Source organism: Staphylococcus sp. AtDRG32, from assembly GCF_004365845.1.
Taxonomy (GTDB): domain Bacteria; phylum Bacillota; class Bacilli; order Staphylococcales; family Staphylococcaceae; genus Staphylococcus; species Staphylococcus hominis.
On the sequence record NZ_SODE01000009.1, the window covers coordinates 1 to 54,748 of the forward strand.

A 54,748-nucleotide genomic window follows, 5' to 3' on the forward strand; every position below is an offset into this window, starting at 1 on the left:
TCAAGTTTTGCGACGCAAATCTTTACTTACTATCTAGTTTTGAATGTATAATCATTCACTTGTCTGGTGACAATGGCAAGGAGGTCACACCTGTTCCCATGCCGAACACAGAAGTTAAGCTCCTTAGCGCCGATGGTAGTTGGACTGACGTTCCGCTAGAGTAGGACGTTGCCAGGCAAATCATTGTATGGATGCGATGAATTGATATTGAGACCGTGAGGTCTCTTTTTTTATTTTAAAATATATATCTATATATAACTAATTAAAAGATGACTAAATGAATATACACTACGGATGGTTAGCATAGTGACTTTCATAAAAAACTCTACGTTCAATGACTACCAATCCAAAATGAGTCAGAACTCATTTCCTCTATTTAAACTGTAAGTGCTTTAATAAGAGCATTAACATGCTTTTCTAATTTTTCTTCTGGGATACCTCCAAAGCCAATTAAGAAGGTAGGATGTTGTAGTTTTTTGTTGTTGTAAGGATAAGGTGTTAATTTAAGATTGCATTTTTTCGTTCTTTTTATGCATTCATTTATTGTCAAATTATTTTTAACTACAAGTGTGAAGTGCATTCCTGTTAGTGCGCCTTCAATTTTCAATTGTTCTTTATATGGTGTTAGTTTTTCTAAAATAAAAGTTAATTTATTTTTATATATTCTTCTCATTTTATTAAGATGACGTTCAAAGCTACCAGTTGCCATAAATTGTGCTACCATGTGTTGTAAATGTACAGGCACAGTATTGCTTTCAACATACTGCATCTCTCGGAATAATTTTAGCAGTTTATTTGGTAAGACAATGTAGGCCATACGACAACTTGGATAAAGCGATTTCGAAAATGTACTAATATATATTACTTTTTGTTTTTTATCTAAATTCTGTAATGCTGGAATAGGTTTTCCGAAATATCTAAATTCTGAATCATAATCATCTTCAATAATATATCGTTCCTTCTTTTGTTGTGCCCATTTTATAAGTTGTGTGCGCTTCTTTAAACTCATCACATATCCTGTTGGAAATTGATGAGATGGTGTGATATATAAAATATCATTATTTTTTTGAAAGACTTCATCGATATTAATTCCATCTTTTTCTACTCTAGCTTGTGTATAACTTATTCTATGCTTATCCAGTACATGTTTAATAGGTGGATAACTAGGTTGTTCTATAATAAATGATGAATCTTTTAATAAGTCAGTAACCATATTTAATAATTGTTCAGTTGAAGAGCCAATTATAATTTGATTTGGATGACAAGATACTCCTCTACTATTAAATAAATAATGAGAAATTTGCTGTCTTAAGTTGAATTCTCCCTGAATGCTTCCTTTACTCAAAAGGGCAAGTTGATCTTCTTCAAATACTTCTTTAGCATACCTTTTAAATAAATGGCTAGGAAAATGTTCAGCATCAATTTCAGCTAAATTGAATTGATACTGATACGTATTTTCCTGTGTAGCTTTATCAATTTCTAATATATCACTTATTTCAGAATAACTATTTGTTACTGGCAATGATTGAATTTCTGAAACATAATAACCTGAACGTGGTTTTGAATATATAAATCCTTCATCTAAAAGTAACTGATAGGCATGCTCAATTGTAGTATGACTAAGTGATAAATGTTCGCTCAACTGTCTTTTAGATGGAAATTTATCGTTTGATTCATATACACCTTCAATTATCTGTTTTTTTAGCTTTTCATATAAAGAAATATATAATGGTTTTTTCTTCGTCATAAATCTGACCCCTAATTTTTTATTAAAATTGTACCTTTTTAAACATCAGTTTATATTTTAAAATGGATTTAATCAATTGAAAAGGGGTTTTATAAATGTCTAAAATTGTAGGATCTGAAAGAGTTAAACGTGGTATGGCTGAAATGCAAAAAGGCGGCGTCATTATGGATGTTGTTAATGCTGAACAAGCTAAAATTGCTGAGGAAGCTGGAGCAGTAGCAGTTATGGCCTTAGAACGCGTACCATCTGATATTAGAGCAGCTGGTGGTGTAGCACGTAGTGCCAATCCTAAAATTGTTGAAGAAGTAATGAATGCTGTTTCAATTCCAGTAATGGCTAAAGCACGTATCGGTCATATTACAGAAGCACGTGTATTAGAGGCTATGGGCGTAGACTATATTGATGAATCTGAAGTTCTTACTCCTGCAGATGAAGAATTTCATTTAAGAAAAGATCAATTTACTGTACCATTTGTTTGTGGTTGCCGTAATTTAGGCGAAGCAGCACGACGTATTGGCGAAGGTGCAGCGATGTTACGTACTAAAGGAGAACCTGGAACAGGTAATATTGTAGAAGCTGTACGTCACATGAGAAAAGTTAATTCAGAGGTTAGTCGTCTAACTGTAATGAATGACGATGAAATTATGACTTATGCTAAAGAATTAGGTGCACCATATAATGTATTAAAACAAATTAAAGAAGAAGGTCGTTTACCAGTAGTAAACTTTGCAGCGGGTGGTGTAGCAACACCTCAAGATGCTGCCTTAATGATGGAATTAGGCGCTGATGGGGTATTTGTGGGTTCAGGTATTTTTAAATCTGAAGATCCAGAAAAATTTGCAAAAGCTATTGTTCAAGCTACAACTCATTATCAAGATTATGAATTAATTGGAAAATTAGCAGCTGAATTAGGAACTGCAATGAAAGGTTTAGATATAAATAAAATCTCATTAGAAGAACGTATGCAAGAGCGTGGTTGGTAATTTATGAAGATTGGTGTATTAGCGTTACAAGGTGCAGTACGTGAACACATTCGTCACATTGAATTAAGTGGTCACGAAGGTATAGCAGTTAAGAAAGTTGAACAATTAGATGAAATTGATGGTCTTATTCTCCCTGGCGGTGAATCTACAACTTTAAGAAGACTTATGGATTTATATGGCTTTAAAGAAAAATTACAACAATCTGATTTACCAATGTTTGGAACTTGCGCAGGTCTTATTGTGCTTGCAAAAGATGTAGAAGGTGAGACAGGATATCTAAAAAAATTAGATATTACTGTTGCGCGTAATTCCTTTGGTAGACAAGTAGATAGTTTTGAAGCTGAGTTAGATGTTAAAGGTATTGCAAAAGATATAGAAGGTGTCTTTATAAGAGCACCACATATTGTTAATGTAGAAAATAATGTAGAAATATTAAGTTCTATTAGTGATAAAATAGTAGCTGTTAAGCAAGGGAAATACCTAGGGGTGTCTTTCCATCCAGAATTAACAGATGACTATCGTATAACTCAGTATTTTATTGAACATATAGTTAAATAAAAAAAGCTTGAGATCAAAATCTCAAGCTTTTTCTTATTAAATGAAGAATCCAGCGATAGCAGCTGAAATAAATGATACAAGTGTTGCACCGAATAATAACTTAATACCAAAACGTGCTACGACATCACCTTTTTCAGAGTTAAGTGATTTAATCGCACCAGAAATGATCCCAATAGAACTAAAGTTAGCAAATGAAACTAGAAATACAGACGTAATACCTTTTGCATGCTCAGAAATACCCTTCAAGCTTCCAAGTGATTGCATAGCAACAAATTCATTAGATAATAGTTTTGTTGCCATCACAGAACCTGATTTAACGGCATCCTGCCAAGGAACACCTGCTAAGAAAGCAAATGGTGCAAATACAAAACCAATTAACGTTTGGAAATCCCATTTGATTGCTCCGCCAGAAATTAAACTAAAAATACCACTTACAAGGCCATTTAATAAAGCAATGATTGCAATATAGCCAATTAACATTGCACCAACGATAACTGCTACTTTGAAACCATCTAAAATATATTCACCTAACATTTCAAAAAACGCTTGTTTTTTAGTTTCTGATTCATCCACTAGCAATTTGTCATCTTCTTCATTAACTTTATAAGGGTTAATAATAGAAGCAATAATGAAGCCACCAAATAAGTTTAATACAACCGCTGTAACAACATATTTAGGTTCAATCAATGTAAAATATGCACCGATAATTGATGCAGATACAGTAGACATTGCAGAAGCAGTTAAAGTATATAAACGTTGTTTAGGTATATATGGTAATTGTTGTTTTAATGAAATAAATACTTCAGATTGTCCAAGAATCGCAGCTGCTACTGCATTATATGATTCTAAACGCCCCATACCATTAATTTTAGAAATTAAGAACCCTAACACATTAATAATCCATGGAAGAATTCTAGTATATTGTAAAATACCAATTAATGCCGAAATAAATACGATTGGTAATAAGACACTAAAGAAGAATGGTGGATTGTTTGGATCTACAAATTTAAATCCTCCAAAAACAAAATTAACTCCTTCAGCAGCTTTTTGTAACAAATAGTTAAATCCATTTGAAATACCACCGATAATTGTAATACCAGCAGTCGTTTTCAAAAGAATAAATGCGAGTATAAGTTGAATAATTAATAATAATCCAACATAGTGCCAACGAACATTCTTTTTATCTGAACTAAATAAAAATGCTAGCGCTAAAAAGACAATAATCCCAATGATCCCAATAAGAATATGCATAATTCTACTCCTTTAAAATTCTCTTTATCTTATATAATACAATAAAATAATAGAAGTAACATTAATATTTTTAAATAAAAAAAACAAATTGGTTGAAAAAGGTCAAAGTTGGTCATATAATATAGTCAAAGAAGGTCAAAAGGGGTGGTAAATCATGCACAACATGTCTGACATCATAGAACAATACATTAAACAACTATTTGAAGAAAGTAATGAAGATATGGTAGAAATTCAAAGAGCTAATATTGCTCAACGTTTCGATTGTGTGCCTTCTCAACTCAACTATGTTATTAAAACAAGATTTACAAATGAACATGGTTATGAAATAGAAAGTAAACGTGGTGGAGGAGGATATATCCGAATCACGAAAATTGAAAATAAAGATGCAACGGGTTATATTAATCATCTATTGCAATTAATTGGTCCTTCGATATCTCAACAACAAGCATATTATATAATTGATGGTTTGTTAGATAAAGGATTAATTAGTGATAGAGAAGCAAGAATGATTCAAGTGATTATTGATCGTGAAACACTCTCAATGGATGTTGTTTCTAGAGATATTATTAGAGCAAATATTCTCAAACGATTATTACCTATCATTAATTACTATTAATAAATAATAAAGAAAAGCGAGGTGTCTATGTGTGCTTTGCGAAAATTGTCATTTAAATGAAGCAGAGGTTAAACTCACAGTAAAAAGTAAAGATGGTACCTCTGAAAAGTGGGTGTGTTCAGAATGTGCGCAAGGAGAGCATCCTTGGAATCAACAAGAACATCCTGCGTCACATTCAGAGTTCCAAGATGATATTGAAGAAGCCTTTGTAGTCAAACAAATCTTACAACATTTAGCAACTAAACACGGATTAAATTTTCATGAAGTAGCATTTCAAGAAGAAAAACGATGTCCTACATGTAACATGACATTGAAAGATATAGCTCATGTAGGTAAATTTGGATGTGCAAATTGCTATGCAGTATTTAAAGAGGATATTGTTGATATTGTAAGACGAGTACAAGGTGGACAATTTGAACATGTAGGCAAGATGCCTCGTTCTTCACATCATAAACTGGCAATAAAAAAACAAATTGAAGAAAAAACGAATTACTTAAATGTATTAATTGAAAAGCAAAAATTTGAAGAAGCAGCTGTCATTAGAGATGAAATTAAAGCCTTGAAACATGGAAGCGAGATGGAGCATGATGAATGATATGGGTGCACATATTAGTGAATGGATGAAAGAAACAGATGAATCTCCTATTGTAATGTCTTCGCGTATTCGTTTAGCACGTAATTTAGAAAATCATGTTCATCCTTTAATGTTTCCATCTGAACAAGCAGGTTTTAGAGTAATCAATGAAGTGCAAGATGCACTACCTAATTTATCTTTAATGCGTTTAGATACCATGGACCAACAAAGTAAGATGAAGTTAGTGGCTAAACATCTAATTAGTAAAGAATTGATTAAACAACCAGCTTCAGCGGTGTTATTAAATGAAGATGAATCTTTGAGTATTATGATTAATGAAGAAGATCATGTACGAATTCAAGCAATGGGTAATGATTTATCTCTGATAGATTTATATCAAAAGGCTTCAGACATTGATGATATTCTTGATGAACAATTAGAAATTAGTTTCGATGAAGATTTAGGTTATTTAACGACTTGTCCTACAAATATTGGGACTGGAATGCGAGCAAGTGTGATGCTTCATTTACCTGGATTATCTATAATGAAACGTATGAATCGTATTGCACAAACAATTAATCGTTTTGGATTTACGATTCGAGGTATATATGGAGAGGGTTCACAAGTTTATGGTCATATTTATCAAATTTCTAATCAACTTACATTAGGTAAGACGGAAGAAGATATTATTGATCAGTTGACAGAAGTAGTTCAACAAATTATTAATGAAGAAATGCAAATTCGTGAACGTTTAACACAATATAGTGAATTAGAAACGCTTGACCGTATTTATCGTTCGTTAGGAATATTACAAAATAGCCGTATGATATCAATGGAAGAAGCGTCATATAGATTAAGTGAAATTAAGTTAGGCATAGATTTAGGATATTTAAATTTAAGTAACTTTAAGTTTAATGAATTAATGGTAAGTATCCAATCTGCGTTTTTATATAATGATGAAGATGAAAACGTATCTGTAAATGAAAAACGGGCAAATATATTAAGAAAACATACAAATTAGGAGGTTGTAAACGATATGTTATTTGGTAGATTAACTGAACGCGCACAACGTGTATTAGCACATGCACAAGAAGAAGCAATTCGTTTAAATCATTCGAACATTGGTACTGAGCACTTACTACTTGGATTAATGAAAGAACCAGAAGGTATTGCTGCTAAAGTACTTGAAAGTTTTAATATTACTGAAGATAAAGTTATTGAAGAAGTTGAAAAATTAATCGGTCATGGTCAAGAACATTCAGGTACGTTGCACTATACACCAAGAGCTAAAAAAGTCATTCAACTATCAATGGATGAGGCAAGAAAATTGCATCATAACTTTGTAGGTACAGAACATATTTTATTAGGATTAATTCGTGAAAATGAAGGAGTAGCAGCACGTGTATTTGCTAACTTAGATTTGAATATTACTAAAGCACGTGCACAAGTAGTGAAAGCATTAGGTAGTCCTGAAATGAATACTAAAAATGCAACTGCAAATAAATCAAACAACACTCCTACATTGGATGGACTAGCACGAGACTTAACAGTTATTGCTAAAGACGGTACTTTAGATCCAGTTGTGGGTAGAGATAAAGAAATTACACGTGTTATTGAAGTATTAAGTCGTAGAACTAAAAATAACCCTGTACTTATTGGTGAACCAGGTGTAGGTAAAACAGCCATTGCTGAAGGTCTTGCACAAGCTATTGTAAATAATGAAGTACCAGAAACGTTAAAAAATAAACGTGTAATGTCACTAGATATGGGAACAGTCGTGGCAGGTACTAAATATCGTGGTGAATTCGAAGAACGTTTGAAAAAAGTCATGGATGAAATCCATCATGCAGGTAATGTCATTTTATTCATTGATGAATTGCATACACTAGTTGGTGCTGGTGGTGCAGAAGGTGCAATTGATGCATCTAATATTTTAAAACCAGCGTTAGCGCGTGGTGAGTTACAATGCATTGGTGCAACAACATTAGATGAATATCGTAAAAACATTGAAAAAGATGCTGCATTAGAACGTCGTTTCCAACCTATTCAAGTTGATGAACCATCTGTAGAGGATACTGTTGCTATTCTAAAAGGTTTACGTGATCGCTACGAAGCGCATCATCGTATTAATATTTCTGATGAAGCACTGGAAGCGGCTGCTAAATTAAGTAACCGTTATGTATCTGATCGTTTCCTACCAGATAAAGCAATTGATTTGATTGACGAAGCAAGTTCGAAAGTAAGACTAAAAAGTCACACAACTCCAAGTAATTTAAAAGAGATTGAACAAGAAATTGAAAAAGTTAAAAATGAAAAAGATGCTGCCGTCCATGCACAAGAATTTGAAAATGCAGCTAACTTAAGAGATAAACAATCAAAACTTGAAAAACAATATGAAGATGCTAAAAATGAATGGAAGACATCTCAAGGCGGACAATCAACATCATTATCTAAAGAAGATATTGCTGAAGTTATTGCAGGGTGGACAGGGATTCCATTAACTAGAATTAATGAAACAGAGTCAGATCGTTTGCTTAATTTAGAAGAAACATTACATGATCGAGTAATTGGACAAAACGATGCTGTAACTTCTATTAGTAAAGCAGTTCGTCGTGCACGTGCAGGTCTAAAAGATCCTAAACGTCCAATCGGTAGTTTCATTTTCTTAGGACCAACTGGTGTAGGTAAAACTGAACTTGCCCGTGCATTAGCTGAATCAATGTTTGGTGAAGAAGACGCAATGATACGTGTTGATATGAGTGAATTTATGGAGAAACATGCTGTGAGTCGTTTAGTTGGAGCGCCTCCAGGTTATGTAGGCCATGATGATGGTGGTCAATTAACTGAAAAAGTTAGACGTAAGCCATATTCTGTTATCCTATTTGATGAAATTGAAAAAGCACATCCAGACGTATTTAATATCTTATTACAAGTACTTGATGATGGACATCTAACTGATACAAAAGGACGTCAAGTTGATTTCCGTAATACTGTCATTATTATGACATCAAATGTAGGAGCACAAGAACTACAAGATCAACGTTTCGCTGGATTCGGTGGCGCATCTGAAGGACAAGATTATGAAACAATTCGTAAAACTATGATGAAAGAACTTAAAAATTCATTCCGTCCTGAGTTCTTAAACCGTGTAGATGATATTATTGTTTTCCATAAATTAACAAAAGATGAACTTAAAGAAATTGTGACTATGATGGTAAATAAATTAACAAAACGTTTATCAGAACAAGATATTAATATTGTAGTTACTGATAAAGCTAAAGAAAAAATTGCTGAAGAAGGATATGATCCAGAATACGGCGCTCGTCCATTAATTAGAGCAATTCAAAAAACGGTCGAAGATAATTTAAGTGAATTGATACTTGATGGTAATCAAATTGAAGGAAAAGAAGTCACAATTGATCATGATGGCAATGAATTCAAATATGATATCCATGATAAACAAGAAAATAATATAGAAGATACAAAAGAACCAGCAACAGAAGAATAAAATGAGTTTAAATTCAGAGTCTAGGAGTCATTAAATCCTAGGCTCTTCTTTTCATTTATATATATTTAAATTTGTCATTATAACTGGATACATATAAAATAGATATGTTCAAAAAAATCGGAGGTGCAGTTTTGGCCAAAAAAAAAGTAATTTTCGAATGTATGGCTTGTGGATATCAGTCTCCTAAATGGATGGGAAAATGTCCAAATTGTGGTGCTTGGAATCAAATGGAGGAAATTATTGAAAAGACTTCCAATCCAAAACATGGTGTAAAGACAAAAGAGACACAAGCAAAAGTACAGAAATTAAATAGTATTAAGCATGAGACAACACCAAGAGTTCAAACGGACTCTAAAGAATTTAATCGTGTACTTGGTGGCGGAATTGTTAGTGGATCGCTCGTACTAATTGGCGGCGACCCAGGTATTGGGAAATCTACATTATTATTACAGATTTGTGCATCGTTATCACAGAAACTTAATGTACTTTATATCACGGGTGAAGAATCACTAAATCAAACGAAATTGCGTGCAGATCGTCTAGAGGAAGACTCTAGTAATTTAAATGTACTAGCTGAAACAGATTTAGAAGTTATTCATCAAACCGTGGAACAAGAGCGCCCAGATATACTTGTTGTCGATTCAATTCAAACGATTTATCATCCTGAGATTAGTTCAGCACCTGGCTCAGTATCACAAGTTCGAGAAAGTACACAAAGTTTAATGAATATTGCAAAACAAATGAATATCGCAACTTTTATAGTAGGTCACGTAACAAAAGAAGGACAAATTGCTGGTCCAAGACTATTAGAACATATGGTAGATACAGTTTTATACTTCGAAGGTGATGAACACCATGCTTATCGAATTCTAAGAGCAGTTAAAAATCGTTTTGGTTCAACGAATGAAATGGGTATTTTTGAAATGAAACAAAGTGGTTTGAAAGGTGTACAAAATCCTTCAGAAATGTTTTTAGAAGAACGCTCTACAAATGTTCCAGGATCAACAATTGTGGCTACTATGGAAGGCACACGACCACTATTGATTGAGGTGCAATCTCTAGTAACACCTACTACATTTAATAATCCAAGACGAATGGCCACAGGCATCGACCACAATCGACTTAGCTTACTTATGGCTGTTTTAGAGAAAAAAGAAAATTATCTTTTACAACAACAAGATGCTTACATTAAAGTAGCGGGTGGAGTGAGACTGACTGAACCGGCTGTAGATTTAAGTATTATTGTAGCGACTGCTTCAAGTTTTAAAGATAAAGCCGTAGATGGTTTGGATTGTTATATTGGTGAAGTGGGATTAACTGGTGAAGTAAGACGAGTATCGCGTATTGAGCAACGTGTACAAGAAGCGGCAAAACTAGGATTTAAGAGAGTGATTATTCCCAAAACGAATATAGGTGGATGGACATTCCCAGAAGGTGTTCAGGTCGTTGGCGTGACAACGGTACATGATGCCTTAAAATATGCGTTTAGTAATCGTTCATCATAGGCATTTAAAGGGGTGATAACGTATGAAGGTATTAAAAGGAATTGTTATTATAATCTACATCATTCTTGGTGCATCATTTGGAATCATGTTAATTCCAGAAATTTTAAATGATTTAGGTATGAACACCCCACCCATTTATACTAATCATTATATTGATGGTTTAGTAGGGATGATTGTATTCTTTCTAATATTTGGTCTATTTATTAATAAAGTAACACGATTACTTAAAGAAGCTGAAATGTGGATTATGAAACGTAGTGCAGTCGAAATTTTGTTTGCTACACTAGGATTAGTCGTTGGTTTATTTATTTCAGTAATGGCTTCATTTATTTTAGAAATGATAGGAAATTCTATATTAAATCACCTTGTGCCTATTATTATTACACTATTATTATGTTATTTAGGATTCCAGTTTGGTTTGAAAAAGCGTGATGAAATGCTTATGTTTTTGCCAGAAAATATAGCACGTTCAATGTCTAAAAATAATATCAGTGCTATACCTAAACTGTTAGATACAAGTGCAATTATTGATGGAAGAATTTTAGATATTATTAAATGCGGGTTTATAGATGGAGAAATACTTATTCCTCAAGGAGTTATAAATGAATTGCAAGTAGTTGCAGATGCTAATGATAGTATCAAACGTGAAAAAGGACAACGTGGATTAGATATTTTAAATCAACTTTATGATTTAGACTATCCAACTCGTGTGATTCATCCTCAAAAATCTCATAGTGATATTGACAAACTGTTAGTTGAATTAGCTCAAGTCTATCATGCCCATGTCATTACAACCGATTTCAATTTGAATAAGGTATGTCATGTTCAAGGGATTACTGCATTAAATGTTAATGATTTATCGGAAGCAATTAAACCCAATGTTCATCAAGGTGACCGACTTAATATTTTATTAACTAAAATGGGTAAAGAACCTGGCCAAGGGGTAGGATATCTAGATGATGGAACAATGGTTGTTGTAGATCATGCCAAATCTCTTATAGGGAAACAGGTTGAATTAGAAGTCATTAGTTTATTACAAACATCATCTGGTCGTATTATATTTGCTAAGACTATAGAGGAGTCCTTAAGTTAATAGGAAAAAGAGTTTCATGTGAAACGTAGTCATTGATGAATTATTGTATAATATTTTTCGTTATGAGATATTGCTGAGTAACGTAACAACAGTAGCAATAGACTTATCAAACCAGCTAATTAATGCTACAATAATAAGGAAATGCGAAGTTGATCTAAGTATAGATTAGAAGTTAAAGTTATTCAAAAACGACTCTTTAAAGATTGTTTGGGATAACTTTTTTCTAATGAAAGAAATCATTCGCTATAAAGAATGAATAACAAAATTAGGAGTGAAACGAATGAGTGAACGCGTAAGAGTAAGATATGCGCCAAGTCCAACTGGATATTTACACATCGGAAATGCAAGAACTGCATTATTTAATTATTTATTTGCTAAACATTATGATGGAGATTTTGTAGTACGTATTGAAGATACAGATAGTAAAAGAAATCTTGAAGATGGAGAATCTTCACAATTTGATAACTTAAAATGGTTAGGATTAGATTGGGATGAATCTATCGATAAAGACAAAGGTCATGGTCCTTATCGTCAATCTGAACGTGCAGACATCTATAATCCACTTATTCAACAATTATTAGATGAAGATAAAGCATACAAATGCTACATGACTGAAGAAGAATTAGAAGAAGAACGTGAAGCTCAAATTGCTCGTGGAGAAATGCCACGATATGGCGGTAAACATGCACATCTCACAGAAGAACAACGTCAACAATTTGAAGCTGAAGGACGCAAACCCGCTATTCGTTTCCGTGTTCCAAAAGATAAAACATATACATTTGATGATATGGTTAAAGGAGAAATTTCTTTTGACTCTAATAATATTGGAGATTGGGTTATCGTGAAAAAAGATGGCGTCCCTACGTATAATTTCGCGGTAGCAGTAGATGATCACTACATGGAAATTTCTGATGTTATTCGTGGAGATGATCATGTATCAAATACACCTAAGCAATTAATGATTTATGAAGCATTTGGTTGGGAACCACCACGTTTTGCGCATATGTCATTAATTGTAAATGAACAACGTAAAAAATTAAGTAAACGAGATGGCCAAATTTTACAATTTATCGAGCAATATCGTGATTTAGGTTATTTACCTGAAGCGTTATTCAATTTTATTGCTTTACTCGGTTGGTCTCCTGAAGGTGAAGATGAGATCTTTTCTAAAGAAGAATTTATTAAGATTTTTGATGAACAACGTCTTTCTAAATCTCCAGCAATGTTTGATAGACAAAAATTAGCTTGGGTTAACAACCAATATATGAAAACAAAAGATACAGAAACAGTATTTGAGCTTGCTTTACCACACTTAATCAAAGCAAATTTAATTCCTGAAAATCCAAGTGAAGAAGATAAAGAATGGGGACGTAAATTAATTGGCCTTTATCAAAAAGAAATGAGTTATGCAGGAGAAATTGTTCCGTTATCAGAAATGTTCTTCCATGATATGCCTAAATTAGGTGAAGAAGAACAAGAGGTATTAAATGGCGAACAAGTTCCTGAATTAATGTCTCATTTATATGGTAAATTAGAAGCGCTTGAACCATTTGAAGCTGCTGAAATTAAAAAAACGATTAAAGAAGTACAAAAAGAAACTGGTATTAAAGGTAAACAATTATTTATGCCTATTCGTGTAGCAGTGACTGGTCAAATGCATGGTCCTGAATTACCGAATACAATTGAAGTATTAGGAAAAGAAAAAGTACTATCTCGTTTAAAAAAATATGTTTAAAACAATGTTAATATAATAAGTCAGACACACATGTTTAAACTTGAAATTTTATAAAAAACTTCTTATGATAAGATTAAACATATGTTAGTTAAAGGATTAGTAAATATACGATAATGTTGTTAGAGAGTATGCGGTTGCTGTGAGCATATCATTATCTATATCGAATGCACCTTTGAATGTTCAATTAAATATAGAAATGAGTATGATAAGGTAGACTAGTATGTTCATCAACTTACTTTATCTAAAATGAAGAGTGGAACCGTGCAATAGCGCCTCTAGCAGTTAATGTTAGGGGCGCTTTTTTTAAATATTTGAATGATACATGGACTGTAAGATATTCATAATATATAGAAAATGGGGAGGCGAGCGTCTTGATAAAAAGAATGAAAGATGATGTAAAAATGGTATTTGAACAAGACCCTGCAGCACGTACAACATTTGAAGTAATCACAACTTATGCAGGCTTGCATGCGGTATGGAGTCACTTAATTGCACATAAATTATATAATAAAAAACACTACGTTTTGGCGAGAATGATTTCACAAGTATCTCGCTTTTTTACAGGAATTGAAATTCATCCTGGAGCGAAAATTGGAAAACGTCTATTTATTGATCATGGTATGGGTGTAGTTATTGGTGAAACATGTACGATTGGAGATAACGTAACGATTTATCAAGGCGTGACACTTGGAGGTACAGGTAAACAAAAAGGAAAGCGTCATCCAGATATTGGAGATAATGTTTTAATTGCAGCAGGATCAAAGGTTTTAGGAAATATCCAAATTGATTCTAATGTTAATATTGGTGCGAATTCAGTAGTCTTACAATCTGTGCCAAGTTATACAACAGTTGTAGGTATTCCAGGTCATATTGTTAAACAAGAAGGAAAACGAATTGGGAAAACATTTGATCATCGTAATTTGCCTGATCCTTTATTTGAACAAATTAAGCAACTAGAACGACAATTGGAAAAAGCTAAGAATGGAGAGATTAAAGATGATTACATTATATAATACTTTAACACGTCAAAAAGAGGCGTTTAAGCCCATTGAACCTGGTAAGGTGAAAATGTATGTATGTGGACCTACAGTGTATAATTACATTCATATCGGTAATGCCCGTCCAGCAATTAATTATGACGTCGTACGTCGATATTTTGAATATAAAGGCTATACGGTTGATTACGTATCTAATTTTACTGATGTAGATGATAAACTCATTAATCGTTCTAAAGAATTAAATGAAAGTGTGCCAGAAATTGCTGATCGATATATCAAGGCATTCTATGAAGATGTAGGGGCACTTAATGTTAAAAGAGCGACATCTAATCCACGAGTAATGAATCATATGGATGAAATCATTGAATTCATTAAACAACTTGTAGATGAAGGTTATGCATACGAAAGTAATGGAGATGTGTATTTTAGAACCCGTCAATTTGATGGATATGGTAAATTAAGTCATCAGTCTATTGATGATTTAAAAGTTGGCACTCGTATAGAAGCAGGTGAACAAAAAGAGGATGCATTGGACTTTACGCTATGGAAAAAGGCAAAGCCTGGAGAAATTAGTTGGGAGAGTCCATTTGGACAAGGACGTCCAGGATGGCACATTGAATGCTCTGTAATGGCTTATCATGAATTGGGAAAAACAATTGACATCCACGCGGGAGGATCAGATTTACAATTTCCACATCATGAAAATGAAATAGCGCAATCTGAAGCACACAATCATGCACCTTTTGCTAATTATTGGATGCATAATGGTTTTATTAATATAGATAATGAAAAAATGAGTAAATCATTAGGTAACTTTATTTTAGTACACGATATTATTAAAGAAATTGATCCAGATGTATTACGTTTCTTCATGATTAGTGTTCATTATAGAAGTCCAATCAACTATAACCTTGAATTAGTGAATGCTGCTAAAAGTGGATTAGAGCGTATACGCAATAGTTATCAATTAATTAAAGAAAGAGAAGCAATCGCAACTGATTTAGAAACACAGACAGACTATATTGATCAAATTAATGATATTTTAAAACAATTTGAAGCTGTAATGGATGATGATTTTAATACAGCAAACGCTGTAACTGCATGGTATGATTTATCAAAATTAGCTAATAAATATGTGTTAGAAAATACAACATCAACTAAAGTGATTCAGCGCTTTAAAGAAGTATATCAAATTTTTAGTGACGTATTAGGTGTGCCATTAGAAGGAAAAGAAAATGATGTATTACTTGATGAAGACATAGAAAAACTTATCGAAGAACGTAATGAAGCACGTAAAAATAAAGATTTTGCTCGAGCTGACGAAATTAGAGATACGCTAAAAGAGCAAAATATTATTCTTGAAGATACGCCTCAAGGTGTAAGATTTAGAAGAGGTTAATATGGATGCAAAGCTATTGAACCCATTAACGTTAGCTTATATGGGAGATGCTGTATTAGACCAGCATGTACGCGAATATATTGTGCTTAAATTACAGAGTAAACCAAATCGCTTACATCAAGTATCGAAACAATATGTGTCTGCAAAAAGCCAGGCACAAACGCTCGAGGTATTAATCACAAAAGAATGGTTTACTGAAGAAGAACGAGATATTGTTAGAAGAGGGCGTAACGCTAAAAGTTATACGAAAGCTAAAAATACAGATATACAAACGTATCGTAAAAGTTCAGGTTTAGAAGCTATTATAGGATTTCTTTATTTAGACCATCGAAATGAACGATTAGATGCGTTACTTGATATGATTGTACAAATTGTTGATGAAAGGTTGTGAACATAGTGGAAGATATCGTTATTGTCGGTAGACACGCTGTTAAAGAAGCAATTGTGTCTGGTCATACAATAAATAAAATTTGGATACAAGAAGGAATAAGAAAGCAGCAAATTAATGATATTTTAAAAAATGCTAAAGCACAGAAATTGATTATACAAACTGTTCCAAAATCCAAATTAGATAATTTAGCAAATGCACCGCATCAAGGTGTAGCTGCACTGATTGCACCATACGAATATGCAGATTTTGATCAGTTTATTCAATCTCAAAAAGAAAAAGAAGGCCTTTCTACAATAATTATTTTAGATGGGTTAGAAGATCCACATAATCTTGGTTCGATCATTAGAACGGCAGATGCAAGCGGAGTAGATGGAGTTGTTATCCCTAAAAGACGTTCTGTTGCGCTCACACAAACTGTTGCAAAAGCGTCAACAGGTGCGATTCAGCATGTCCCAGTGATGCGTGTTACAAATTTATCAAAAATAATTGATGAGTTGAAAGATAATGGATATTGGGTAGCAGGCGCTGAAGCGGATAATGCTACAGATTATCGCAATATGGCTGCTGATATGCCACTGGCTATCGTAATTGGTAGTGAAGGACAAGGTATGAGTAGATTGGTTAAAGATAAATGTGATTTCTATATTAAAATTCCTATGGTAGGCCATGTTAATAGCTTAAATGCTTCTGTAGCTGCTAGTTTAATGATGTATGAAGTATATCGTAAACGACATCAAATTGGAGACACCCAATGAAAGATAGATATCTAATTATTGATGGGTACAATATGATTGGTCAATCAAGGGAATTGAGTAAAGTAGCAAGAGAAAGTTTAGAGGAAGCACGTGAACAACTCTTAGATGTGATTGCCAATTACAATGCAGTTGTCGCTGATGAGATTGTATGTGTATTTGATGCATATGAACAATCTGGTATAGAAAGAGAATACATTTATCATGGTGTTAAAACAGTTTTTACGAAAGAAAAAGAAACTGCAGATAGCTATATTGAGCGTTATGTATACAATTTATACAATAAACATACGACACATATTACAGTAGTGACCAGCGATATGAGCGAGCAACATGCTATTTTTGGAGCAGGTGCATATCGTGTTTCATCTAGAGAAATGTGGCGAGATTTAAAAGAGAATGCAATGACGGTTAGTAAATCAGTAGATGATTTTAATGAACGTAAACCAAGAACTCGAATTTCGTTATCAAAAGATGTACTTGCAGAATTTGAAAAAATACGACGAGGATATGGTAAAAAACGTAAATAATACAGTCTTGCTATTCAAAAGATGCGTCTTATACAATGTGCCTAACTTATAAAGAAAGGTTTTGTATATGACTTATTATTTTCGACAACTAGAAGATATATTTAAAGCTTTTCAATATAGCCAAAATACATTGGAGAAAGAACAGTTATTCGCAAATATAATGGATGTGATACGTCCTAAACTTATGATGAAGTTTAGGATGCTAGGTATAGATCATCAAGAACTAGAAGATTTAATTCAAGATACCTCGTTAAAGATATATTTAGCTTTACACACATTTAATTTTAATACGAATGTTCCATTCGAACATTATTTAAATCGTCTAGTTTATTCTGTAAAAAAAGATTTTTGGAGAAAACGTTATGCGTTTAATCAACGTCAACAATTGTTAATCAATGAATGTGTAGTAGAAGATCGTTTGAATCAAATGATAAAAAGGACGGAAGAACTATATTTAATTAGGTCAAGTAAAGAAGACTTGATAGACAGTTTTAAGAAGTTAAGTATGTTTGAAAGAGAAGTTGCAAATTTACTTCTACTGGATTATTCCCCATCAGAAATAGCAAAAAGACTAAATGTAAAAGATAAAGTAGTTTACAATAGTATTCAACGTTGTAAAATAAAAATGAAACAATATTTATTGAAATACAAACGTTAAGTATTTTAGTACGAGTTTGACAGTTTATTATAAGTTTATGTATAGTAGACTGGTATTAATATGAGTAAAGGTGAATTGATGTGAGAAAAGTACCTTTAGTTTGTGAAATGTGTGGTAGCAGAAATTATAATGTACCTAAAAAAGAAACATCAGCTAAGAGATTACAACTGAAGAAATATTGTTCCAGATGTAATGAACACACGATGCATAAAGAATCAAAGTAATGAGTTTATAAGTATATACTTTGAAAAGCATGGAGGTAAGGTTATGGCTAAAGATAAAGACGCAAGTAAGAATAAAGAAAGTTTCTTCCAAGGCGTTAAAAGCGAAATGGAAAAAACAAGTTGGCCTACGAAAGAAGAACTTTTTAAATATACTGTCATTGTAGTAGCTACAGTAATTTTCTTTATGGTCTTTTTCTGGGTATTAGACGTAGGTATTGGTAATTTAATTCAATTATTTAGATAAAAGTAAGGAGTGACAACATGTCTGAAGAAGTTGGGGCTAAGCGTTGGTACGCAGTGCATACGTATTCTGGATATGAAAATAAAGTTAAAAAGAATTTAGAAAAAAGAGTAGAATCAATGAATATGACAGAGCAAATTTTTAGAGTTGTCATACCTGAAGAGGAAGAAACACAAGTTAAAGATGGGAAAGCAAAAAAACAGGTTAAAAAGACATTTCCTGGATATGTTTTAGTAGAGCTTATTATGACAGATGAATCATGGTATGTTGTACGTAATACTCCAGGTGTCACAGGATTTGTTGGTTCAGCAGGCGCAGGTTCAAAACCTAATCCATTACTTCCTGAAGAAATGAGATTCATCTTAAAACAAATGGGACTTAAAGAAAAAACAATTGATGTAGAATTAGATGTAGGTGAACAAGTCCGCATCAAATCAGGACCATTTGCAAATCAAGTTGGTGAAGTTCAAGAAATCGAAGCAGATAAATTTAAATTAACTGTATTAGTCGATATGTTTGGTAGAGAAACACCAGTTGAAGTAGAATTCGATCAAATAGAAAAATTATAATCATTTTAAATTATAAAGTATGATTTGCTTAAAAAGATGAAATTTTACTATTGATTTTTAATTAAGTTTAATGTTAAAATAATGTGGTCGCGTTTTTAGAACGCTCATTTCGTCACGAAATGTTTATGAGTGGGAGGGCAAAACTGAGCCCTGTGACCACATCACGATATCAAGGAGGTGCACATCGTGGCTAAAAAAGTAGAAAAAGTAGTTAAATTACAAATTCCTGCAGGTAAAGCGAACCCAGCACCACCAGTTGGTCCAGCATTAGGTCAAGCAGGTGTGAACATCATGGGATTCTGTAAAGAATTCAATGCACGTACACAAGAACAAGCAGGTTTAATCATTCCGGTAGAAATTAGTGTATATGAAGATCGTTCATTTACATTCATTACTAAAACTCCACCGGCTCCAGTACTACTTAAAAAAGCAGCTGGCGTTGAAAAAGGTTCTGGTGAACCAAACAAAACTAAAGTTGCTACAGTAACTAAAGATCAAGTACGTGAAATTGCTCAAACAAAAATGCAAGACTTAAACGCTGCAGACGAAGAAGCAGCTATGCGTATTATCGAAGGTACTGCACGTAGTATGGGTATCACTGTACAATAATTATTAAATGAAAATGAGTTTGAATTTGAAATAAACTGATAGACGATAGCAGGTAACAGAAACGACAACATATATTGTCTATGATTAGTCTTTAGTAAATTAATATTTATTAATGACATCATCTGTTATCTGCTCTTAACTTGTGTAAATCACACAAGTAAGCGTGGGAGGAAATTCCGCTAAAACCACTAAAGGAGGAACAATAAATGGCTAAAAAAGGTAAAAAGTATCAAGAAGCAGCTAATAAAGTTGACCGTACTAAATACTATAGTGTTGAAGAAGCAATTAAATTAGCTAAAGAAACTAGTATCGCTAACTTTGATGCGTCAGTTGAAGTAGCATTCCGTTTAGGTATTGATACACGTAAAAATGACCAACAAATCCGTGGTGCAGTAGTGCTACCAAACGGTACTGGTAAATCACAACGTGTATTAGTTTTCGCTAAAGGCGATAAAATTACAGAAGCAGAAGAAGCAGGCGCAGATTACGTAGGTGAATCTGAATATGCTCAAAAAATCCAACAAGGTTGGTTCGACTTTGACGTAGTAGTAGCTACACCTGACATGATGGGTGAAGTTGGTAAATTAGGTCGTGTATTAGGACCTAAAGGTTTAATGCCAAACCCTAAAACTGGTACAGTAACTATGGACGTTAAAAAAGCTGTAGAAGAAATTAAAGCTGGTAAAGTTGAATATCGTGCTGAAAAAGCAGGTATCGTACATGCTACGATTGGTAAAGTATCTTTCGACGAAGAAAAATTAGTTGAAAACTTTAATGCTTTACAAGATGTTTTAGCTAAAGCTAAACCAGCATCTGCTAAAGGTACTTACTTCAAATCTGTTGCTGTAACTACAACAATGGGTCCTGGAGTTAAAGTAGATACTTCATCTTTTAAACTTTAATTTCAAATATATGAATAGATTGTAGACTGGTAGATAATCATTGCTTATTTTGAAAAAGATAAGATCATTTTCTTCCAGTCTTTTTTAAAAAACAATTGACATATTACAATAAACAAGTTATATTATTTATTGTGATTATTTTACCTAAGACAGTAGGAGTTAATCTTTAACTTAAAACAATATCCTACCGAGGCTAAAATTGACTTGAACGTGATGATTATTATAATGATCTTTCAAGCACTTTTTGCCGTGGGTAGAAAGTGCTTTTTTTATTAAAAAAGCACCAAAAATAAAAATGGAGGTGTCTGAATGTCTGCTATTATTGAAGCTAAAAAACAACAAGTTGACGTTATCGCTGAACAACTTAAAAATTCAGTTTCAACTGTTATCGTGGACTACCGTGGTTTAACTGTTGCGGAAGTAACTGATTTACGTGCTCAATTACGTGAAGCTGGTGTTGAGTATAAAGTATACAAAAACACATTAGTTCGTCGTGCAGCTGAAAAAGCAGGTATCGAAGGCTTAGATGAATTCTTAACTGGTCCTACAGCTATCGCTACAACTACTGATGATGTAGTTGCTCCAGCGAAAGTGATCTCAGGATTTGCTAAAGAACATGAAGCTTTAGAAATTAAAACAGGCGTTATGGAAGGTAACGTTATCTCAGCAGAAGAAGTTAAAACTGTTGGTTCATTACCTTCACACGATGGTCTTGTATCTATGCTTTTATCAGTATTACAAGCTCCAGTACGCAACTTCGCTTATGCGGTTAAAGCTGTTGGAGAACAAAAAGAAGAAAGCGCTGAATAATTGCGCATAAAATTTTAAAATAAATGGAGGAATAATAAAATGGCTAATCAAGAACAAATCATTGAAGCAATTAAAGAAATGTCAGTATTAGAATTAAACGATTTAGTAAAAGCAATTGAAGAAGAATTTGGTGTAACAGCAGCAGCTCCTGTAGCAGCAGCTGGTGCAGCTGGTGGCGGAGACGCTGCCGCAGAAAAAACTGAATTTGACGTTGAATTAACTTCAGCTGGATCTTCAAAAATCAAAGTTGTTAAAGCAGTTAAAGAAGCAACTGGCTTAGGCTTAAAAGACGCTAAAGAATTAGTAGACAACGCTCCTAAAGTAATCAAAGAAGCTGTTGCTAAAGAAGATGCTGAAAAACTTAAAGAACAATTAGAAGAAGTTGGAGCTACTGTAGAATTAAAATAATTCTAGTATCTTAACTTAATATATAAGTAAATCATTTTAACTTAGTCACTTTAGAGTGAAAGTGTTAATGATTACTTGCATTCTTTGAGAAATTAAAACCCCGTTATTGTTGATAACGGGGTTTTAATTCATTTTCTAATCAAATAGATGAACGAATAAAGAGGTGAAATCATGAGTCACTATTATGATGAAAATCCTGAAGTACAAAGTGATGAAAAAACAATTCAATACTTTTATCATAAATCTCAGTTAAAACTAACGACAGATGCAGGCGTTTTTTCAAAAGGAAAAGTAGACTTTGGGTCTGATTTATTAGTACAAACGTTTTTAAATGAACATCCACCAGGTCCAAGTAAACGTATCATTGATGTTGGCTGTGGTTATGGTCCTATTGGTTTAATGATTGCTAAAGTGTCACCACACCATCAAATGACTATGGTAGATGTGAATCATCGAGCTTTACATTTAGCTGAAAAGAACAAAAAGCAAAATCAAATTGATAACGTCATCATTACAGAAAGTGATGGTCTGTCACAAGTTGAGAATGAATACTTTGACTTTGTATTAACAAATCCACCAATTAGAGCTGGAAAAAATGTTGTTCATCGAATCTTTGAAGAAGCATATCAAAAGCTAAAAAATCAAGGTGAACTCTATGTTGTCATTCAGAAAAAGCAAGGTATGCCTTCTGCTAAAAAGAAAATGGAAGAAATATTTAATAATGTAGAAACTGTGAACAAAAGTAAAGGGTACTATATATTGAAGAGCCAAAAAGGTTGATTTCAAAATGGTATTCTGATATAGTTATAAAATGTAAAAATTTATGTTCAACAAGTGTGTACTTTTACGCAAAATGAGCACGATAAACAAGAATAAGAAAAGAATCGAAAATGGTGTCATCAATTGTGTTGCCGTTTTCTTTTTGTCTTGTTATGTGAAATTTTGTGTATAAGTTCAACACAATATTTGAGGGGTGAATCTGTTTGGCAGGTCAAGTTGTCCAATATGGAAGACATCGTAAACGTAGAAATTATGCGAGAATTTCAGAAGTATTAGAATTACCTAACTTAATAGAAATTCAAACTAAATCTTATGACTGGTTCTTAAAAGAAGGTTTATTAGAAATGTTCCGTGATATTTCACCAATTGAAGATTTCACTGGAAACCTATCTTTAGAATTTGTGGATTATAGATTAGGTGAACCAAAATATGATTTAGAAGAATCAAAAAACCGTGACGCTACTTATGCTGCACCTCTTCGTGTTAAAGTACGTCTCATTATCAAAGAAACTGGTGAAGTTAAAGAACAAGAAGTTTTCATGGGTGACTTCCCATTGATGACAGATACTGGTACGTTTGTAATTAATGGTGCAGAACGTGTTATCGTTTCACAATTAGTACGTTCACCATCAGTGTATTTTAATGAAAAAATAGATAAAAATGGACGTGAAAATTACGACGCAACGATTATTCCAAACCGTGGTGCGTGGTTAGAATATGAAACAGATGCTAAAGACATCGTTTACGTTCGAATTGATAGAACACGTAAATTACCTTTAACAGTATTATTACGTGCTTTAGGATTCTCTAGTGATCAAGAAATTATCGATTTACTAGGAGACAGTGAATACTTACGTAATACGCTTGAAAAAGATAGTACTGAAAATACTGAACAAGCTTTATTAGAAATCTATGAACGTTTACGTCCTGGTGAACCACCAACAGTTGAAAACGCAAAAAGCTTATTATATTCACGTTTCTTCGACCCTAAACGCTATGATTTAGCAAGTGTTGGTCGCTATAAAACAAATAAAAAGTTACACCTAAAACATCGTTTGTTTAACCAAAAATTAGCGGAACCAATCGTTGACAGCGAAACAGGTGAAATTGTTGCTGAAGAAGGAACAGTTTTAGATCGTCGTAAATTAGACGAAATTATGAATGTTTTAGAGTCAAATGCAAACAGTGAAGTGTTCGAGTTAGAAGGTAGCGTTATTGATGAACCTGTAGAAATTCAATCAATTAAAGTGTATGTTCCAAATGATGAAGAAGAACGCACTACAACAGTGATTGGTAATGCATTACCTGATTCAGAAGTGAAATGTATTACACCAGCAGATATTATTGCCTCAATGAGTTATTTCTTTAACTTATTGAATGGTATTGGTTATACAGATGATATTGACCATTTAGGTAATCGTCGTTTACGTTCAGTAGGTGAACTGTTACAAAACCAATTCCGAATTGGTTTATCTAGAATGGAACGTGTCGTTCGCGAAAGAATGTCTATTCAAGATACTGATTCAATTACACCACAACAATTAATTAATATTAGACCTGTAATTGCTTCAATTAAAGAATTCTTTGGTAGTTCTCAATTGTCTCAATTCATGGACCAAGCTAACCCATTAGCAGAGTTAACACATAAACGTCGTCTTTCTGCTTTAGGACCTGGTGGTTTAACACGTGAACGTGCACAAATGGAAGTTCGTGACGTACACTATTCTCACTATGGTCGTATGTGTCCAATTGAAACACCAGAGGGACCAAACATTGGTTTAATTAACTCATTATCTAGTTATGCACGTGTAAATGAATTTGGTTTTATCGAAACACCATATCGTAAAGTAGATATTGATACCAATTCAATTACTGATCAAATTGATTATTTAACTGCTGATGAAGAAGATAGCTATGTAGTTGCACAAGCCAATTCTCGTTTAGATGAAAATGGTCGTTTCCTAGATGATGAAGTGGTATGTCGTTTCCGTGGTAACAACACTGTTATGGCAAAAGAAAAAATGGACTACATGGATGTATCTCCTAAACAAGTAGTATCAGCAGCGACAGCTTGTATTCCATTCCTTGAAAACGATGACTCTAACCGTGCGTTAATGGGTGCGAACATGCAACGTCAAGCAGTACCATTGATGAATCCTGAAGCTCCATTTGTGGGTACAGGTATGGAACATGTGGCAGCTCGTGACTCTGGTGCAGCAATTACTGCAAAACATAGAGGTCGTGTTGAACACGTTGAATCTAATGAAATCTTAGTTCGTCGTTTAGTTGAGGAAAATGGAACTGAACATGAAGGCGAATTAGATCGTTACCCATTAGCTAAATTTAAACGTTCAAACTCTGGTACTTGTTATAACCAACGTCCAATCGTTTCTGTAGGTGACGTTGTAGAATACAATGAAATTTTAGCTGATGGTCCTTCAATGGAATTAGGAGAAATGGCATTAGGTCGTAACGTCGTTGTAGGTTTCATGACTTGGGACGGATATAACTATGAGGATGCCGTTATCATGAGTGAACGATTAGTTAAAGACGATGTATATACTTCAATTCATATTGAAGAATACGAATCTGAAGCACGTGATACTAAATTAGGGCCTGAAGAAATTACACGTGATATTCCTAACGTTTCTGAAAATGCACTTAAAAACTTAGACGATCGTGGTATTATATACGTCGGTGCAGAAGTTAAAGATGGAGATATCTTAGTTGGTAAAGTAACGCCAAAAGGTGTCACAGAATTAACTGCAGAAGAACGATTATTACACGCCATCTTTGGTGAAAAAGCAAGAGAAGTTCGTGATACTTCATTACGTGTCCCACATGGTGCAGGTGGTATCGTTCTAGACGTTAAAGTATTTAATCGTGAAGAAGGCGATGATACGTTATCACCAGGTGTGAACCAACTTGTTCGTGTATATATCGTTCAAAAACGTAAAATCCATGTTGGGGACAAAATGTGTGGTCGTCATGGTAACAAAGGGGTTATCTCTAAGATTGTTCCTGAAGAAGATATGCCTTACTTACCAGATGGACGTCCAATCGATATCATGTTAAACCCACTAGGTGTACCATCACGTATGAACATTGGACAAGTTTTAGAGTTACATTTAGGTATGGCTGCTAAAAACTTAGGTATTCATGTTGCTTCTCCAGTATTCGATGGTGCAAACGACGATGATGTATGGTCTACAATCGAAGAGGCTGGTATGGCACGTGATGGTAAAACAGTATTATATGATGGACGTACTGGTGAACCATTTGATAATCGTATTTCTGTTGGAGTAATGTATATGCTTAAACTTGCTCACATGGTTGACGATAAATTGCATGCACGTTCAACTGGACCTTACTCACTTGTTACACAACAACCACTTGGTGGTAAAGCACAATTCGGTGGACAACGTTTCGGTGAGATGGAGGTATGGGCACTTGAAGCTTATGGTGCAGCATACACATTACAAGAAATCTTAACTTACAAATCTGACGATACTGTAGGTCGTGTTAAAACATACGAATCTATCGTTAAAGGTGAAAACATTTCAAGACCAAGTGTTCCTGAATCATTCCGAGTATTGATGAAAGAATTACAAAGTTTAGGTTTAGATGTAAAAGTTATGGATGAACATGATAATGAAATCGAAATGGCCGATGTTGATGATGAAGATGCAACTGAGCGCAAAGTAGATTTACAACAAAAAGATGTTCCAGAAACTCAAAAAGAAACTAACGAATAATAAAATTATAAATTTAAGATGAATCAACATGAGTTGCGTTATTTTAATCTCATCAAGATTTAGATTGCGCACTGATGTGCATCTTATGTATGTGATGTCAGTTTCAGTAAATGTAAATCAATCAAATAGCACAGCTAATCTAAATTGAAGGAGGTAGGCTCCTTGATTGATGTAAATAATTTCCATTATATGAAAATCGGTTTAGCCTCACCTGAAAAAATCCGTTCTTGGTCATATGGTGAAGTAAAAAAACCAGAAACAATAAACTATCGTACTTTGAAACCTGAGAAAGATGGTCTTTTCTGTGAAAGAATTTTTGGACCTACAAAAGACTGGGAGTGTAGTTGTGGTAAGTACAAACGTGTACGCTACAAAGGCATGGTTTGTGACCGTTGTGGTGTAGAAGTCACAAAATCTAAAGTTCGTCGTGAAAGAATGGGTCATATTGAATTAGCAGCACCTGTTTCTCACATTTGGTACTTTAAAGGTATCCCAAGCCGCATGGGTCTTTTATTAGATATGTCTCCAAGATCATTAGAAGAAGTTATTTATTTTGCTTCTTATGTGGTTGTAGATCCAGGTCCAACGGGATTAGAGAAAAAATCATTATTATCTGAAGCTGAATTCAGAGAATATTATGATAAATACCCAGGTCAATTTGTAGCAAAAATGGGTGCAGAAGGTATTAAAGACCTATTAGAAGAAATTGACTTAGATGAAGAATTAAAAGCATTACGTGATGAATTAGAATCAGCAACTGGACAAAGATTAACACGTGCAATTAAACGTTTAGAAGTTGTGGAATCATTTAGAAATTCTGGAAATAATCCTTCATGGATGATTTTAGATGTACTACCAATTATTCCACCAGAAATTCGTCCTATGGTTCAATTAGATGGTGGACGTTTTGCAACAAGTGATTTAAATGATTTATATCGTCGTGTTATTAACCGTAATAATCGTCTGAAACGTTTATTAGATCTTGGTGCTCCTGGTATCATCGTTCAAAACGAAAAACGTATGTTACAAGAAGCAGTAGATGCATTAATCGATAATGGTCGTCGTGGTCGTCCAGTAACTGGTCCAGGTAATAGACCATTGAAATCTTTATCACATATGTTAAAAGGTAAACAAGGTCGTTTCCGTCAAAACTTACTTGGTAAACGTGTTGACTACTCAGGTCGTTCAGTTATCGCGGTAGGACCAAACTTAAAAATGTATCAATGTGGTCTTCCAAAAGAAATGGCACTTGAATTATTTAAACCTTTCGTTATGAAAGAATTAGTACAACGTGAAATCGCAACAAACATTAAAAATGCGAAAAGTAAAATTGAACGCATGGATGATGAAGTATGGGATGTATTAGAAGATGTCATTAAAGAACACCCAGTATTACTTAACCGTGCCCCAACGCTTCACAGATTAGGTATTCAAGCTTTCGAACCTACTTTAGTAGAAGGACGTGCAATCCGTTTACATCCACTTGTAACAACAGCTTATAATGCTGACTTTGATGGTGACCAAATGGCGGTACACGTACCATTATCTAAAGAAGCACAAGCTGAAGCACGTATGTTAATGTTAGCGGCGCAAAATATCTTGAACCCTAAAGATGGTAAACCAGTTGTTACACCATCACAAGATATGGTATTAGGTAACTATTACTTAACTTTAGAACGTAAAGATGCTGTAAATACTGGTATAATCTTTAATGATACAAATGAAGTACTTAAAGCATATGCAAATGGTTATGTGCATCTACACACTCGTATAGGTTTACATGCACGTTCACTTAATAATCCTACATTTACAGAAGAACAAAATAATAAAATTTTAGCTACTTCTGTAGGTAAAGTGATCTTTAATGAAATCATTCCAGATTCATTTGCATATATTAATGAACCTACTCAAGAAAACTTAGAAGATAAAACACCTGATAAATATTTTGTTGATCCAACACAATTAGGTGAAGGTGGTCTTAAAGCTTACTTCGAAGAGCAAGAACTTACTGCACCTTTCAACAAAAAATTCTTAGGTAATATTATTGCTGAAGTATTTAACAGATTTAGCATCACAGATACATCAATGATGCTTGACCGTATGAAAGATTTAGGATTCAAATTCTCATCTAAAGCTGGTATCACAGTTGGTGTATCTGATATCGTAGTACTTCCAGATAAACAACAAATTTTAGATGAACATGAAAAATTAGTAGAACGTGTATCTAAACAATTTAATCGTGGTTTAATCACTGAAGATGAACGTTACAACGCAGTTGTTGAAATTTGGACAGATGCTAAAGATCAAATTCAAGGCGAATTAATGCAATCACTTGAAAAAACAAACCCAATCTTTATGATGAGTGACTCAGGTGCCCGTGGTAACGCATCTAACTTCACACAATTAGCCGGTATGCGTGGGTTAATGGCTGCGCCATCAGGTAAAATTATTGAGTTACCAATTACTTCATCATTCCGTGAAGGTTTAACAGTATTAGAATACTTCATCTCAACGCATGGTGCGCGTAAAGGTCTTGCCGATACAGCACTTAAAACAGCTGATTCAGGTTATCTTACTCGTCGTCTTGTTGACGTTGCACAAGATGTTATCGTTCGTGAAGAAGATTGTGGTACGGACCGTGGTTTATTAGTTTCTGATATTAAAGAAGGTACAGAAATGATTGAACCATTTGTCGAACGTATTGAAGGACGTTATTCTAAAGAAACAATTCGTCATCCTGAAACGAATGAAATCATTATTCGTCCTGATGAATTAATCACACCTGAAATTGCTAAGAAAATTACAGATGCAGGTATTGAAAAAATGTATATCCGTTCAGCATTTACATGTAATACTCGTCATGGTGTATGTGAAAAATGTTACGGTAAAAACCTTGCTACAGGTGAAAAAGTTGAAGTAGGTGAAGCAGTTGGTACTATTGCCGCTCAATCAATTGGTGAGCCTGGTACTCAACTTACAATGCGTACTTTCCATACAGGTGGGGTAGCAGGAAGCGATATCACTCAAGGTCTTCCTCGTATACAAGAGATCTTTGAAGCACGTAACCCTAAAGGTCAAGCGGTAATTACTGAAATCGAAGGTGTCGTTGAAGATATTAAATTAGCAAAAGATCGCCAACAAGAAATTGTGATTAAAGGCGCTAATGAAACAAGATCTTATCTTGCTTCAGGTACTTCAAGAATTAAAGTAGAAATTGGCCAATCAGTAGAACGTGGAGAAGTATTAACTGAAGGTTCTATTGAACCTAAGAACTTCTTAGCTGTTGCTGGTTTAAACGCGACTGAAAGCTACTTACTTAAAGAAGTGCAAAAAGTTTATCGTATGCAAGGTGTAGAAATTGACGATAAACACGTTGAAGTAATGGTTAGACAAATGTTACGTAAAGTAAGAATTATTGAAGCTGGTGATACTAAACTTCTACCAGGTTCATTAGTAGATATTCATAACTTTACTGATGCTAATAGAGAAGCATTTAAAGAACGTAAACGCCCAGCTACTGCAAAACCAGTATTACTTGGTATTACTAAAGCATCTCTTGAAACAGAAAGCTTCTTATCTGCGGCTTCTTTCCAAGAAACTACTCGTGTACTTACTGATGCTGCTATTAAAGGTAAACGCGATGACTTACTTGGACTTAAAGAGAATGTTATTATTGGTAAACTTATCCCAGCTGGTACAGGTATGAGACGTTATAGTGACGTTAAATACGATAAAGTGGGTACTCCAGTTGCTGAAACTGACGAAGCAGAAGTGACTGAGTAATTAATGTGAAAGTAACTTGGAACTTTAATTTGTTCCAAGTTCTTTTCTTTTAATATTTACAGAAAATGATAAAAAATGTTGACTAATTATTATATAAAGTGTTATTATTGTAAAGGTTGATGCAAGCAGAACTTTGGAGGATATTTAATGTCTAATGAAAAAGTTGCACGCTTTAACAAACAACATTTTGTAGTTGGTCTTAAACAAACGTTAAAAGCGTTGAAAAAAGATCAAGTTACATCATTGATTATTGCTAAAGATGTTGAGATATATTTATTAGCTCAAGTATTTAGCCAAATCAATCATAAAAGCATACCGATTACTTATTTCGAAAGCAAATCGGCTTTAGGAAAAGCAGTAGGTATTAATGTTAATGCGACAATTGTTGCGTTATTGAATGAGAATTAGTAAGTTTTTACACTTACTAAATTTTATTTAACCTAAAAATGAACCACCTGGATGTGTGGAATTAAAAAATGAAGAGAGGAGGACATTCAATGCCAACTATTAACCAATTAGTACGTAAACCTAGACAAAGTAAATCTAAAAAATCAGATTCACCAGCGTTAAACAGAGGTTTCAATAGTAAAAAGAAACAATTTACTCACTTAAACTCACCTCAAAAACGTGGTGTTTGTACTCGTGTAGGTACAATGACACCTAAAAAACCTAACTCAGCGTTACGTAAATACGCGCGTGTGCGTTTATCAAACAACATTGAAATCAACGCATACATTCCTGGTATCGGCCATAACTTACAAGAACACAGTGTTGTACTTGTACGTGGTGGACGTGTAAAAGACTTACCTGGTGTGCGTTACCATATTGTACGTGGTGCGCTTGATACTTCAGGTGTAGATGGACGTAGACAAGGACGTTCATTATACGGAACTAAAAAACCTAAAAATTAAGTTTAAGATTGTGTAAATTTTACTATCAATTTTTAAGAATATATTATAATAGGAAGGGAGGACTTTATAATGCCTCGTAAAGGATCAGTACCTAAAAGAGACGTATTACCAGATCCAATTCATAACTCTAAGTTAGTTACAAAATTAATTAACAAAATTATGTTAGATGGTAAACGCGGAACAGCACAAAGAATTCTTTATTCTGCATTTGACCTTGTAGAACAACGCAGTGGTCGTGATGCTTTAGAAGTATTCGAAGAAGCTATTAACAACATTATGCCAGTATTAGAAGTAAAAGCGCGTCGTGTAGGTGGTTCAAACTACCAAGTACCTGTTGAGGTGCGCCCAGAACGTCGTACGACTTTAGGATTACGTTGGTTAGTAAACTACGCTCGTCTTCGTGGTGAAAAAACTATGGAAGATCGTTTAGCTAACGAAATCTTAGATGCTGCTAATAATACAGGTGGTGCAGTCAAAAAACGTGAGGACACTCACAAAATGGCTGAAGCGAACAAAGCATTCGCTCACTATCGTTGGTAAGATTAAAGCTTTAACCCTGAGTGTGTTCCGTCATATTGGTTTACCAAGTAAAATGGTTCATGCTTAGGGCATCGCCATATTCTATAGTACTTATTCAGTAATAACTGGAAGGAGAAAAACAATGGCTAGAGACTTTTCTTTGAAAAACACTCGTAATATCGGTATCATGGCTCACATCGATGCTGGTAAAACTACAACGACTGAACGTATTCTTTATTATACAGGTCGTATCCACAAAATTGGTGAAACACATGAAGGTGCTTCACAAATGGACTGGATGGAACAAGAACAAGATCGTGGTATTACAATCACATCAGCTGCAACAACAGCTTCTTGGCAAGGCCACCGCGTTAACATTATCGATACACCAGGGCACGTAGACTTCACTGTAGAAGTTGAACGTTCATTACGTGTACTTGATGGTGCGGTTACTGTACTTGATGCTCAATCAGGTGTAGAACCTCAAACTGAAACTGTTTGGCGTCAAGCTACTACTTATGGTGTTCCTCGTATTGTATTCGTTAACAAAATGGATAAACTTGGTGCAAACTTTGAGTATTCAGTAAGCACATTACATGATCGCTTACAAGCAAATGCAGCACCTATCCAATTACCAATTGGTGCCGAAGATGAATTTGAAGCAATCATCGACTTAGTTGAAATGAAATGCTTCAAATATACAAATGACTTAGGTACAGAAATTGAAGAAATTGAAATTCCTGACGATTACAAAGAAAGAGCAGAAGAAGCTCGTTCTAACTTAATCGAAGCAGTTGCAGAAACTAGCGACGAATTAATGGAAAAATATCTTGGTGACGAAGAAATTTCAGTAGATGAATTAAAAAATGCTATCCGTCAAGCAACTACTGACGTAGAATTCTACCCAGTACTTTGTGGTACAGCATTCAAAAACAAAGGTGTTCAATTAATGCTTAATGCAGTAATTGATTACTTGCCATCACCATTAGATGTTAAACCTATCGTAGGTCATCGTGCTGAAAATCCTGATGAAGAAGTCATTGCAAAAGCTGACGATAATGGCGAATTCGCAGCATTAGCGTTCAAAGTTATGACTGACCCTTATGTTGGTAAATTAACTTTCTTCCGTGTATATTCAGGTACGTTAACATCTGGTTCATACGTTAAAAACTCAACAAAAAACAAACGTGAACGTGTAGGTCGTTTATTACAAATGCATGCGAACTCTCGTCAAGAAATTGATACTGTTTACTCAGGAGATATCGCTGCAGCTGTAGGTCTTAAAGAAACAGGTACTGGTGATACTTTATGTGGTGAGAAAAATGACATTATCTTGGAATCAATGGAATTCCCAGAACCAGTTATTCACTTATCAGTAGAACCTAAGTCTAAAGCTGACCAAGATAAAATGACTCAAGCTTTAGTTAAATTACAAGAAGAAGACCCTACTTTCCATGCACATACTGATGAAGAAACTGGACAAGTTATCATCGGCGGTATGGGTGAGTTACACTTAGATATCTTAGTAGACCGTATGAAAAAAGAATTCAACGTTGAATGTAACGTAGGTGCACCAATGGTTTCATATCGTGAAACATTTAAACAATCTGCTCAAGTTCAAGGTAAATTCTCTCGTCAATCAGGTGGTCGTGGACAATATGGTGATGTTCATATTGAATTCACTCCAAATGAAACTGGCGCAGGTTTCGAATTCGAAAACGCTATCGTTGGTGGTGTAGTTCCTCGTGAATACATTCCATCAGTTGAAGCTGGTCTTAAAGATGCTATGGAAAACGGTGTATTAGCTGGTTATCCATTAATTGATGTTAAAGCTAAATTATTTGATGGTTCATACCATGATGTCGATTCATCAGAAATGGCCTTCAAAATTGCTGCATCATTAGCACTTAAAGAAGCTGCTAAAAAATGTGATCCAGTTATCTTAGAACCAATGATGAAAGTTACAATCGAAATGCCTGAAGAATACATGGGCGATATCATGGGTGACGTAACAGCTCGTCGTGGACGTGTTGATGGTATGGAACCACGTGGTAATGCACAAGTTGTTAACGCTTATGTACCACTTTCAGAAATGTTTGGTTATGCAACTTCATTACGTTCTAACACTCAAGGTCGCGGTACTTACACTATGTACTTTGACCATTATGCAGAAGTTCCAAAATCAATTGCTGAAGAAATCATCAAAAAAAATAAAGGTGAATAATATAACTTGTTTTAACTAGTAAATCTAGGTAAAATACAGCTTGAGCTTATTAATTAAGCATTCATCTTTATGAATTGATTTTTTATCCAAAATGCATTATAAAAGAACTATGAATTCTTTTTAGAACAATCATTATGTCTCATGATAGTGAGTAACTATCATGAGAGATAATATTGAAATAACTTAACTAGAATAGGAGAGATTTAATAATGGCAAAAGAAAAATTTGATCGCTCAAAAGAACATGCCAATATTGGTACTATCGGTCACGTTGACCATGGTAAAACTACTTTAACAGCTGCTATCGCAACTGTATTAGCTAAAAATGGTGACACTGTAGCACAATCATATGACATGATTGACAACGCTCCAGAAGAAAAAGAACGTGGTATTACAATCAATACTGCACACATCGAATATCAAACTGATAAACGTCACTATGCTCACGTTGACTGCCCAGGACACGCTGACTATGTTAAAAACATGATCACTGGTGCTGCTCAAATGGACGGCGCTATCTTAGTAGTATCTGCTGCTGACGGTCCAATGCCACAAACTCGTGAACACATTCTTTTATCACGTAACGTTGGTGTACCAGCATTAGTAGTATTCTTAAACAAAGTTGACATGGTTGACGATGAAGAATTATTAGAATTAGTTGAAATGGAAGTACGTGACTTATTATCTGAATACGACTTCCCAGGTGACGACGTACCTGTAATCGCTGGTTCAGCTTTAAAAGCTTTAGAAGGCGATGCTCAATACGAAGAAAAAATCTTAGAATTAATGCAAGCAGTTGATGATTATATTCCAACTCCAGAACGTGACTCTGATAAACCATTCATGATGCCAGTTGAGGACGTATTCTCAATCACTGGTCGTGGTACTGTTGCTACAGGCCGTGTTGAACGTGGTCAAATCAAAGTTGGTGAAGAAGTTGAAATTATTGGTATTAAAGAAACTTCTAAAACAACTGTTACTGGTGTAGAAATGTTCCGTAAATTATTAGACTACGCTGAAGCTGGTGACAACATCGGTGCTTTATTACGTGGTGTTGCTCGTGAAGATGTACAACGTGGTCAAGTATTAGCTGCTCCAGGTTCAATTACACCTCACACAAAATTCAAAGCAGACGTATACGTTTTATCAAAAGATGAAGGTGGACGTCATACTCCATTCTTCACTAACTATCGTCCACAATTCTATTTCCGTACTACTGACGTAACTGGTGTTGTTAACTTACCAGAAGGTACTGAAATGGTAATGCCTGGCGACAACGTTGAAATGACAGTAGAATTAATCGCTCCTATCGCGATTGAAGACGGTACTCGTTTCTCAATCCGTGAAGGTGGACGTACTGTAGGATCAGGCGTTGTAACTGAAATCTCCGAATAATTTATTATTTGATATGGAAGACTCCCTTAGTGGGGGTCTTTTTTTATTTGAAAATAAGACGTAAGTTCACTTTGCTTTCATTTAGTAAAAAATATTAATAAACCAGCTCATAGATAAATACTATCTATGAGCTGTTTCAATCGTTTCTATTCTAAGATTTACGATACATATTTAACAATGAATTAAAAAACGCTTTCAAGTTCTAAGATTTTAAGAAATTCACTTGCAGCATATTTAAATGCTACTTCATCAATATCAAAATGAGGATTGTGATGTGGGGCTGTAATACCTTTATCAGCATTGCCACATCCAGTTAAGAAAAATGCACCAGGTCGGACTTTTAGATAGTGTGAAAAGTCTTCACCAATCATCATCAGTTCTGATTTATTAAAACGTAAATGTAAATCATTTGCCGCTTGTTTAACTGTTTCATAAGCTGCTTCATGATTATGAACTGGTAAATACCCTCTAATATACTCCATGTCATAAGTGATATCATTCGCTAATGCAAGACCTTGTAATAACTTATCCATTTTCTCTTGAACATGAGCTTGTAGTTTTGTATCAAAGGTACGTACGGTCCCTTTACAAAATGCTGAATCTGGAATAACACTATCAGAAGAACCTGCTTGTACCATACCAAAGGTTAATACTGCTTCTTTTACAGGATCAATGGTACGAGAAATGATTTTTTGAGCACTTAGTATAAACTCAGCCATAATTACAATTGGATCAATTGTTTCATGAGGTTTAGCGCCATGACCTCCTTTACCTTTAATGGTAATCGAGAATTCATCTGGAGAAGCCATGATTGCACCTGGTCTTGAATAAATTGTACCAGTAGGATAACCACTCCAAAGATGAGTACCATAAATTTTATCAACATCGTTTAAACAGCCATCATCAATCATTTCTTGAGAGCCACCTGGCATAATCTCTTCACCATATTGAAAAATAAATACAACATTTCCTTTTAATAAGTGACGATGTTCGTGAACAATTTCAGCAACACCTAATAAAATAGCAGTATGACCATCGTGTCCACATGCATGCATAAAACCATCGTTTTTAGATTTATATGGAACTTCGTTTAATTCTTGGACTGGTAATGCATCGAAGTCTGCACGAAATGCAATAGTTGGGCCATTTTCTTTTCCTTTAAAAGTTGCTTTGATACCATTTCGTCCTACAGGTGACACAATCTCACAGTCTAAATGACTTAACTGATTGAGAATGTAGTTATGTGTCCACGTTTCTTCAAATGAAGGCTCTGGATATTGATGCATATAACGACGCATTTGAATCATTCTATTTTCTTTTTCACTGGCTAATTGAAACCAATCAAACACATTGACCACTTCTTCCTAATTATTATGAACTTTAGTATAACAAATTCTACTTAAACTCAGTAGTCACTCATTATAATTTTAATAAAAGATACACTACCAGGTATTAAATGAATGAATTATCTTATAATATAAAATGATGATGAATCAATAATAAAAGAGAAATGATGAGACACATGGTTTTGTGATAGATAAAGGTGCAGGAATAGTAAAACATTTAGACTTACAAGACAAAATTGATTTCCAAATCGGTACATTATCTAAAGCTATCGATGTCGTAGGTGATTATGTCGCACGCACTAAAAAATGTTAGATCAAGCACTTAAAGTATTAAAAAGTTGGAAAAGGTTAAATAGTATTAAATAAACATTTAATTAATTTGAGTCATCTATTAGTTTAAATGTATAAATGGATTGTTTTTCATTTTTAGTGGTACACTAATTGTAAAAAAAGAGGTGTATACATGCTTGAATTAAGAAAACTAGAGTATAAAGATAAAGAAAGTTTAATTCGATATTTACAATATTGGTATGACAACAATGAGAAAATTGTTCCATCTAATGTCGATGTCGCACATTATCAATCTTTTCAACAAATGGTCGAACAATTGAATCATCCACCCGTAAATATGAATACCGTTCCTTCTACAACATTATTTTATTTTAAAAATGATGATATTGTTGGTGCAGTAAATATTCGTCATGAACTTAATGATAAATTAAAAAACATTGGAGGACATGTAGGTTATGGCGTCGCCAAACCATACAGAGGAAATGGTTATGCTTCAAGCATGTTAGAAGAAGCATTAAATAGACTAAATAAAATGGGGATACATAAAGTATTGATGACATGTAATCCTTATAATTATGCTTCACAAAAAGTAATAAAAAAACATGGAGGATATGAAATTAATTCGTACATTAAAAAAAACGGCCAGCCAGTAAGTCGATTTGAAATTCCAAATGATGGAAGGTGAAACTGTGAAAGATTTAAAAGTCGTATATGCGCTCATACAAAATCAAGAAAGAAAAGTATTACTTGTTAATAATACAGATGGCGGGGGGTGGTCATTACCAGGAGGAAAGGTAGAAAAGGAAGAAACGCTAATTGAAGCTTTGAAACGTGAAGTAATGGAAGAAACAGGTCTTAATGCTAAGATTGGAGATATCGTAAGTATTAATGAAGGTAAATCAACTCAAATGAATGTACACACATTATTTATTATGTTTAAAGCTACAATTAAAAATGAAGTCATAGATATACAAATGAAAGATGAAATTTCAGAAACAAAATGGATGACCATCGAAGAAGCAGATCAAAATCTTACATACTATAATCACAGTTTAAAAGTATTTTTAAATAATAAAGCTACCTATTATAATGAAGGTGTTATAGATTGAAACAAAGGTATTATAGCAATCATTTATAGGAAGATATAAAAAAATCACTTTTCTCATAAGAAAAGTGATGGGTGTCAAAAGTTTATGAATAGTTTCATATTGTTATGAAATCGCAAGGCACTTTATTATATAAACTGTACCTTTTATTTATAATATAAAGACATCATCAATTTTATATCATCACAATAATAAGTTAATAAAATCTATAAAAAATATTAATATTCAGTGGATTAGAATATATAATGATTAAATTGAATGATTGTTACTTCTAATCTATCATTTAACAATATCCAAATAGTGGAGGTCTATGAAATGATCGTTTTAAATGAACAAGATCAACAAAACTTATTAGATATGAAAGAAGTGATTGAAGAAGTCGGTCATGCGTTACAGGTGTTTTCAGAAGGAAAAACTGAAACGCCATTACGTTATGTGTTACCTTTTAATAAAGAAAATAGATATTTAGTGATGCCAGCTTTATCAGATGAATTAAATATTGTCGGTATTAAAACAGTCACTTTCGCACCTAATAATCCTAAACTAGATAAAAAAACAATTACTGGATCAGTCTTGCTGAGCGATTATGATACAGGAGAAACCCTTGCTGTACTTGATGGTAGTTATTTAACTAAGATTCGTACAGGCGCCATTTCTGGTGTAGCTACAAAATATTTAGCGCGTGAAAATGCAAAAACATTGTGTGTGATTGGCGCTGGAGATCAAGCTGAGGGGCTCATTGCAGCAATATTAGCAGTGAGAGATATTGAAATGCTTCATATCTCGAGTCGTACAAGAGCTAAAGCTGAAACATTGGCTGAATTTGTGAAACAAACGTATCACGTGTCAACAAAAGTCTTCGATGAAGCAGATCAAGCCATGGAAAACGCAGATATTGTTGTGACAGCTACAAATTCAAATAAACCGGTGTATTCTCATTCATTACATCCCGGTGTTCATTTAAATGCAGTAGGTTCATTTAAACCTGAAATGCAAGAACTACCTTCAGAAACGATGTTGATTGCTAATAAAATAGTTGTTGAATCTACAGAAGCAGCAATGGAAGAAACAGGTGATTTAAAAGTACCATTAGAAGAAGGCATCCTTACTGAGCGATCATTACATGGTGAACTAGGAGATATCGTAAGTGGAAAAATATCTGGACGTGATGATGAAGAAGAAGTGACAGTATTTAAATCAGTAGGTTTAGCTATTGTAGATATAGTAGTGGCACAATACTTTTATAAAAAAGCTCAACAAACTAATTAACCCTATACTGTATAAAACATAGATACCGTATCAGTGATAACGTAGACATGGCTGATACGGTATTTTTATTTAAATATTATGCTGATTTTTTACGTTGACGAAGATATATCAATCCAGCACCTGTTGTTACTAATAAAATCGCAATACCGTGCTCTAAATTAGCCTCTTTTTTACCTGTGCTTGGAAGTTGTACATGATGCTTATTTGTATAACATCCAGTTAATTCTGATGTTGCTTCTGAGTCATTTATTGTCACTACGTGTATAGAATCATGATGAGTATTTGAATCCGTACCATGCTTTAGAGGTAATGTATACGCTCTTGATCCTTTATTCGTATGACATGCTTTAGATGATGTAAGTTCTTGATTAGATTGATATTGATAAGGTCCAATCAAATGTGCAATGTTATGATATTGTGATTCTTGAGTTAACTTATTTTCTAAAGATAGCATTGTTTTGATAGGGTGATGAGCAACATCATAGTGATTGATGTGTGCATGCGTACCAGTATAATTTTTGTGTTTATCAATTGCTATAGCATGAGTATGACATTGTTGAGTATGCGTTGAAGTAAGATGTTTATGGTTTGTATTTGCCATATCATTTGAATGATGTTTTGGTGCTATTGATTTATGATGGTTGATACAAGGATGAGGACTTTCATGAATGGCAACTACTTTGTGATCATTATCTTTTTTATTAGGTTGAGAGACTTTACCTGGATGTTTTGGTTGTGCTCCTTCTAGGTGTGTATTTGATTGAGATGATGTCGTTTGATCATGCGGTTGTGTAGTAGTCGCATCATCAGTTTGTTCATCGATTTCAGGTTGACCATTGATGATTCGTACAGCATCCACTGTATCATAACTACTTAGATCAGCTTCTTTTATATATTGGGAAACAACAGCATCTAAAGAGATTCCTTCCTCACGTTTTCCACCGAACATATCATAACCATCACCTTGATGAGCTGTAAAATCATTTGTCGTTACATAATATGTACGATTAGAATCTAAATTTTCATACTTACCAGTTGATTTGTTTAAGATTTTAATGGCACTGACACGTTGGCCAGATTCTTTATCAAGATTAAAGTATACGCGAATTGAATTTGATACTTGTAAAAAGCCACCACTTGGGGCTAAAACTTTTTTCCCATCTTGAATATCGGTAGTAGAACTTAAACTATGTTCAAATGCTTGTTTAACGTCAGAACCTTTAACTTCAATTTGAGAAATTAAATTTCCAAAAGGTAATACTGTTATAACATCATTTTCTGTTACTTGGCCTGTTTGAATAGAAGCTCTAATACCACCACCATTTGTGACTGCAAAGTCAGGTCGATGTGAGAAATTCTTTTCAGCATAAGCCTCCATAGCATCTGTAATAAGGTTCCCTAAATTAGTTTCTTGTGTACGTACGTGTTCACGTTCGCCATTTAACGTCACTGGATTATTTGGAATAATCACAGTTGAGGTTTCTTTTAAAAATTCGTTATTTGCTTGACGTGTTTGAGCTTCAATTTGAGAGTCAGTTGGAACTTCTTTAGTATCTGCCACATTAATCAGTGAGGCATTTACATTATTAATAGTTCCATTATGTACATCGAAATCAATACGTCCAACATTTGCAAGTGCTGTACCTGTTTGAGTAAGTACATTATTTGCGCCGTAGTATCTACCATGTTCGATTACGGTATGTGAATGTCCATCTACGACGAAAATGGGGTGTGAAAATAGTTTTGATTGTGTTAATTGATCAATTAAATAATCACTACGCCATATATTTCTTGTAGATTTATCGACACCTAAGTGAGATAAAATAACAAAAACGTCTACATTATCTTTAATATCATTCATTGCTTGTGTCACACTAGGAAGTGGATCTTTAAATTCAATATCATTAACTGCTGTTGGAGAGGTTTTTGTTTTAGTTTCAGGTGTTGTCACACCTACAACCCCATAACGTATATTATTTTTAGTTATGATTGTAGATGGTTTAAATATAAGATGGCCATCTTTATAAATATTAGATGATAACATTGGGAAATTAAGCTGTTGTTGCAATTTCATTAACTGATCATAACCAAAATCAAATTCATGGTTACCGATTGTCATAGCATCGTAACCTACACTATTCATCGCTTTTGCCATTTCTTCACCTTTTGATTTATTTGAAACAGGCAGTCCTTGGAAAGCGTCTCCCGCATCTAATACTAAATCAGGTTGAATTTGATCTTTAAGACCTTTTACTTTAGCCATGCCAATCACTCTTCCGTCTTCTTCTACAAAGCGACCATGAATATCATTTGTATGTAAAATAGCGTGTGTTGTAGATGATGGTGTAGTTGCTTTAGTATTTGAAGTAGTTTGAGTTGTAATGTTCTTATGGTTTAATGTTGTCGTATCTTGAGATTTTGATGTTTGTGTTAGTGTAGCCTTTTGGGTTGATACATTAGTTGATGGGCGAGATGTTTGAACAGAAGAGGTTGATGATGTCTTTTGAGACATTGCTTTTGGTGCAGTAATATTTTCTTTTGAAGTTTGAAGTTGTGCCGATGATGTTTGAGTTGTTTGTGATGCTTTTTCTTGAGTAGGTACTTCAGATGACGTTTGAGATGTTACAGTTGTCGATGATGTTGAGTTCGTCTGTGGTGAAGAAATATGTTGCTCAACTATTTGAGTCTTATTTTGTGTTGATACATTATCTTGAGAGGTTTTAATAGTTGAGACATTTTCCGTAGTCGCTTTTTCAGAAGTTGTTTTTTCTGAAAAAGTAGTTTGATGATTTTGAGATGTTTTCTCTTGTGGTGAAGATGTCATTGCTTTAGATTGGGAAGATATCGCATCATTTTGTAAAGTTGAAGCGGTATCGGGAACTTCTGCTGCATATGATGTTAAAGATAATAATCCAAAAGCAATAAAGAAAATCAATAAGAGTGATACAAAATATTTCTTCATGTTAGCCTCCTTTTAAAAATAATTTACAAGTTTATAGTAGCATATAGGCGCTGAAATATAAGAAGGAAAAAATAATTTAAGATAGTTTTAAAAATAATTAACAAACAAAACGTAAATTAAATCAAATAAGTAATTTATTAGAAGAATAAAATTATTACTTTAACGTACAATCTAATGATATATGTAAATAGTTTTATAATATAGTGGATCTAAGAATATGGGGAGTTCTAAAAAGTCGCTACTAGGATAGATAAGATAAAGGGAGAAATAATAATGAAGAGAATTGTAATTACAGGAGCACTAGGACAAATAGGAACTGAATTGGTACTAAAATGTAGAAAATTATATGGGAAAAATAATGTATTAGCCACTGATATTAAAGAGCTAGAACCACATTCATTGATTAATGATGGTCCATTTGAATTACTTGATGTAACAGATCGTGACGCAATGATGGCTGTAGTAGAAGACTTTAGAGCAGATACACTTATGCATATGGCTGCGTTACTTTCTGCAACAGCTGAAAAAAATCCTTTGCAGGCTTGGGATTTAAATATGGGTGGGTTAATGAATGCTTTAGAAACTGCAAGAATGTATGACTTACATTTCTTTATGCCAAGTTCAATTGGGGCATTTGGTGCGTCTACACCTAAGAAAAACACACCTCAAAATACGATTCAACAACCGACAACAATGTACGGGATAAATAAAGTTACAGGTGAATTATTATGCCAATATTACTTTAAAAAGTTTGGTGTCGACACACGTAGTGTAAGATTTCCAGGGCTCATTTCACATACCAAAGAGCCAGGCGGAGGTACTACAGATTACGCAGTAGAAATATATTTCGAAGCGGTTAGACATGGTCACTACACGAGTTATATCGCTAAACATACGTATATGGATATGATGTATATGGACGATGCCATTGATGCGATTATTCAACTTATGGAAGCGGATAGTAAGACACTTGTAATACGCAATGGTTATAATTTAAGCGCAATGAGTTTTGAACCTGAGATGATTAAGAAAGAAATTCAAAAACATATTCCTGAATTTACATTAGATTATGATGTCGATCCAGTAAGACAAGCGATTGCAGATACGTGGCCAGATAATATTGATACCAGTTATTCTCGAAAAGAATGGGGCTTTAATCCAAAGTATCATTTGGCTAAAATGACAGAAACAATGATACGAACGATTAAAGAAAATGAAGAAAAGACATAAGTTCATAATTAAAAAGGTGGTTTGGATTTTGACTCTCTTTTAAAGAGTATAAAAAAGAAAAGGGTTTCATTTTTTATTTTATTTGAATTTTTAGAAAATTTATTGAATAGACTATATGAGATTGCTATAATTTATATTAAATCTTATTCATGAAATATATTAGGAGGCTTCAACATGTCAGAAAAAGTTAAATTTGAACAACGTGACACACTTAAAGAAAAACCAGAAGGAAATCTTGGGTTTGGGCAATATTTCACTGACTATATGTTAAGTGTAGATTATGATGAAGAAAAAGGCGGTTGGCAAGAATTAAAAATTGTTCCTTATGCACCGTTTGAAATTTCTCCAGCAGCACAAAGTTTACACTATGGTCAAGCTGTATTTGAAGGTTTAAAAGCATATAAACATAATGGTGAGGTCGTATTATTCCGTCCAGATCAAAACTTCAAACGTATCAATGATTCATTAGCGCGTTTAGAAATGCCTAAAGTAGATGAAGAATTATTATTAGAAGGTTTGAAACAACTTGTTGATATCGAACGTGATTGGGTGCCAGAAGGCGAGGGTCAATCTTTATATATTCGTCCATTCGTATTCGCTACAGAAGGCATCTTAGGTGTTCGTGCTTCTAAAAAATACAAATTATTAATTATCTTATCTCCATCAGGCGCTTACTACGGCGGTGATACATTAAAATCAACAAAAATTTATGTTGAAGATGAATATGTACGTGCAGTTCGTGGGGGTGTAGGTTTTGCTAAAGTAGCAGGTAACTATGCAGCAAGTTTATTAGCACAAACCAATGCGAATAACTTAGGATATGATCAAGTATTGTGGTTGGACGGCGTTGAACAAAAATATGTTGAAGAAGTAGGTAGTATGAACATTTTCTTTGTTGAAAATGGCAAATTAGTAACTCCTGCGTTAAATGGTAGTATTTTACCTGGTATTACACGTAAATCAATTATCGAATTAGCAAAAGAATTAGGCTATGAAGTAGAAGAACGTAAAGTATCTATTGATGAATTATTCGAAGCTTACGATAAAGGCGAATTAACAGAAGTATTTGGTTCTGGTACGGCAGCAGTCATCTCTCCAGTAGGTACATTAAAATATGAAGATAGAGAAATTGTGATTAATAATAATGAACCTGGAGAAATCACTAAAAAATTATATGACACATACACTGGTATCCAAAGTGGTAAATTAGAAGATAAACATGGTTGGAGAGTTATTGTGCCGGAATATAAATAACTTATAACAACAAGCTGGAAACGTTATAACCACGCGGTTTCTATCTTGTTGTTTTTTATTTTAGAACAACTTTTGGGGGTATATCAAAAAGTGAGTTGGCTTCTTTTTTGTATAAAGAAACCACTCTTAACATAGCTTATGTCGAACTAAGTAAGAGTGGTGATGTAAAATAAATAAGGAGCAAAATATTATAACGAAATATTCTGCGAATTAAATTATACCCTTTACAAATAAAGATAAACAATTTTTTATCATTTTAATAATTAATTAGATTTAAATGTAAAAAATATTATTTTTTTATTTCAATAGTATAGATAATTAAATTTTATTATGTAATAATAAGTAATGAGATTACCTAAATGACGACCCTTGACTTAGTGTTTTTCTTCTATTACAAATACCATATACCTAATACCATTATTACTTAGGTAATCTCAGCATATGAAATTCATTTAAATGATATAGATCTTTAGGGGCATAAAGCCCCTTTTTGTATGTGAAAAAAGCCTCGCTAGTACACGACTAGTAAGACTAAGTTTCAATGAAAGTAATACTAATTATGATTTTGATCTGTTTGATTATCTGGCTCCAATTTTTATCAGTGATTTGGATAATCTTAGAGTAATTAATACGATATATATTTAATTCAAGTATCATCAAGATACCAATAATACAACAAAGTAAATTGAAAAAGTGGAAAGACAACTTTAAATGATGTCTTTCCACTTTTTTGAGAATAGAAAATATAAGGAATTAGATATTTAAATAATGTGAAGAAATAAAATTAATGAGATATCCCATTAATGCTAATATACCAAGTGATACAAATAGTGCAGAAAACCCTCTGCTAATTGTTTTATAAGCGAGTCCTTCATTTTGTGCTAAGAAGAAACTAAATATAAATAATCCAATTCCAATTCCGAATAAAATAAAAATAACGATTAACATGAATATATCCTTTCATTTTTAGTAATGATATGATGAATATCATTGTTAAAATTACTCAATAGTATATCATAAAGATATGTTATAGAATTTGATGAATCAGTTCATTCATTTTTTAAGTGAAGGTTATAATCACTGTATTATCTATTAATTAAACCACTTATAGATATAAAAGCAATAAGGCAAATTTTCTATTATTTTTCAATACATCTTTTTCATTTTTTTGGAATTTGATGAATAATTTGGACTTCTAGGCAACATTTAATATGAAATAATAGGGAAATCAAGACACTTTAGCATGAATCATATCAATTTAGGCAGAAATCCCCTATAAATTAAAATATGTACTAAACTATTAGTTGTAAACATATTTAAGGAGATGAAAACCATGTTAGATATCTTTAGTTTCATTAAAAAAGTATATGATTTAGTAAGTGGTATTCTTGTAAATGGTGAACCGAGAAATTAATTAATTGTTCCCCCTAATCGAATTGAATATATATTTTCATTAAATACTAGTAAAGCACGCTTTTTATTTAGATATAGTTACTAAATAAGAAGCGTGTTTCTTAATATATAATTTAAATTATAGCGAATTAACATTTAGGTATTAAAAGTAAACAATTAAGGAATTGTGCACAATTTTTTAATCGTTTATGATAAAGTTGAAACACATTAAATAAGAGGTGATGATAATGACTGAAGCTAAATATTCAAACAAGGAAATTGAAACAATGTCTGATTTTCATAAGAAAAAACATCGTGATACATGTTGTATAGCACCTAAAATTAAATATCATGAAGATAAATTTGTATTTTCTCCAGTTTCTGACGATACTGAAACATCAAATATTAAAACATTTATTACAGAATGCAAAAACTGTGGAAAAGTAGAATTTTTTAATATCGCACCTGTAAGGTTATAAATATATAATGAAATAGAATGTTGATACTTATCAACTTGTTGTGGACAATAAAAATGAAGTGATGTATGATATTCTTAGAGATTATTCCCTTACACATAGTCTCATTCCCGTTGAGGCATAGTAATGCCAAAGTTATTCAAAACTAGTTTTATATATTCTTAGTTGAGTCATACCTAGAGAGGTATGGCTTTTTTTATAAACATATGCTAAGCAGTTCTTTTACTATACTTAAAAGAACAATGTATATTACAATGAAATATAAAATAAGGAGTGTATATATAAATGGAATGGATATTATTTGATAAAGATGGTACATTAATCGAATTTGATCATAGTTGGGAAAAAATTGGCGTACGTTTGGTAAATAGTTTCCTAGAGACATTTCCTGTAGCAAATAAAGAAGCAACGCTTCGCAAACTAGGCGTTGTTAAAGATACGATTAGTCCAGATTCTGTTATGGGTTCAGGATCGTTAGATGAAATTGTTCATGCATTTAATGATGAATCTGGAAAAGATGTTTCTAAATGGACGCGTGATACAAGTCAAACATTAGTAGATAGCCGTGAACCAGAAAATAACTGGATAGATGGCGTTTATGATATGATTCAATCATTACGACAAGAAGGCTATAAAATTGGTATTGTGACTAGCGACTCTGAAAAAGGAGTGACACAATTTTTAGAAGAAACACATTCTAAAGATGCGTTTGATTTAGTCATTTCTACTGAAGCGCATGCGGCTGAAAAACCCAATCCTGAAGTACTTAAACCACTTTTTGATCATTACGATGTTAAACCGGAAGATGTAGCCATTGTAGGTGACACAAATAATGATATGAAGACTAAAGTGAATGCAAAGTTAGGTCTAGCCATTGGTGTATTAAGTGGTATCGCAAAAAAAGAGGAACTTGTGGATGCTGATTACGTGATTGAAACAGCTGTGAGTGTACCAGAAGTATTAAAAAAATATACACAAAATAATTAAACAAAAAGAGATTAAAGTATAATGGTTATTTTCTATATTTATAACATATTGGCAGCCAAGGACTGAATTAAACATGGGTTTACACCCACGTTTAATTCTAGTCCTTCTTGCCTAGATGAGACAGTAAAGTCTGTCTCTTTTTTTATCGATGATCTACATTTCGATATGTTTGAATAATATGTCCAATTTTGTCGATAATTGGATCTAAAGAGTCGGGGTTTTCATGAATATCATATTCATTAATATTCACTCTTACTACAGGACAAGCATTAAAATTGTTAATCCAATTTTCATAGCGTTTAAATAACTTTTTCCAATATACCGGATCAGTATTCATTTCCATATCGCGGCCACGTTGATGAATACGGTCGATTACTTCATCATAATCACAATCTAAATAAATTAAAACGTCTGGTTTAGGGAAATAGGGTGTCATAACCATTGCTTCAAATAACTCCGAGTAAGTTTTAAAATCTTCTTTACTCATTGTTCCTTGTTCTTCATGCATTTTTGCGAAAATATCAACATCTTCATAAATAGAACGATCTTGTATAAAGCCTCCTCCGTATTCAAACATGCGTTTTTGTTCTTTAAAACGTTCAGCTAAAAAATAAATTTGCAGGTGGAAACTCCAACGTTCAAAATCATTATAGAATTTATCTAAGTAGGGGTTATGGTCTACATTTTCAAAGGAAGTTCTGAAATTGAGTTTATCAGCAAGCGCTTGAGTTAATGTAGATTTTCCTACGCCTACTGTTCCAGCAATTGTAATAATTGCATTTTGAGGGATACCGTAATTATTCATATTTTATATCTCCTATCATGGGTTTAATTTGGTTTAAAATCAATTGATAATCTGATTCATTTTGTACAAAATCTAAATCAGAAGTGTCGATTAAAATCACATTAGCACCTTCGTTTTTTAATGTTTCATAAAATGATAAATAATCCTTTTTTAAATTAAGTAAGTAGCTATCTTCAATTTGATGTTCAAAGCTACGGTTACGTTTAGCAATGCGACGTTTCAGTACATCTAAATCAGCATCTAAAAAGATAATCATATTAGGTAATTCAAGATCTTCAGTTAAAATATTGAAAATACGATTGAATTTATCAAATTCTGATTCGTTAAGTGTATTGCGCGCAAATATTCTATTTTTATAAATATGGTAATCACTTACCACACCTTGATTAATTTTTGCAATATCTTGTGCTTGTTTATAACGATTACAAAGGAAGAACATTTCAGTTTGAAAACTCCATTTTGAAATATCATCATAAAAATCAGAAAGAAAGGGGTTTTCATTAATGATTTCATTTTCTTCATAATAATTAAAGGTTTGGCTAATTTTATGAGTAAGAGACGATTTGCCAACGCCAATCGGACCTTCTATTGCAATAAATGGTTTATTCATAATTACATCTCCAAATGTTAAAATAGACATTGAGTATTTTATCATAAGTAAGGGATGACACATATGACAAATGATGAATTTTACATGAAATGTGCAATTGAAGAAGCGAAAAAAGCTCGACAACTTGGTGAAGTTCCTATCGGAGCAGTGATCGTTAAAGATAATGAAATTATTTCACGAGCCCATAATTTAAGAGAAACCCTGCAACAACCTACTGCTCATGCTGAACACTTAGCAATAGAACGGGCAGCTAAAGTCATAGGAAGTTGGCGTTTAGAAGATTGTACATTATATGTCACATTAGAACCCTGTGTCATGTGTGCTGGAACGGTTGTAATGAGTCGTATACCACGGGTTGTATATGGCGCGATGGATCCTAAAGGAGGATGCAGTGGTAGTTTAATGGATTTACTACAACAACCACAATTTAATCATCGTGCAATTGTTGAACAGGGTGTGTTAGAAGAAGCGTGTAGCAATTTATTGAGACAATTTTTCCGTGATTTAAGAGCTAAAAAAGTTAAAAGAAACACATCATCGTACAAAAGATGATAAATTTGTTAAAATAGGAACGGTAAAACAAATTTAAATTTTGTAATTGTGTTCACTGAATATGTATGTTCTAAAATATAATAGCTGTAAGTTTAGCTAATGAAATGAGGTAACGGCATGATTAAACTGATTGCAACAGATATGGATGGGACACTGTTAAATGCAGCACATGAAATTTCAGAAGAAAATATTAATGCGATTAAATATGCTCAATCAAAAGGGATTACAGTAGTCATTGCAACGGGTCGTGCGTTTTATGAAGCAAGCACGCCCATGGCTGAAACAGATTTAAAAGTGCCTTATATTTGTTTAAATGGTGCAGAAGTACGTGATGAATCATTCAATATTATGAATACCTCTCATTTAAATCATGAATTAGTAGAACGAATTAAAGCGATTCTTGATCGAGAAGACGTGTACTACCAAGTGTATACGAATAGAGGGATTTATACAGAAGATCCAACACGTGATTTAGATATCTATTTAGATATTGCAAGAAATGCAGGCCAACAAGGTGATGTTGAAAAGATTAAAGCAGGGATTCAAAAACGTATAGATAACGGGACACTCAAAATTGTCGATAATTACAAGGATATTGAAGATATTCCGGGAGAACTGATAATGAAAGTACTGGCGTTTAATCCAGATCTTGAAAAAATTGAACGTATTGGAAAAGAATTATCGGCCATATCAAGTCTTGCTGTTTCATCATCATCACGTGGTAATTTAGAAATTACGCATTCAGATGCTCAAAAAGGAATTGCATTAGAAACTATTGCTAATCAACTTCATATTGACTTACAAGATGTCATGGCGTTAGGAGATAATTTAAACGATGTATCCATGCTTGAACGCGTAGGCTATCCAGTTGCGATGGACAATGCGATGCCCGAAGTGAAAGCTATAGCTAAATTGGTTACAGATACCAATGAACATAGTGGTGTAGGTAAAGCAATTATGAAAGTTTTAACTGAAGAGAAATAAATAATATTGAAGAGGTGTTAGAACGAAATGAAAGGACTTATTGTAGTAGGAAGTGCACAAGTAGGTTCACATACCAATGCACTAGCTAAATATTTAACAGGACAATTCGATAATCATGATGTCGACGTAGATATTTTTGATTTAGCTGAAAGACCATTAAATCAACTTGATTTTTCAGGAACAACACATTCAACAGAGGAAATTAAAGGCAATACAAAAGCGTTCCAAGACAAAGCAATGGAAGCGGATTTCCTAATTTTTGGTACGCCAAATTATCATGGTTCATATTCAGGCATTTTAAAAAATGCGTTAGATCACATTAATATGGAATATGTCAAAATGAAACCAGTGGGCTTAATTGGTAACAGTGGCGGTATCGTAAGTTCAGAACCACTCTCACATTTACGTGTCATTGTTCGTAGTTTATTAGGTATTGCTGTACCTACACAAATTGCGACACACGATTCGGATTATGCAAAATTAGAAGATGGCACACTGTATTTAAATGACGAAGAATTCCAATTACGCGCAAAACTATTTGTCGATCAAATTGTATCATTTGTCAATAACAGTCCGTACGAACATTTAAAATAAATTTTAATAATGTTAAAAAACACACTTATAAAGGAAGAAACGAGTTTAAAGAGCGATAGGTATCGCTCTCTTTTTATTTAACGAGAAAGATTGTATATCATTTGGAGATAATTATAACTTGGTCAAGTGAATTGACTTAAAAAGATTAAAGGTACCTATCTATTGTATGACCTAATATTTATTTTTTTATTGTAAAAAATTTTAAAAGTATTGTGTTAAATGGTAAAATACATTATCCTAGAAGTGTATTTACATATAATATTATGTGTATTTTACATTTTAAAGTGTAAATAATTTATTTATTAGGGGGTAAATATGAGTAAAAGAAGACAAGGTCCTATTAACAAGAGATTGGATTTTATTTCTAATAAGTTAAATAAGTACTCCATAAGAAAATTCACTGTAGGAACAGCTTCAATATTAGTTGGTGCTACATTGATTTTTGGTCACGCTGACAATGAGGCAAAAGCAGCTGAAGAAAATCATATGGAAAATACTTCTCTAAATAGTATAGAGAATAATAACGACAAAAATAATCAAAAAATTGACTCATCTAATGAAACTGCTACAACATCAACAGAAGATGTAACAACAAAAGAAGCGCCATCAAGTGAAGAAAATACAGAAGATGTAATAACAAAAGAAGCGCCATCAAGTGAAGAAAATACAGAAGATGTAACAACAAAAGAAGCGCCATCAAGTGAAGAAAATACAGAAGAAGTAACAACAAAAGAAGCGCCATCAAGTGAAGAAAATACAGAAGATGTAACAACAAAAGAAGCGCCATCAAGTGAAGAAAACACAGAAGAAGTAACAACAAAAGAAGCGCCATCAAGTGAAGAAAACACAGAAGAAGCAACAACAAAAGAAGCCCCATCAAGTGAAAAAAACACAGAAGAAGTAACAACAAAAGAAGCGCCAACAAGTGAAGAAAACACAGAAGAAGCAACAACAAAAGAAGCGCCAACAAGTGAAGCGAAAACAGAAGAAGTAAGAACAAAAGAACGAACAACAAGTGAAGCGAAAACAGAAGAAGCATCAACAAAAGAAACGCCATCAAGTGAAGAAAATACAGAAGACGTAACAACAAAAGAAGCGCCATCAAGTAAAGAAAATACAAAAGACGTAACAACAAAAGAAGCGCCATCAAGTAAAGAAAATACAAAAGATGTAACAACAAAAGAACCAACAACAAGTGAAGCGAAAACAGAAGAAGCAACAACAAAAGAAGCAACAACAAAAGAAGCGCCATCAAGTGAAGAAAATACAGAAGAAATAACAAATACTGTTTCTTCAGATGAAAATTTAAATCTTCGAGGTTCTGAGAAAAGTGAAGATAATAAGATTGAAGCTTTGAACTCAAACTATGATTTAAATAGTTCATTATCTTCGGAAGAATTAAACTTAAATAGCGCACCGATGTTTATGTCTTTATATAGCATGCCAGCAAGCGATTCTACTAATGAGACGTCTGCTATTAATTTACCAGCTACTACAGTAAGAGGAAGAGACAACTATGAATTTTATGGTAATGTAGATATTCAAGAAAATCCTACAGATTTAGATGCTAAAAATCTAACTAGATTTAACTATACTCAACCAACTGGAACAACTTCAATAGGTGCTGTACAATTTAAAAATCAAATCACATTTGATAATGATTTCGACTTTAATATTAGAGTAGCTAATAATCGTCAAAGTAATACTACTGGTGCTGATGGTTGGGGCTTTATTTTTAGTAAGGATGATGCAAATACTTACTTAAAAGATGGCGGCATTTTACGAGAAAAAGGTATGGCTGATGCAGCTGGTTTTAGAATTGATACAGGTTATTATTATAAAGATCCATTAGATAAAACTGAAAAGCAAGCAGGCCAAGGATACAGAGGATATGCTACTTTTGTGAAAAATGATGCCCAAGGTAATACATCTAAAGTAGGTTCGGGTAATCCTGGAGGTAGTGCCACTGATCCAAAATCTGACTTTATTAACTACGCTGATAATACAACAAACGACTTCGATGGTAAATTCCATGGTCAAAAATTAAATAATGTAAATTTAAAATATAATGCTTCAAATGAAACATTTACAGCAACTTATGCTGGTAAAACATGGACAGCTACTTTGTCACAATTAGGGTTAAATAAAAAAGATAGTTATAATTTCTTAGTAACATCAAGTCAGTTCGGAAATGGTGATGCTGGAACTTACGCAGGTGGTGTAATGAGAACAGACTTAGAGGGTGCAACACTAACTTATACTCCTAAAGCTCAAGAAGGTACACCAGAAACGACAACAGAAAAGATTCCGTATGAAACAAAACGTGAATTTGATCCAAAATTAGCGCCTGGTACAGAAGAAGTTGTCCAAAAAGGTGAATATGGAGAAAAAACAACAACAACACCTATCTATGTCAACCCAACTACTGGTGAAAAAGTAGGAGAAGGAACACCGACAACTAAAGTAACAAAAGAGGCAGTGGATGAAATCGTACATTATGGCGGTGAAAAAGTACCACAAGGCCATAAAGATGAATTTGATCCAAACGCACCTAAAGATAGTGTGGAAGAAATTCCTGGTAAACCTGGAGTTAAAAATCCAGATACAGGAGAAGAGGTAACACCTCCGGTGGATGACGTAACAAAATACGGTCCAGTCGATGGCGATCCGATTGTAGATAAAGAAGAGATTCCGTATGAAACAAAACGAGAATTTGATCCAAACTTAAAACCTGGTACAGAAGAAGTCGTACAAAAAGGTGAAAATGGAGAAAAAACAACAACAACACCAACTACGAAAAATCCATTAACAGGAGAAAAAGTAGGCGAAGGTGAACCAACAGAAGAAATCACAAAAGATCCAGTGGACGAAATCGTACATTATGGCGGTGAAGAAGTACCACAAGGTCATAAAGATGAATTTGATCCAAACGCACCGAAAGGTAGCGAAGAAGAAGTTCCAGGTAAACCAGGTATCAAAAATCCAGATACAGGAGAAGTGGTAACACCTCCAGTGGATGACGTAACAAAATACGGTCCAGTTGATGGCGATCCAATCATAGAAAAAGAAGAGATTCCATTTGATAAAAAACGAGAATTTGATCCAAACTTAAAACCTGGTACAGAAGAAGTCGTACAAAAAGGTGAAAATGGAGAAAAAACAACAACAACACCAACTACGAAAAATCCATTAACAGGAGAAAAAGTAGGCGAAGGTGAACCAACAGAAGAAATCACAAAAGACCCAGTGGACGAAATCGTACATTATGGCGGTGAAGAAGTACCACAAGGTCATAAAGATGAATTTGATCCAAACGCACCGAAAGGTAGCGAAGAAGAAGTTCCAGGTAAACCAGGTATCAAAAATCCAGATACAGGAGAAGTAGTAACACCTCCAGTGGATGATGTAACAAAATACGGTCCAGTCGATGGCGATCCAATCATAGATAAAGAAGAGATTCCAT

48 protein-coding genes, 1 rRNA gene, 1 pseudogene and 1 other annotated feature are annotated in these 54,748 nt (G+C 33.6%); of the genes and pseudogenes, 43 read left to right on the plus strand and 7 right to left on the minus strand.

Annotated elements, in window-relative coordinates:
• Nucleotides 1-62 precede the first annotated feature (62 nt).
• Nucleotides 63-177: ribosomal RNA gene (gene rrf / locus BDW25_RS09915) — 5S ribosomal RNA — on the plus strand.
• A gap of 199 nt (nt 178-376) precedes the next feature.
• On the opposite strand, the gene pdxR is transcribed toward rrf, so the two are convergent.
• Entirely contained in the window at nt 377-1,747 is a 1,371-nt protein-coding gene (gene pdxR, locus BDW25_RS09920) for a MocR-like pyridoxine biosynthesis transcription factor PdxR (RefSeq protein ID WP_133945491.1), read from the minus strand.
• 95 nt (nt 1,748-1,842) lie between these two features.
• Between pdxR and pdxS the strand changes: the two genes are divergently transcribed.
• Together pdxS and pdxT are read left to right on the plus strand one after the other, a co-directional pair.
• On the plus strand, nt 1,843-2,730 hold the full coding sequence (gene pdxS / locus BDW25_RS09925) for a pyridoxal 5'-phosphate synthase lyase subunit PdxS (RefSeq protein WP_133945494.1): 888 nt from the start codon (nt 1,843-1,845) through the stop codon (nt 2,728-2,730).
• Nucleotides 2,731-2,733: 3 nt separating this feature from the next.
• Nucleotides 2,734-3,288, plus strand: coding sequence for a pyridoxal 5'-phosphate synthase glutaminase subunit PdxT (gene pdxT, locus BDW25_RS09930; RefSeq protein ID WP_002488406.1), 555 nt, complete (start codon nt 2,734-2,736; stop codon nt 3,286-3,288).
• 36 nt (nt 3,289-3,324) lie between these two features.
• On the opposite strand, the gene BDW25_RS09935 is transcribed toward pdxT, so the two are convergent.
• On the minus strand, nt 3,325-4,539 hold the full coding sequence (locus tag BDW25_RS09935) for a NupC/NupG family nucleoside CNT transporter (RefSeq protein WP_002455762.1): 1,215 nt from the start codon (nt 4,537-4,539) through the stop codon (nt 3,325-3,327).
• A 154-nt stretch (nt 4,540-4,693) separates the two neighbouring features.
• Between BDW25_RS09935 and BDW25_RS09940 the strand changes: the two genes are divergently transcribed.
• The 28 genes from BDW25_RS09940 (at nt 4,694) to tuf (ending at nt 35,427) form a co-directional block, all read left to right on the plus strand.
• A complete protein-coding gene (locus BDW25_RS09940) occupies nt 4,694-5,155 on the plus strand; it encodes a CtsR family transcriptional regulator (RefSeq protein ID WP_002449017.1) in 462 nt (153 codons plus the stop codon).
• Between the two features lie 31 nt (nt 5,156-5,186).
• On the plus strand, nt 5,187-5,750 hold the full coding sequence (locus tag BDW25_RS09945) for a UvrB/UvrC motif-containing protein (RefSeq protein WP_133945496.1): 564 nt from the start codon (nt 5,187-5,189) through the stop codon (nt 5,748-5,750).
• Nucleotides 5,743-6,750 carry a protein arginine kinase gene (locus tag BDW25_RS09950; RefSeq protein WP_002449052.1) on the plus strand — a complete coding sequence of 336 codons (1,008 nt, stop codon included), beginning with the start codon at nt 5,743-5,745 and terminating at the stop codon, nt 6,748-6,750. The genes BDW25_RS09945 and BDW25_RS09950 overlap by 8 nt, the downstream gene beginning before the upstream one ends.
• A gap of 15 nt (nt 6,751-6,765) precedes the next feature.
• Nucleotides 6,766-9,237 (plus strand): ATP-dependent Clp protease ATP-binding subunit, encoded by a 2,472-nt coding sequence (locus BDW25_RS09955; RefSeq protein ID WP_133945498.1) that lies wholly within the window; start codon nt 6,766-6,768, stop codon nt 9,235-9,237.
• A gap of 131 nt (nt 9,238-9,368) precedes the next feature.
• Nucleotides 9,369-10,742: a DNA repair protein RadA gene (gene radA, locus BDW25_RS09960; protein ID WP_049418285.1), complete on the plus strand. Its 1,374-nt coding sequence runs from the start codon at nt 9,369-9,371 to the stop codon at nt 10,740-10,742.
• Between the two features lie 22 nt (nt 10,743-10,764).
• Nucleotides 10,765-11,835 (plus strand): PIN/TRAM domain-containing protein, encoded by a 1,071-nt coding sequence (locus BDW25_RS09965; RefSeq protein WP_002488403.1) that lies wholly within the window; start codon nt 10,765-10,767, stop codon nt 11,833-11,835.
• Nucleotides 11,836-12,115: 280 nt separating this feature from the next.
• Nucleotides 12,116-13,570 carry a glutamate--tRNA ligase gene (gltX, locus tag BDW25_RS09970; RefSeq protein ID WP_133945500.1) on the plus strand — a complete coding sequence of 485 codons (1,455 nt, stop codon included), beginning with the start codon at nt 12,116-12,118 and terminating at the stop codon, nt 13,568-13,570.
• A gap of 383 nt (nt 13,571-13,953) precedes the next feature.
• Nucleotides 13,954-14,583: a serine O-acetyltransferase gene (cysE, locus tag BDW25_RS09975; protein ID WP_172457920.1), complete on the plus strand. Its 630-nt coding sequence runs from the start codon at nt 13,954-13,956 to the stop codon at nt 14,581-14,583.
• Entirely contained in the window at nt 14,567-15,967 is a 1,401-nt protein-coding gene (gene cysS, locus BDW25_RS09980) for a cysteine--tRNA ligase (protein ID WP_133945502.1), read from the plus strand. Before cysE ends, cysS begins: the two co-directional genes overlap by 17 nt.
• A 1-nt stretch (nt 15,968) precedes the next feature.
• A complete protein-coding gene (locus BDW25_RS09985; RefSeq protein WP_002488399.1) occupies nt 15,969-16,358 on the plus strand; it encodes a Mini-ribonuclease 3 in 390 nt (129 codons plus the stop codon).
• 5 nt (nt 16,359-16,363) lie between these two features.
• On the plus strand, nt 16,364-17,113 hold the full coding sequence (gene rlmB, locus BDW25_RS09990) for a 23S rRNA (guanosine(2251)-2'-O)-methyltransferase RlmB (protein WP_002449043.1): 750 nt from the start codon (nt 16,364-16,366) through the stop codon (nt 17,111-17,113).
• Entirely contained in the window at nt 17,110-17,640 is a 531-nt protein-coding gene (locus BDW25_RS09995) for an NYN domain-containing protein (RefSeq protein ID WP_002449022.1), read from the plus strand. Before rlmB ends, BDW25_RS09995 begins: the two co-directional genes overlap by 4 nt.
• Nucleotides 17,641-17,707: 67 nt before the next feature.
• The gene (locus BDW25_RS10000; RefSeq protein ID WP_133945504.1) at nt 17,708-18,298 is read left to right on the plus strand and encodes a sigma-70 family RNA polymerase sigma factor; all 591 of its coding nucleotides are present in this window, start codon (nt 17,708-17,710) and stop codon (nt 18,296-18,298) included.
• Nucleotides 18,299-18,378: 80 nt separating this feature from the next.
• On the plus strand, nt 18,379-18,522 hold the full coding sequence (gene rpmG / locus BDW25_RS10005) for a 50S ribosomal protein L33 (protein ID WP_049336738.1): 144 nt from the start codon (nt 18,379-18,381) through the stop codon (nt 18,520-18,522).
• Nucleotides 18,523-18,565: 43 nt separating this feature from the next.
• Nucleotides 18,566-18,766 (plus strand): preprotein translocase subunit SecE, encoded by a 201-nt coding sequence (gene secE / locus BDW25_RS10010; RefSeq protein ID WP_002449032.1) that lies wholly within the window; start codon nt 18,566-18,568, stop codon nt 18,764-18,766.
• A 17-nt stretch (nt 18,767-18,783) separates the two neighbouring features.
• A complete protein-coding gene (gene nusG / locus BDW25_RS10015) occupies nt 18,784-19,332 on the plus strand; it encodes a transcription termination/antitermination protein NusG (protein WP_002449028.1) in 549 nt (182 codons plus the stop codon).
• 186 nt (nt 19,333-19,518) lie between these two features.
• Nucleotides 19,519-19,941 (plus strand): 50S ribosomal protein L11, encoded by a 423-nt coding sequence (rplK, locus tag BDW25_RS10020; protein ID WP_001832298.1) that lies wholly within the window; start codon nt 19,519-19,521, stop codon nt 19,939-19,941.
• Nucleotides 19,942-20,147: 206 nt separating this feature from the next.
• Entirely contained in the window at nt 20,148-20,843 is a 696-nt protein-coding gene (gene rplA / locus BDW25_RS10025) for a 50S ribosomal protein L1 (protein WP_002449030.1), read from the plus strand.
• Nucleotides 20,844-20,968: 125 nt separating this feature from the next.
• Nucleotides 20,969-21,122 (plus strand) — a sequence feature (ribosomal protein L10 leader region).
• Nucleotides 21,123-21,152: 30 nt separating this feature from the next.
• Nucleotides 21,153-21,653 carry a 50S ribosomal protein L10 gene (rplJ, locus tag BDW25_RS10035; RefSeq protein ID WP_002449049.1) on the plus strand — a complete coding sequence of 167 codons (501 nt, stop codon included), beginning with the start codon at nt 21,153-21,155 and terminating at the stop codon, nt 21,651-21,653.
• A gap of 39 nt (nt 21,654-21,692) precedes the next feature.
• Nucleotides 21,693-22,061, plus strand: a complete 369-nt coding sequence (rplL, locus tag BDW25_RS10040) for a 50S ribosomal protein L7/L12 (RefSeq protein ID WP_002449041.1) — start codon at nt 21,693-21,695, stop codon at nt 22,059-22,061.
• A 171-nt stretch (nt 22,062-22,232) separates the two neighbouring features.
• Nucleotides 22,233-22,841, plus strand: coding sequence for a class I SAM-dependent methyltransferase (locus tag BDW25_RS10045; RefSeq protein WP_002449036.1), 609 nt, complete (start codon nt 22,233-22,235; stop codon nt 22,839-22,841).
• A 203-nt stretch (nt 22,842-23,044) separates the two neighbouring features.
• Entirely contained in the window at nt 23,045-26,596 is a 3,552-nt protein-coding gene (rpoB, locus tag BDW25_RS10050; RefSeq protein WP_002449020.1) for a DNA-directed RNA polymerase subunit beta, read from the plus strand.
• A gap of 189 nt (nt 26,597-26,785) precedes the next feature.
• Nucleotides 26,786-30,379 carry a DNA-directed RNA polymerase subunit beta' gene (rpoC, locus tag BDW25_RS10055; protein ID WP_161800511.1) on the plus strand — a complete coding sequence of 1,198 codons (3,594 nt, stop codon included), beginning with the start codon at nt 26,786-26,788 and terminating at the stop codon, nt 30,377-30,379.
• 147 nt (nt 30,380-30,526) lie between these two features.
• Nucleotides 30,527-30,787, plus strand: a complete 261-nt coding sequence (locus BDW25_RS10060) for a ribosomal L7Ae/L30e/S12e/Gadd45 family protein (RefSeq protein ID WP_002449063.1) — start codon at nt 30,527-30,529, stop codon at nt 30,785-30,787.
• Between the two features lie 89 nt (nt 30,788-30,876).
• The gene (rpsL, locus tag BDW25_RS10065; RefSeq protein ID WP_002449050.1) at nt 30,877-31,290 is read left to right on the plus strand and encodes a 30S ribosomal protein S12; all 414 of its coding nucleotides are present in this window, start codon (nt 30,877-30,879) and stop codon (nt 31,288-31,290) included.
• Nucleotides 31,291-31,359: 69 nt separating this feature from the next.
• Nucleotides 31,360-31,830 (plus strand): 30S ribosomal protein S7, encoded by a 471-nt coding sequence (gene rpsG / locus BDW25_RS10070; protein ID WP_001137495.1) that lies wholly within the window; start codon nt 31,360-31,362, stop codon nt 31,828-31,830.
• Between the two features lie 121 nt (nt 31,831-31,951).
• On the plus strand, nt 31,952-34,033 hold the full coding sequence (gene fusA, locus BDW25_RS10075) for an elongation factor G (RefSeq protein WP_133945506.1): 2,082 nt from the start codon (nt 31,952-31,954) through the stop codon (nt 34,031-34,033).
• 209 nt (nt 34,034-34,242) lie between these two features.
• Complete coding sequence (gene tuf, locus BDW25_RS10080; protein ID WP_133945508.1) at nt 34,243-35,427, plus strand: elongation factor Tu; 1,185 nt, start codon at nt 34,243-34,245, stop codon at nt 35,425-35,427.
• A gap of 182 nt (nt 35,428-35,609) precedes the next feature.
• Here the strand turns inward: tuf and BDW25_RS10085 are convergent, their stop codons facing one another.
• The gene (locus BDW25_RS10085) at nt 35,610-36,776 is read right to left on the minus strand and encodes a M20 family metallopeptidase (protein WP_133945511.1); all 1,167 of its coding nucleotides are present in this window, start codon (nt 36,774-36,776) and stop codon (nt 35,610-35,612) included.
• A gap of 163 nt (nt 36,777-36,939) precedes the next feature.
• Between BDW25_RS10085 and BDW25_RS10090 the strand changes: the two are divergent.
• From BDW25_RS10090 to BDW25_RS10105, 4 genes and pseudogenes are all read left to right on the plus strand, one after another.
• Nucleotides 36,940-37,080: pseudogene (locus BDW25_RS10090) on the plus strand (8-amino-7-oxononanoate synthase); the annotation flags it as partial.
• 156 nt (nt 37,081-37,236) lie between these two features.
• Nucleotides 37,237-37,749 (plus strand): GNAT family N-acetyltransferase, encoded by a 513-nt coding sequence (locus tag BDW25_RS10095; RefSeq protein WP_002455747.1) that lies wholly within the window; start codon nt 37,237-37,239, stop codon nt 37,747-37,749.
• 4 nt (nt 37,750-37,753) lie between these two features.
• Complete coding sequence (locus BDW25_RS10100) at nt 37,754-38,173, plus strand: NUDIX hydrolase (RefSeq protein WP_002455746.1); 420 nt, start codon at nt 37,754-37,756, stop codon at nt 38,171-38,173.
• Nucleotides 38,174-38,485: 312 nt separating this feature from the next.
• Nucleotides 38,486-39,439: an ornithine cyclodeaminase family protein gene (locus BDW25_RS10105; protein ID WP_002455745.1), complete on the plus strand. Its 954-nt coding sequence runs from the start codon at nt 38,486-38,488 to the stop codon at nt 39,437-39,439.
• A 76-nt stretch (nt 39,440-39,515) separates the two neighbouring features.
• On the opposite strand, the gene BDW25_RS10110 is transcribed toward BDW25_RS10105, so the two are convergent.
• Nucleotides 39,516-42,401: a 5'-nucleotidase C-terminal domain-containing protein gene (locus BDW25_RS10110; RefSeq protein ID WP_133945514.1), complete on the minus strand. Its 2,886-nt coding sequence runs from the start codon at nt 42,399-42,401 to the stop codon at nt 39,516-39,518.
• 273 nt (nt 42,402-42,674) lie between these two features.
• On the opposite strand from BDW25_RS10110, the gene BDW25_RS10115 reads away from it, so the two are divergent.
• Nucleotides 42,675-43,631, plus strand: a complete 957-nt coding sequence (locus BDW25_RS10115) for an NAD-dependent epimerase/dehydratase family protein (RefSeq protein ID WP_002449055.1) — start codon at nt 42,675-42,677, stop codon at nt 43,629-43,631.
• Between the two features lie 174 nt (nt 43,632-43,805).
• Nucleotides 43,806-44,885: a branched-chain amino acid aminotransferase gene (locus tag BDW25_RS10120; RefSeq protein WP_002488398.1), complete on the plus strand. Its 1,080-nt coding sequence runs from the start codon at nt 43,806-43,808 to the stop codon at nt 44,883-44,885.
• Nucleotides 44,886-45,638: 753 nt separating this feature from the next.
• Here the strand turns inward: BDW25_RS10120 and BDW25_RS10125 are convergent.
• Nucleotides 45,639-45,833 (minus strand): hypothetical protein, encoded by a 195-nt coding sequence (locus tag BDW25_RS10125; protein WP_002449037.1) that lies wholly within the window; start codon nt 45,831-45,833, stop codon nt 45,639-45,641.
• A gap of 692 nt (nt 45,834-46,525) precedes the next feature.
• Between BDW25_RS10125 and BDW25_RS10130 the strand changes: the two genes are divergently transcribed.
• On the plus strand, nt 46,526-46,756 hold the full coding sequence (locus BDW25_RS10130; RefSeq protein ID WP_002449031.1) for a hypothetical protein: 231 nt from the start codon (nt 46,526-46,528) through the stop codon (nt 46,754-46,756).
• A 282-nt stretch (nt 46,757-47,038) separates the two neighbouring features.
• Entirely contained in the window at nt 47,039-47,740 is a 702-nt protein-coding gene (locus BDW25_RS10135) for an HAD family hydrolase (RefSeq protein ID WP_002449021.1), read from the plus strand.
• Nucleotides 47,741-47,882: 142 nt separating this feature from the next.
• Here BDW25_RS10135 and BDW25_RS10140 read toward each other — a convergent pair whose 3' ends face one another.
• Both BDW25_RS10140 and BDW25_RS10145 read right to left on the minus strand, forming a co-directional pair.
• Nucleotides 47,883-48,545: a deoxynucleoside kinase gene (locus tag BDW25_RS10140; RefSeq protein WP_133945517.1), complete on the minus strand. Its 663-nt coding sequence runs from the start codon at nt 48,543-48,545 to the stop codon at nt 47,883-47,885.
• On the minus strand, nt 48,538-49,155 hold the full coding sequence (locus BDW25_RS10145; protein WP_002455719.1) for a deoxynucleoside kinase: 618 nt from the start codon (nt 49,153-49,155) through the stop codon (nt 48,538-48,540). Before BDW25_RS10145 ends, BDW25_RS10140 begins: the two co-directional genes overlap by 8 nt.
• Nucleotides 49,156-49,218: 63 nt before the next feature.
• On the opposite strand from BDW25_RS10145, the gene tadA reads away from it, so the two are divergent.
• The 4 genes from tadA to BDW25_RS11090 form a co-directional block, all read left to right on the plus strand.
• Entirely contained in the window at nt 49,219-49,707 is a 489-nt protein-coding gene (gene tadA / locus BDW25_RS10150; protein ID WP_133945520.1) for a tRNA adenosine(34) deaminase TadA, read from the plus strand.
• A 117-nt stretch (nt 49,708-49,824) separates the two neighbouring features.
• Entirely contained in the window at nt 49,825-50,691 is an 867-nt protein-coding gene (locus BDW25_RS10155; protein WP_002488393.1) for an HAD family hydrolase, read from the plus strand.
• A gap of 27 nt (nt 50,692-50,718) precedes the next feature.
• Nucleotides 50,719-51,285 (plus strand): NADPH-dependent FMN reductase, encoded by a 567-nt coding sequence (locus BDW25_RS10160; protein ID WP_133945523.1) that lies wholly within the window; start codon nt 50,719-50,721, stop codon nt 51,283-51,285.
• A gap of 315 nt (nt 51,286-51,600) precedes the next feature.
• Nucleotides 51,601-54,748, plus strand: a 3,148-nt coding sequence (locus BDW25_RS11090; RefSeq protein WP_243830620.1) for an E domain-containing protein, incomplete at its 3' end; no start/stop codon positions are given.

What these genes read in the sequence shown, in the direction of transcription:
- pdxR (WP_133945491.1), bottom strand. Translation starts at nt 1,747, where the DNA reads ATGACGAAGAAAAAACCATTATATATTTCTTTATATGAAAAGCTAAAA.
- pdxS (WP_133945494.1), top strand. Translation starts at nt 1,843, where the DNA reads ATGTCTAAAATTGTAGGATCTGAAAGAGTTAAACGTGGTATGGCTGAA.
- pdxT (WP_002488406.1), top strand. Translation starts at nt 2,734, where the DNA reads ATGAAGATTGGTGTATTAGCGTTACAAGGTGCAGTACGTGAACACATT.
- BDW25_RS09935 (WP_002455762.1), bottom strand. Translation starts at nt 4,539, where the DNA reads ATGCATATTCTTATTGGGATCATTGGGATTATTGTCTTTTTAGCGCTA.
- BDW25_RS09940 (WP_002449017.1), top strand. Translation starts at nt 4,694, where the DNA reads ATGCACAACATGTCTGACATCATAGAACAATACATTAAACAACTATTT.
- BDW25_RS09950 (WP_002449052.1), top strand. Translation starts at nt 5,743, where the DNA reads ATGAATGATATGGGTGCACATATTAGTGAATGGATGAAAGAAACAGAT.
- BDW25_RS09955 (WP_133945498.1), top strand. Translation starts at nt 6,766, where the DNA reads ATGTTATTTGGTAGATTAACTGAACGCGCACAACGTGTATTAGCACAT.
- BDW25_RS09965 (WP_002488403.1), top strand. Translation starts at nt 10,765, where the DNA reads ATGAAGGTATTAAAAGGAATTGTTATTATAATCTACATCATTCTTGGT.
- gltX (WP_133945500.1), top strand. Translation starts at nt 12,116, where the DNA reads ATGAGTGAACGCGTAAGAGTAAGATATGCGCCAAGTCCAACTGGATAT.
- cysE (WP_172457920.1), top strand. Translation starts at nt 13,954, where the DNA reads ATGAAAGATGATGTAAAAATGGTATTTGAACAAGACCCTGCAGCACGT.
- cysS (WP_133945502.1), top strand. Translation starts at nt 14,567, where the DNA reads ATGATTACATTATATAATACTTTAACACGTCAAAAAGAGGCGTTTAAG.
- BDW25_RS09985 (WP_002488399.1), top strand. Translation starts at nt 15,969, where the DNA reads ATGGATGCAAAGCTATTGAACCCATTAACGTTAGCTTATATGGGAGAT.
- BDW25_RS09995 (WP_002449022.1), top strand. Translation starts at nt 17,110, where the DNA reads ATGAAAGATAGATATCTAATTATTGATGGGTACAATATGATTGGTCAA.
- BDW25_RS10000 (WP_133945504.1), top strand. Translation starts at nt 17,708, where the DNA reads ATGACTTATTATTTTCGACAACTAGAAGATATATTTAAAGCTTTTCAA.
- secE (WP_002449032.1), top strand. Translation starts at nt 18,566, where the DNA reads ATGGCTAAAGATAAAGACGCAAGTAAGAATAAAGAAAGTTTCTTCCAA.
- nusG (WP_002449028.1), top strand. Translation starts at nt 18,784, where the DNA reads ATGTCTGAAGAAGTTGGGGCTAAGCGTTGGTACGCAGTGCATACGTAT.
- rplA (WP_002449030.1), top strand. Translation starts at nt 20,148, where the DNA reads ATGGCTAAAAAAGGTAAAAAGTATCAAGAAGCAGCTAATAAAGTTGAC.
- rplJ (WP_002449049.1), top strand. Translation starts at nt 21,153, where the DNA reads ATGTCTGCTATTATTGAAGCTAAAAAACAACAAGTTGACGTTATCGCT.
- rplL (WP_002449041.1), top strand. Translation starts at nt 21,693, where the DNA reads ATGGCTAATCAAGAACAAATCATTGAAGCAATTAAAGAAATGTCAGTA.
- BDW25_RS10045 (WP_002449036.1), top strand. Translation starts at nt 22,233, where the DNA reads ATGAGTCACTATTATGATGAAAATCCTGAAGTACAAAGTGATGAAAAA.
- rpoC (WP_161800511.1), top strand. Translation starts at nt 26,786, where the DNA reads ATGAAAATCGGTTTAGCCTCACCTGAAAAAATCCGTTCTTGGTCATAT.
- BDW25_RS10060 (WP_002449063.1), top strand. Translation starts at nt 30,527, where the DNA reads ATGTCTAATGAAAAAGTTGCACGCTTTAACAAACAACATTTTGTAGTT.
- rpsL (WP_002449050.1), top strand. Translation starts at nt 30,877, where the DNA reads ATGCCAACTATTAACCAATTAGTACGTAAACCTAGACAAAGTAAATCT.
- rpsG (WP_001137495.1), top strand. Translation starts at nt 31,360, where the DNA reads ATGCCTCGTAAAGGATCAGTACCTAAAAGAGACGTATTACCAGATCCA.
- fusA (WP_133945506.1), top strand. Translation starts at nt 31,952, where the DNA reads ATGGCTAGAGACTTTTCTTTGAAAAACACTCGTAATATCGGTATCATG.
- tuf (WP_133945508.1), top strand. Translation starts at nt 34,243, where the DNA reads ATGGCAAAAGAAAAATTTGATCGCTCAAAAGAACATGCCAATATTGGT.
- BDW25_RS10095 (WP_002455747.1), top strand. Translation starts at nt 37,237, where the DNA reads ATGCTTGAATTAAGAAAACTAGAGTATAAAGATAAAGAAAGTTTAATT.
- BDW25_RS10105 (WP_002455745.1), top strand. Translation starts at nt 38,486, where the DNA reads ATGATCGTTTTAAATGAACAAGATCAACAAAACTTATTAGATATGAAA.
- BDW25_RS10110 (WP_133945514.1), bottom strand. Translation starts at nt 42,401, where the DNA reads ATGAAGAAATATTTTGTATCACTCTTATTGATTTTCTTTATTGCTTTT.
- BDW25_RS10115 (WP_002449055.1), top strand. Translation starts at nt 42,675, where the DNA reads ATGAAGAGAATTGTAATTACAGGAGCACTAGGACAAATAGGAACTGAA.
- BDW25_RS10120 (WP_002488398.1), top strand. Translation starts at nt 43,806, where the DNA reads ATGTCAGAAAAAGTTAAATTTGAACAACGTGACACACTTAAAGAAAAA.
- BDW25_RS10125 (WP_002449037.1), bottom strand. Translation starts at nt 45,833, where the DNA reads ATGTTAATCGTTATTTTTATTTTATTCGGAATTGGAATTGGATTATTT.
- BDW25_RS10130 (WP_002449031.1), top strand. Translation starts at nt 46,526, where the DNA reads ATGACTGAAGCTAAATATTCAAACAAGGAAATTGAAACAATGTCTGAT.
- BDW25_RS10135 (WP_002449021.1), top strand. Translation starts at nt 47,039, where the DNA reads ATGGAATGGATATTATTTGATAAAGATGGTACATTAATCGAATTTGAT.
- BDW25_RS10140 (WP_133945517.1), bottom strand. Translation starts at nt 48,545, where the DNA reads ATGAATAATTACGGTATCCCTCAAAATGCAATTATTACAATTGCTGGA.
- BDW25_RS10145 (WP_002455719.1), bottom strand. Translation starts at nt 49,155, where the DNA reads ATGAATAAACCATTTATTGCAATAGAAGGTCCGATTGGCGTTGGCAAA.
- tadA (WP_133945520.1), top strand. Translation starts at nt 49,219, where the DNA reads ATGACAAATGATGAATTTTACATGAAATGTGCAATTGAAGAAGCGAAA.
- BDW25_RS10155 (WP_002488393.1), top strand. Translation starts at nt 49,825, where the DNA reads ATGATTAAACTGATTGCAACAGATATGGATGGGACACTGTTAAATGCA.
- BDW25_RS10160 (WP_133945523.1), top strand. Translation starts at nt 50,719, where the DNA reads ATGAAAGGACTTATTGTAGTAGGAAGTGCACAAGTAGGTTCACATACC.